Annotated in this window: 59 protein-coding genes and 1 tRNA gene (1 of these 60 running past the window's edge); 54 read left to right on the top strand and 6 right to left on the bottom strand. The window is 28.7% G+C overall.

Annotated elements, in window-relative coordinates; genetic code table 11:
- On the bottom strand, nucleotides 1–1,271 hold the 5' portion of the coding sequence (locus tag EJJ37_RS07270; protein WP_166484689.1) for an FtsK/SpoIIIE domain-containing protein. It extends 283 nt beyond the left edge of the window; only the first 1,271 of its 1,554 coding nucleotides appear in the window; its start codon is at nucleotides 1,269–1,271; its stop codon lies off the left edge, out of view.
- A complete protein-coding gene (locus tag EJJ37_RS07265) occupies nucleotides 1,271–1,690 on the bottom strand; it encodes a hypothetical protein (protein ID WP_133014935.1) in 420 nt (139 codons plus the stop codon). The genes EJJ37_RS07270 and EJJ37_RS07265 overlap by 1 nt, the downstream gene beginning before the upstream one ends.
- Nucleotides 1,691–1,800: 110 nt before the next feature.
- On the opposite strand from EJJ37_RS07265, the gene EJJ37_RS07260 reads away from it, so the two are divergent.
- The gene (locus EJJ37_RS07260) at nucleotides 1,801–2,202 is read left to right on the top strand and encodes a metal-dependent hydrolase (protein WP_133014934.1); all 402 of its coding nucleotides are present in this window, start codon (nucleotides 1,801–1,803) and stop codon (nucleotides 2,200–2,202) included.
- An 83-nt stretch (nucleotides 2,203–2,285) separates the two neighbouring features.
- Here EJJ37_RS07260 and EJJ37_RS07255 read toward each other — a convergent pair whose 3' ends face one another.
- Nucleotides 2,286–3,347, bottom strand: a complete 1,062-nt coding sequence (locus EJJ37_RS07255) for an FtsZ/tubulin family protein (protein WP_133014933.1) — start codon at nucleotides 3,345–3,347, stop codon at nucleotides 2,286–2,288.
- A gap of 3 nt (nucleotides 3,348–3,350) precedes the next feature.
- The gene (locus EJJ37_RS07250) at nucleotides 3,351–3,638 is read right to left on the bottom strand and encodes a hypothetical protein (protein ID WP_133014932.1); all 288 of its coding nucleotides are present in this window, start codon (nucleotides 3,636–3,638) and stop codon (nucleotides 3,351–3,353) included.
- 416 nt (nucleotides 3,639–4,054) lie between these two features.
- Between EJJ37_RS07250 and EJJ37_RS07245 the strand changes: the two genes are divergently transcribed.
- The 32 genes from EJJ37_RS07245 to EJJ37_RS07100 all read left to right on the top strand — a co-directional run bounded on the left by EJJ37_RS07245 (nucleotide 4,055) and on the right by EJJ37_RS07100 (nucleotide 33,147).
- Nucleotides 4,055–4,717, top strand: coding sequence for a MerR family transcriptional regulator (locus tag EJJ37_RS07245; protein ID WP_166484688.1), 663 nt, complete (start codon nucleotides 4,055–4,057; stop codon nucleotides 4,715–4,717).
- A 287-nt stretch (nucleotides 4,718–5,004) separates the two neighbouring features.
- Complete coding sequence (locus EJJ37_RS07240) at nucleotides 5,005–5,463, top strand: hypothetical protein (RefSeq protein ID WP_133014930.1); 459 nt, start codon at nucleotides 5,005–5,007, stop codon at nucleotides 5,461–5,463.
- A 167-nt stretch (nucleotides 5,464–5,630) separates the two neighbouring features.
- Entirely contained in the window at nucleotides 5,631–5,894 is a 264-nt protein-coding gene (locus EJJ37_RS07235; protein ID WP_133014929.1) for a hypothetical protein, read from the top strand.
- A gap of 24 nt (nucleotides 5,895–5,918) precedes the next feature.
- Nucleotides 5,919–8,714: an RNA dependent RNA polymerase gene (locus EJJ37_RS07230; protein ID WP_133014928.1), complete on the top strand. Its 2,796-nt coding sequence runs from the start codon at nucleotides 5,919–5,921 to the stop codon at nucleotides 8,712–8,714.
- Entirely contained in the window at nucleotides 8,714–9,541 is an 828-nt protein-coding gene (locus EJJ37_RS07225; protein WP_133014927.1) for a hypothetical protein, read from the top strand. The genes EJJ37_RS07230 and EJJ37_RS07225 overlap by 1 nt, the downstream gene beginning before the upstream one ends.
- 353 nt (nucleotides 9,542–9,894) lie before the next feature.
- Nucleotides 9,895–10,155, top strand: coding sequence for an HU family DNA-binding protein (locus EJJ37_RS07220; RefSeq protein ID WP_133014926.1), 261 nt, complete (start codon nucleotides 9,895–9,897; stop codon nucleotides 10,153–10,155).
- An 8-nt stretch (nucleotides 10,156–10,163) separates the two neighbouring features.
- Nucleotides 10,164–10,355 (top strand): hypothetical protein, encoded by a 192-nt coding sequence (locus EJJ37_RS07215; protein WP_133014925.1) that lies wholly within the window; start codon nucleotides 10,164–10,166, stop codon nucleotides 10,353–10,355.
- 403 nt (nucleotides 10,356–10,758) lie between these two features.
- Nucleotides 10,759–10,848: transfer RNA gene (locus tag EJJ37_RS07210), tRNA-Ser, on the top strand.
- Between the two features lie 27 nt (nucleotides 10,849–10,875).
- On the top strand, nucleotides 10,876–11,037 hold the full coding sequence (locus EJJ37_RS20115) for a hypothetical protein (RefSeq protein ID WP_166484687.1): 162 nt from the start codon (nucleotides 10,876–10,878) through the stop codon (nucleotides 11,035–11,037).
- A gap of 26 nt (nucleotides 11,038–11,063) precedes the next feature.
- Entirely contained in the window at nucleotides 11,064–12,044 is a 981-nt protein-coding gene (locus EJJ37_RS07205; RefSeq protein ID WP_133014924.1) for a metallophosphoesterase, read from the top strand.
- 87 nt (nucleotides 12,045–12,131) lie between these two features.
- Nucleotides 12,132–12,584, top strand: a complete 453-nt coding sequence (locus EJJ37_RS07200; protein WP_133014923.1) for a hypothetical protein — start codon at nucleotides 12,132–12,134, stop codon at nucleotides 12,582–12,584.
- A gap of 129 nt (nucleotides 12,585–12,713) precedes the next feature.
- Complete coding sequence (locus EJJ37_RS07195; RefSeq protein WP_133014922.1) at nucleotides 12,714–14,093, top strand: hypothetical protein; 1,380 nt, start codon at nucleotides 12,714–12,716, stop codon at nucleotides 14,091–14,093.
- 88 nt (nucleotides 14,094–14,181) lie between these two features.
- Entirely contained in the window at nucleotides 14,182–14,316 is a 135-nt protein-coding gene (locus EJJ37_RS20995; RefSeq protein WP_275547924.1) for a hypothetical protein, read from the top strand.
- A gap of 46 nt (nucleotides 14,317–14,362) precedes the next feature.
- A complete protein-coding gene (locus tag EJJ37_RS20700; RefSeq protein WP_133014921.1) occupies nucleotides 14,363–14,755 on the top strand; it encodes a hypothetical protein in 393 nt (130 codons plus the stop codon).
- A gap of 189 nt (nucleotides 14,756–14,944) precedes the next feature.
- Complete coding sequence (locus tag EJJ37_RS20695; protein ID WP_204596856.1) at nucleotides 14,945–16,102, top strand: hypothetical protein; 1,158 nt, start codon at nucleotides 14,945–14,947, stop codon at nucleotides 16,100–16,102.
- Nucleotides 16,103–16,115: 13 nt separating this feature from the next.
- The gene (locus tag EJJ37_RS07180; RefSeq protein WP_133014920.1) at nucleotides 16,116–17,792 is read left to right on the top strand and encodes a hypothetical protein; all 1,677 of its coding nucleotides are present in this window, start codon (nucleotides 16,116–16,118) and stop codon (nucleotides 17,790–17,792) included.
- Between the two features lie 15 nt (nucleotides 17,793–17,807).
- Nucleotides 17,808–19,277: an efflux RND transporter periplasmic adaptor subunit gene (locus EJJ37_RS07175; RefSeq protein ID WP_133014919.1), complete on the top strand. Its 1,470-nt coding sequence runs from the start codon at nucleotides 17,808–17,810 to the stop codon at nucleotides 19,275–19,277.
- Between the two features lie 51 nt (nucleotides 19,278–19,328).
- A complete protein-coding gene (locus EJJ37_RS07170; RefSeq protein WP_133014918.1) occupies nucleotides 19,329–19,793 on the top strand; it encodes a hypothetical protein in 465 nt (154 codons plus the stop codon).
- 30 nt (nucleotides 19,794–19,823) lie between these two features.
- Entirely contained in the window at nucleotides 19,824–20,837 is a 1,014-nt protein-coding gene (locus EJJ37_RS07165; RefSeq protein WP_133014917.1) for a hypothetical protein, read from the top strand.
- Between the two features lie 64 nt (nucleotides 20,838–20,901).
- Nucleotides 20,902–21,525, top strand: coding sequence for a hypothetical protein (locus EJJ37_RS07160; RefSeq protein ID WP_133014916.1), 624 nt, complete (start codon nucleotides 20,902–20,904; stop codon nucleotides 21,523–21,525).
- 15 nt (nucleotides 21,526–21,540) lie between these two features.
- Nucleotides 21,541–22,011 carry a hypothetical protein gene (locus EJJ37_RS07155; protein ID WP_133014915.1) on the top strand — a complete coding sequence of 157 codons (471 nt, stop codon included), beginning with the start codon at nucleotides 21,541–21,543 and terminating at the stop codon, nucleotides 22,009–22,011.
- 18 nt (nucleotides 22,012–22,029) lie between these two features.
- Nucleotides 22,030–22,995, top strand: coding sequence for a hypothetical protein (locus EJJ37_RS07150; RefSeq protein WP_133014914.1), 966 nt, complete (start codon nucleotides 22,030–22,032; stop codon nucleotides 22,993–22,995).
- A gap of 8 nt (nucleotides 22,996–23,003) precedes the next feature.
- Entirely contained in the window at nucleotides 23,004–23,585 is a 582-nt protein-coding gene (locus tag EJJ37_RS07145; protein ID WP_133014913.1) for a hypothetical protein, read from the top strand.
- Nucleotides 23,582–24,451 (top strand): hypothetical protein, encoded by an 870-nt coding sequence (locus EJJ37_RS07140; RefSeq protein WP_133014912.1) that lies wholly within the window; start codon nucleotides 23,582–23,584, stop codon nucleotides 24,449–24,451. Before EJJ37_RS07145 ends, EJJ37_RS07140 begins: the two co-directional genes overlap by 4 nt.
- Before the next feature lie 42 nt (nucleotides 24,452–24,493).
- Nucleotides 24,494–25,273: a hypothetical protein gene (locus EJJ37_RS07135; RefSeq protein ID WP_133014911.1), complete on the top strand. Its 780-nt coding sequence runs from the start codon at nucleotides 24,494–24,496 to the stop codon at nucleotides 25,271–25,273.
- A gap of 105 nt (nucleotides 25,274–25,378) precedes the next feature.
- Nucleotides 25,379–26,446 (top strand): BppU family phage baseplate upper protein, encoded by a 1,068-nt coding sequence (locus EJJ37_RS07130; RefSeq protein ID WP_166484686.1) that lies wholly within the window; start codon nucleotides 25,379–25,381, stop codon nucleotides 26,444–26,446.
- Nucleotides 26,447–26,516: 70 nt separating this feature from the next.
- The gene (locus EJJ37_RS07125; protein ID WP_133014909.1) at nucleotides 26,517–28,805 is read left to right on the top strand and encodes an SGNH/GDSL hydrolase family protein; all 2,289 of its coding nucleotides are present in this window, start codon (nucleotides 26,517–26,519) and stop codon (nucleotides 28,803–28,805) included.
- A gap of 312 nt (nucleotides 28,806–29,117) precedes the next feature.
- Nucleotides 29,118–29,909 carry a GIY-YIG nuclease family protein gene (locus tag EJJ37_RS07120; protein ID WP_166484685.1) on the top strand — a complete coding sequence of 264 codons (792 nt, stop codon included), beginning with the start codon at nucleotides 29,118–29,120 and terminating at the stop codon, nucleotides 29,907–29,909.
- Between the two features lie 275 nt (nucleotides 29,910–30,184).
- On the top strand, nucleotides 30,185–31,459 hold the full coding sequence (locus EJJ37_RS07115) for an AAA family ATPase (RefSeq protein ID WP_133014907.1): 1,275 nt from the start codon (nucleotides 30,185–30,187) through the stop codon (nucleotides 31,457–31,459).
- A gap of 4 nt (nucleotides 31,460–31,463) precedes the next feature.
- Nucleotides 31,464–32,108, top strand: coding sequence for a retron system putative HNH endonuclease (locus EJJ37_RS07110; RefSeq protein ID WP_133014906.1), 645 nt, complete (start codon nucleotides 31,464–31,466; stop codon nucleotides 32,106–32,108).
- A gap of 123 nt (nucleotides 32,109–32,231) precedes the next feature.
- A complete protein-coding gene (locus EJJ37_RS07105) occupies nucleotides 32,232–32,702 on the top strand; it encodes a Panacea domain-containing protein (RefSeq protein WP_133014905.1) in 471 nt (156 codons plus the stop codon).
- The gene (locus tag EJJ37_RS07100; RefSeq protein WP_133014904.1) at nucleotides 32,695–33,147 is read left to right on the top strand and encodes an MAG6450 family protein; all 453 of its coding nucleotides are present in this window, start codon (nucleotides 32,695–32,697) and stop codon (nucleotides 33,145–33,147) included. Before EJJ37_RS07105 ends, EJJ37_RS07100 begins: the two co-directional genes overlap by 8 nt.
- 184 nt (nucleotides 33,148–33,331) lie before the next feature.
- Here the strand turns inward: EJJ37_RS07100 and EJJ37_RS07095 are convergent, their stop codons facing one another.
- Nucleotides 33,332–33,655 (bottom strand): helix-turn-helix domain-containing protein, encoded by a 324-nt coding sequence (locus EJJ37_RS07095; RefSeq protein WP_133014903.1) that lies wholly within the window; start codon nucleotides 33,653–33,655, stop codon nucleotides 33,332–33,334.
- 170 nt (nucleotides 33,656–33,825) lie between these two features.
- Here EJJ37_RS07095 and EJJ37_RS07090 point away from each other — a divergent pair, with 170 nt between their 5' ends.
- From EJJ37_RS07090 to EJJ37_RS07020, 15 genes are all read left to right on the top strand, one after another.
- Nucleotides 33,826–34,119, top strand: a complete 294-nt coding sequence (locus EJJ37_RS07090) for a hypothetical protein (RefSeq protein ID WP_133014902.1) — start codon at nucleotides 33,826–33,828, stop codon at nucleotides 34,117–34,119.
- A gap of 28 nt (nucleotides 34,120–34,147) precedes the next feature.
- Nucleotides 34,148–35,632: a PDDEXK family nuclease gene (locus EJJ37_RS07085; protein ID WP_133014901.1), complete on the top strand. Its 1,485-nt coding sequence runs from the start codon at nucleotides 34,148–34,150 to the stop codon at nucleotides 35,630–35,632.
- Between the two features lie 54 nt (nucleotides 35,633–35,686).
- Nucleotides 35,687–36,181 (top strand): hypothetical protein, encoded by a 495-nt coding sequence (locus tag EJJ37_RS07080; RefSeq protein WP_133014900.1) that lies wholly within the window; start codon nucleotides 35,687–35,689, stop codon nucleotides 36,179–36,181.
- Between the two features lie 233 nt (nucleotides 36,182–36,414).
- Nucleotides 36,415–36,552: a hypothetical protein gene (locus EJJ37_RS20110; protein WP_166484684.1), complete on the top strand. Its 138-nt coding sequence runs from the start codon at nucleotides 36,415–36,417 to the stop codon at nucleotides 36,550–36,552.
- 9 nt (nucleotides 36,553–36,561) lie between these two features.
- On the top strand, nucleotides 36,562–37,086 hold the full coding sequence (locus tag EJJ37_RS07075) for a hypothetical protein (RefSeq protein ID WP_133014899.1): 525 nt from the start codon (nucleotides 36,562–36,564) through the stop codon (nucleotides 37,084–37,086).
- Nucleotides 37,087–37,143: 57 nt separating this feature from the next.
- Complete coding sequence (locus EJJ37_RS07070; protein ID WP_133014898.1) at nucleotides 37,144–37,575, top strand: hypothetical protein; 432 nt, start codon at nucleotides 37,144–37,146, stop codon at nucleotides 37,573–37,575.
- Nucleotides 37,576–37,602: 27 nt separating this feature from the next.
- A complete protein-coding gene (locus EJJ37_RS07065) occupies nucleotides 37,603–38,124 on the top strand; it encodes a hypothetical protein (RefSeq protein WP_133014897.1) in 522 nt (173 codons plus the stop codon).
- A gap of 190 nt (nucleotides 38,125–38,314) precedes the next feature.
- The gene (locus EJJ37_RS07060) at nucleotides 38,315–39,895 is read left to right on the top strand and encodes a phage tail tape measure protein (RefSeq protein ID WP_133014896.1); all 1,581 of its coding nucleotides are present in this window, start codon (nucleotides 38,315–38,317) and stop codon (nucleotides 39,893–39,895) included.
- Between the two features lie 392 nt (nucleotides 39,896–40,287).
- A complete protein-coding gene (locus EJJ37_RS07055; RefSeq protein ID WP_133014895.1) occupies nucleotides 40,288–43,902 on the top strand; it encodes a coiled-coil domain-containing protein in 3,615 nt (1,204 codons plus the stop codon).
- A 52-nt stretch (nucleotides 43,903–43,954) separates the two neighbouring features.
- Nucleotides 43,955–44,728 (top strand): phage tail domain-containing protein, encoded by a 774-nt coding sequence (locus tag EJJ37_RS07050; protein WP_133014894.1) that lies wholly within the window; start codon nucleotides 43,955–43,957, stop codon nucleotides 44,726–44,728.
- 15 nt (nucleotides 44,729–44,743) lie between these two features.
- Nucleotides 44,744–48,043, top strand: a complete 3,300-nt coding sequence (locus EJJ37_RS07045) for a hypothetical protein (RefSeq protein WP_133014893.1) — start codon at nucleotides 44,744–44,746, stop codon at nucleotides 48,041–48,043.
- 5 nt (nucleotides 48,044–48,048) lie between these two features.
- On the top strand, nucleotides 48,049–48,336 hold the full coding sequence (locus tag EJJ37_RS07040; protein WP_133014892.1) for a hypothetical protein: 288 nt from the start codon (nucleotides 48,049–48,051) through the stop codon (nucleotides 48,334–48,336).
- A gap of 2 nt (nucleotides 48,337–48,338) precedes the next feature.
- The gene (locus EJJ37_RS07035) at nucleotides 48,339–50,504 is read left to right on the top strand and encodes a right-handed parallel beta-helix repeat-containing protein (protein WP_133014891.1); all 2,166 of its coding nucleotides are present in this window, start codon (nucleotides 48,339–48,341) and stop codon (nucleotides 50,502–50,504) included.
- Nucleotides 50,505–50,690: 186 nt separating this feature from the next.
- On the top strand, nucleotides 50,691–51,719 hold the full coding sequence (locus tag EJJ37_RS20810) for a peptidoglycan recognition protein family protein (RefSeq protein ID WP_243124848.1): 1,029 nt from the start codon (nucleotides 50,691–50,693) through the stop codon (nucleotides 51,717–51,719).
- A gap of 27 nt (nucleotides 51,720–51,746) precedes the next feature.
- The gene (locus EJJ37_RS07020; RefSeq protein ID WP_133014890.1) at nucleotides 51,747–52,190 is read left to right on the top strand and encodes a hypothetical protein; all 444 of its coding nucleotides are present in this window, start codon (nucleotides 51,747–51,749) and stop codon (nucleotides 52,188–52,190) included.
- A gap of 284 nt (nucleotides 52,191–52,474) precedes the next feature.
- Here EJJ37_RS07020 and EJJ37_RS07015 read toward each other — a convergent pair whose 3' ends face one another.
- On the bottom strand, nucleotides 52,475–52,699 hold the full coding sequence (locus tag EJJ37_RS07015) for a hypothetical protein (RefSeq protein ID WP_133014889.1): 225 nt from the start codon (nucleotides 52,697–52,699) through the stop codon (nucleotides 52,475–52,477).
- Nucleotides 52,700–52,857: 158 nt separating this feature from the next.
- On the opposite strand from EJJ37_RS07015, the gene EJJ37_RS07010 reads away from it, so the two are divergent.
- The 6 genes from EJJ37_RS07010 to EJJ37_RS06985 all read left to right on the top strand — a co-directional run bounded on the left by EJJ37_RS07010 (nucleotide 52,858) and on the right by EJJ37_RS06985 (nucleotide 57,447).
- Nucleotides 52,858–53,292, top strand: a complete 435-nt coding sequence (locus tag EJJ37_RS07010; RefSeq protein ID WP_166484683.1) for a DUF1064 domain-containing protein — start codon at nucleotides 52,858–52,860, stop codon at nucleotides 53,290–53,292.
- A 78-nt stretch (nucleotides 53,293–53,370) separates the two neighbouring features.
- A complete protein-coding gene (locus EJJ37_RS07005; protein ID WP_133014887.1) occupies nucleotides 53,371–53,655 on the top strand; it encodes a hypothetical protein in 285 nt (94 codons plus the stop codon).
- A 138-nt stretch (nucleotides 53,656–53,793) separates the two neighbouring features.
- Nucleotides 53,794–54,447, top strand: coding sequence for a hypothetical protein (locus EJJ37_RS07000; RefSeq protein ID WP_133014886.1), 654 nt, complete (start codon nucleotides 53,794–53,796; stop codon nucleotides 54,445–54,447).
- 29 nt (nucleotides 54,448–54,476) lie between these two features.
- On the top strand, nucleotides 54,477–56,030 hold the full coding sequence (locus EJJ37_RS06995) for a homing endonuclease associated repeat-containing protein (RefSeq protein ID WP_133014885.1): 1,554 nt from the start codon (nucleotides 54,477–54,479) through the stop codon (nucleotides 56,028–56,030).
- Nucleotides 56,030–57,034: a tyrosine-type recombinase/integrase gene (locus EJJ37_RS06990; protein ID WP_133014884.1), complete on the top strand. Its 1,005-nt coding sequence runs from the start codon at nucleotides 56,030–56,032 to the stop codon at nucleotides 57,032–57,034. Before EJJ37_RS06995 ends, EJJ37_RS06990 begins: the two co-directional genes overlap by 1 nt.
- A 131-nt stretch (nucleotides 57,035–57,165) precedes the next feature.
- Nucleotides 57,166–57,447: a hypothetical protein gene (locus tag EJJ37_RS06985; protein ID WP_133014883.1), complete on the top strand. Its 282-nt coding sequence runs from the start codon at nucleotides 57,166–57,168 to the stop codon at nucleotides 57,445–57,447.
- Nucleotides 57,448–57,671 lie beyond the last annotated feature (224 nt).

Here is a 57,671-nt window from a genome sequence, read left to right as displayed (position 1 = left end):
GAAACATTCGATTGATTGAAACATATTTTATTACCTAATTGACTTTTTATTTCAGGGCTCATATTTTCTATAGTTGCTCTTTGTGTGGCTAAAGTTATATATATGCCTGCACTACGGCTTTTTCTTATTAGATTCCATAAAAGATCTTGTGATTCTGAATATTCCATAAAATCTGCTATCTCATCAGAGATAAAATGAATGATTTTCAATCTTTTGTTAGGCTCAACTATTGAATTATATTTATAAATGTTAGAACAATATTCCTCACACTTTGCAAATAGCTGATTTCTCCTTTTCATCTCTTTGTTTAAATCTTCAAGCAATTTTATTGTTTCAGCGGGTGTGTTACAATAGCTTTTACATTGTTTAACATTTTGAAATATTCTTAAATCTTCTTTCTCACTCATCATGCCTATATGCAAATCAAAATCATCTCTAGTAACACAAAGATTAACAAATGCCATTATTAGTGATACTGTCTTTCCACTTCCAACGACACCTCCAATTAAACAATTAGGTATAACTTTGTAGTCTAATATTATAGGCTTGTAATCATACCCCATTCCTATATATAATTGCCAAGCCTTTAATTTTTTTATAGGAGTAAATTTATAACTATTATCTATTGGTTTGGTTATGACATTACAATTTACTTTCTTTGTTTCATTGTTATAGGTTATAAAACATTTGCTTAACACCTTTGATAAATCATCACATGAAGCATCTAAATCACTGTATTTTAATTGTGATGGTATTGATATTGATAGTTTATATCCTATATCATCTTTATTAAGATCCTTTATTGGTGATATAGATTCTATAGTATAAGTTTCTCCAAAACTATTTCTAAATTTATTACCACTATGGAAATATTTGTACCATGAAAATCTAATCTTATCCTTTTCAGATATTGATTTTTTAACATCATGAACTCTCATGTATACTGTATTTTTCTTTTCTTTACTTGGTTCGGCAATTACCTCAGCAATATATGTTTGTTGAATTGATGGAATTAGTTCTCTAAATTTATTACAATCAACTCCAATTGGTAAACTTATAATTGCATCAAAACCGTAATGCGTAGGAATTACATTTAATATTTTATATTCTTGTTTTATTTTATTTTCAGCTTTTGTCCCTATAGCATCCATTAATTTACTCCATTTATCTTCTATAATCTTTCTTTGTTTTCTTTTATATATATCGTCTTTATTGTTTATTCTATAAGCTATATAGCATCCACTTAGACCTAATAAACTCTCTAAAAGCATTAAAATATTACCTCCATAGCTACCCATAACAATATAGGGCTTATTGTTAATAGCACATCTTTGATAGTTAATGTATTATTCTTTTTATATTTAATAAATGCTACTAGATACAGTATGAATAAGAAAATTGATACACATATAGTAATATGCAATACATTTACACTTGTAACATAAGGAAATGAAATTGACTGGTTAAGTTTATTTGATAATTTTAAATAAGTATTTACACTTTTACCTCTAAATCCATAAATATATGAGTCAAATATAGGGCTTATATATTTCAGTAATTTAAAGGTTGCTAAAGTACCTGTTCCTATAGCAGTAACGCCCAATATTTGTTTTTGTCTAAGTCTATACAACTCCATTTTAACTTCATCCTCACTTAACACTCTAATTGGTTTTAGATTTTCAAATAACATATAATTCTCCTTGAATAATTGTTTTATTTATTGTTTATACTAAAAGTATATGAAAGTGTATATTAAAATGTGCATAGAAATGAAAATAATTGGAGGAAATTATTTATATTATGATGAAGCGAACACATATGGTAGCGGGTGTTATCGTAACTGGTGCATTATGCTACTATACCCCCTTAGATAGATTGCCTTTAATTTTAGGGTTTATTGGATCTACTGCTCCTGATTTAGACATGATGTTTGGTCATAGAAAAATAACTCATAGCTTATTAGGTGTATGTATAGCATTTGGATTGTGTAGTATATTTGATGTTGTATTTGCAATTAGTTTTTGTACTAATTGTCTTGTACATATTGCATTTGACTCTTTTACTAAGATGGGAGTCCCGCTATTTTATCCTTATAATAAGGAATATTATGGTTTTAAAGAAATTAAAACAGGTAGTGCAGAAGATAGATATTTATGTTTAATAATGATATTTTTAATAAGTTGTATATTAGCAGGAATTTAAAAAGATTAGGATATGAGGCTAAAAATCGTTTAAGAATAGTTAAAGAAAAAGACTAGAGAATATATTTTCCCTAGTCTTTATAATTAATCCCAGAAAGAATCATCTTCGTACATAGCATCTAAGTCTTCAGCAGTTACTCTTGATGAAGTCTCTTTTTCTTTTTTTACAGTTTCCTTTTTATTTCTTGTGATTACAACTTCTTCTTCACGTTGTCTTCTATTTCTTCTATTTTTTAAATCTTCTAGGCTCTCTTGAACTAACTCTATTGCTTCGGTAGGCATTATACATCCACCTATAAGTAATAAAGAGTCTCCTTCTGTCTTTGTGTTGAACTTAGAGAAGTCATAGCATTCAATTTTCTCTCTAATGTCAGCTAAAGAATGTGATTCACTATTTATATTCCCTATTAAAACATCACATTCTAAATTTTCAGGAATATAGTACACACTTTTAGATAATGCCATATCAATAGCTCTTTTAATTGAAGATACATCAGAATCTAATCTAAGAACTACATTATATCCATTACTTACATGATATCTAGTAACATCAGAACTATCTAATTTCCCTTCCATTATGTTAAAGCTATCATCTAATTCTTTCATAGCAAGTTTATTTATTTCATCTTCAGTATATGGCTTATTATTATCTATAAATCTAACATTGTCTATGAATTTTCTTTTTCTACAAGTTTTAACTTCTTCCCAGAAATCTAAACTATTTTCAAAATCCATATCAGATTCATCTATATTTGGATAAGTAGCTATTAAAGATATTGTTTTATCAGGACAAGCCGCTTTTATCAATCTTGGAAGCATAACAGAAGCTTTTGATCCAGTACCTCCATTTGCACTTGTTAAGAATATTATATGATTTTGATTAGTAAATTTTTTAATCATCTCAACAAACTTAGCAGCTTCATCTTTTATATACTGTTCTGCTAATTTTCTATCTTTACCTGTTCCATCTGCATTTGGTATATAAAAACATCTTCTTTCTCTGTCAAAATGTTTTAAATCTTCCATTTCAGCCATATTAGTATTCATAAAAATACCCGTATATCTTCTATCTAACTCTAAAAATTCATTAAGAAGTCTATTACCTGCTCCTCCACAACCTATAGCTAGTACACTTGATTTTTTCATTTATTACTCCACCTTTCCGAATATATTCATTCTTAAACTATTTAATTCTATTAAACCTTCTTCAGTCATCATATATGTTTTTGTTCGCCCTTGCTTAATTCCTTCACACACAAAACCATGTTGGATAAATGAATTTAAAGTGTTTCTTATTTTTGTAGATGATAAACTTGTTTTTCCTTGAATCTCCTCTATTGTAGTAGCTTTATTTCTACGTAATCCTTTTTGCTTATCGTTTTTATCTAAGATAGCTTTCATTATTTTATAATCATTTTCTGTGAAATTTCCACCCAACTCAACCACCTCAACTAAATATTACCATAATAAAAAGATAAATACAAGTATAAATTATTAAAACACACTATAATATAATCGTAAAAAACTATAATGTTACTAATAAAAAGTAAAAATAAATAAAACGCTTTATAAAAAACTTAAACAAATTATAAAAAACTTTAAAAAAGTAAAACAAACTTAAAAGAACTAAAAAATATTTTATCAAACTAAAGTAAAGGTAGATATATATTATAATAAAGTTAAGTAAATATAAAGTTTTATATATGTAAAGTAAAGTTAATATGAAGTTGTTCGTATATTAAGTGAAGTAAAAGTAAAGTTGAATGTATTTAAATTAAAGAAAAGTGTTTACTTTTATATCTATTATGGTAAACTTTAGATATAGTTTACTTTAGTTTTATGAGGTGATGTTGATGAGTGATAATATAATAAAAGGTGAGGATAATATTAGATATTCTGCTACCCAGGTAGCTGAAATGTTCGATTTGCCAGTTTCTACAGTGAGACATTATATGACTGCTTTTAGTGAAATATTAGATTTAGAATATAGTAATAAAATGAGAAAATTTACAAAGCCTTCACTAAAGAAGTTTGAGTTTATATTAAAGTTAAGAGAAGATGGTTTGACTATCCAGCAGATACAAAAATATTGCGAGAGAGAAGATATATTTACTGAAGAAGGTTTAATTCCAAATGATAAACCTTTAGCTGTAGAAGTATTTTCAGAAGCAATCAAATTAGAAATGCAAAATCAATTAGAGATGTTCAGATCTCAAATCCAGGTTGATATAAGAAATGAGTTAAAGTTAATGTTGGAAGCTCAATATAAAGTTAATGATGATTTAAAACAAGAATTATGCACAACTTTAGATGAGATGATAGATGAAAAACTTGATTCTTATTTAGATAAGGTTTCAGAAAACAATAAGATTATTGAAAATAAAATAGAACAACAAAATAAAGTTTTGGAAGAAATAAAACAAATGAGCTGCGTGACAAAAGAAGAAATAGAAAAAGCTTCTTATAAAGAAGGATTTGGAAGAAAGTTGCATAAATTACTGTTTGGAAATAGATAAATGGGGCAAATAAGCCCCTTAAAAATATTTTAATATAAATTAACAAAATAGATTGACAAGGAGATTTATATGTTATATAATGGATATAGAAAGGAGGTTAAGTTGATAATTAAATAGACGATAAGAGATACATTGATATACTCGAAGAAAAAGTGAATTACAGGCTGTAAGAATAGAGTTTAGTAGTTATAGGTATAATTTATCGTCTAAAAATAAAAGCGCTTAAAATTTATTATAATGCGATTTAAACGCATAAATATAAATTAACAAAATAAAGAGGTAGAAAAATGAATAAATATTTAGGTAGTTATAGAATCTGTTGTGAATGGGATAGGAATGGTTTAGAACCGATAAAGGAAGATACATATATACAATGTGCAAAAGATGGACAGATATATAGAATTGGTGATGATTTGTTAGCTTATTATAAACCAAGACGTGGTAATTCTGAACAATTTAGTAAGAAGCTGATAGAATTAGGTGTAAATAGAGTAAGAAATCTAAGTACAGATGGTGATGTTTTGATACAATTTGCGGAAGAGAGTTTAGATATAGTTGCAAAAGAGGTAGGAGCTTCTACAAATGGCGTAGATATAAAACCTTGGAGTATTAAAAATTTAAGAAAGCAGCAATGGTTTAAGAAAGACAAGCAAAAATATATTGATTCAGGGCTGTACGTTGAAATGTCTGAAGAAGAAAAAGCAATTTTAAGAGAAAGATTTAATAAAAATATTAATAATAAGTAATACACATATGTTTTCTCGAAGAAAAAGTTAAAAATATCGGTCTATTTTAAGTTTTACATATTAAAATGAATAAGTTATTGAATACATAATTAAACATGAAAAATACTGTTATTTTTGATTTTTAATTCGAGAGTTTATAAAAATTAAAAATAAAGGAGAGAATTAAAATGGGTGAAGATATTATTAGAGGAATTGTTGAGGAATTAGGAGTTAAGTTTGATTTAATGGCAGAAATAGAAGGACAATATATAAAAATAAATGAATTTGATGGCTATGTTAAAGATAATGATACATATACGAAGATGGAAGAATTAGCGATAAGAATATGCGAAAGTATTAGAGAGTCCTGGGGAGATCAAATTTTTGATGTTGATTACGAAATAATAGGACAAACAGGTGAATATGATTTAAGATTTTTAATAATACTATAGAAATTAACAAAATTGAGGGATAAAATGAGTAAAAATATTTTAAATCAAAGATACTGTTATAAGATAAACAGTGATTATATAAGAAGAAATAAAGGAAAAGTAGAAATAAAAAATATTAGAAAAGGAATCAAGAATAGATTTATAGTGGGAATTGGTGATTCTGATAGCACTAGAAACATCAGAGATATAATTGATTCAGAATTTGATGAAGAATACATAAATAAAATAAGAGAAGAAATAAAAAAAATAAGAAGGAGCTTAGATAAGTCTGAAGATAAGAATAAATTAAGATTAAGACTAAAAGAATTAAATAATAATCTTTTAGAAGCTTCTTTGCAAGATAAAATATGTAATGTTGTTTTTAAAACAGACAGTGATTATGATAAATATTCTGAAGAAGGGTTCATTTTGAATGGAAAAACATATAAACCGATATTAGGGACTCCAGGAGGAATAAAATGCAACTCAGTAGTGTTTGTTGAGGATTCGGTAAATAAAGAATTAGAGAAAAGAATTAATAACGGAGCTGATTTTAGTATTCCAACTATGCCTAGTAAACTAATGGCATATAAAGCATTAACATTTAGTTCTTCTACTCCAGTAACAAATACACCTAACATATTAGTTGTAGAAGATGTTGAAACGAAATTTAGAGATAATGTCATACATATAAAGTTCGATGATGATAAAATTTCCCCAACAGTTGAAGAAATCGAAGATTATGAAGTTATGAATAATGCTTGTGACGGTTGTGGTTTAATAAGACCAGAATTAGCAAAGAAATGGGGAATAGATTTAAGGTTGAATTATACACCAACGTCATTTGTAATAAGAAATGCATGGTTAAAAGGCGTTGTTACAGCATTTGACTTTGAAGAATATGCGAATTCAAGAGAGGATATGCGAGGTAAAAAAGTTATTGATGTTTGGGGGAAAGAATGGGATTTAAAAGATGTAGATATGATAATAAATAGAAGCATGTTAAAGTTATCCAATCATTATAAATCGCTAGAACATTATTTAGAGGAATGTGAGAGAAATAATCATGGATTTTCAGTGACGAAATATGTTCATGACGAGATAGATAATGAAAGAATGTTAAATTATCAATACATACAATGTTTAAACTTATCTGATGAAGATATAGATAATTTATTACAAAAAGATATAACGGAAATTAAAGAGGTTATAGGTGATAACTACATAAAATCAATATTATATGGACGTGGAAAAGATTTGAATGATAGAAATGTATGGACTGATGATATTGAAACTAGACATATAAATGCGTTAATGATAAATAAAGATTGTATCAACGATTCTTATATTAGAGATAGAATCAGACGTTCTATACAGAAAAGAGTTAACACATTAAAGACGGGAAAGATAAGTGTTAACGGAAACTACCAGGTAGCCATCGGAGAGCCAGTAATACAATTGGAAAATATGTTTGGCTTAGAACCTAAAGGTCTATTAAAGAGTGGTGAATTTTATATTGAATATTGGAGGAATTTAGGCGTAGATAAGGTAGCTGCTTTTAGAAGTCCCATGAGTTGTAAACAAAATGCAAGAGTTATGGAAGTGTGCAATAGAGATGAAGTTGTTAAGTGGTACGGTAATTTTAAAAATATTATAGTATTTAATGCTTGGGATACAACTATGGCTGCTATGAATGGCGAAGATTTTGATGGGGATATAAATTTTACTACTAGCAACGAAATATTAATAAAGGGGATATATGATTTGCCTACTATATTTTGCGAAGGAAAGAATAGTAAAAAAATATCTAATCCCACAAAAGAAGATTTTATGAAGGCTATAAAAGATGGTTTCGGTAATAAGGTAGGAAGTGTGACCAACTTTGGATCATCATGTTATGATAAAATTTCACTGTTTAAAGAAGGTAGTGAAGAATATAAAGAATTAGACTACAGAATAATGTGTATACAATATCTGCAGCAAGAATGTATAGATAGTGCTAAAAATGGAATTCCGCCTAGACCTATACCTAGCTATTGGTTAAATTATAGTTCAGTTACTTTAAATATTGATAAAGAAACTGGTGAGATATTAGATGATGAAGAAACTATAAAGTGGAAAGAATTTAATCAGAAAGTTTTAACAGAAAAGAAACCATATTATTTCAGGTACATATATAACGATGTGAATAAAGAATATTTAAACTATATAAAATCAATGGAAATAAATTCATTAAGGAATTTTAGAAAATCAATAGAAGAATTAATTTCTACTGAGAATAAAACAGAAGCAGAATTAGATTTTGTAAAGTATTATGAGAAACATATGCCAGTAAGCAACAATCCTTGTATTGTGAATAAGATAGCAGCTAAAGTTGAGAATGTCTTTGATGGAGATTTTAAGTATAGTAGAAAAGATAATGGATTTAACTATGAATTATACAAGTCTAATGATAAATATACCCCTACAAATTCAGAGGTAAAAGGAATGGTTAACTTATATCAAGAATATAAAAAAGCTATAAAAAATAAAGATGATTCAGGCGATAAGGAAAATAAAAAGAATTCTTCTATAGAGATATTTGATGAAATTAAAATGAGTGCTAGCGAGATAATAGCGAACAAGCAGTATTTAACTAATGCGCTAGTGGATCTGGCATATAAAAAGAACAAAATAAGTAAATCATTTGTATGGTCTATGGTAGGAGAAGTTATTATAGATAACTTATTATCAAAAAGCAACTATATTATAGAATATCCTAAAAGGGATGATAGCGGAGATATAAGATTTAATGGTGAAAAATTTAAAATGACAAAATTACAAGTTAAGGAGAGATGTTAATGAATTTGTGGACATTGATTAATGAAAGAGAATTAGGACAAAAGATAGAGGAGGATAACGGTAAAATAAATGAGAATACAAATGTAGGACTTAGATGTTATATTAAATATCTTAAAAATGATAAAAAGCTAAATAAAACACAAATAAGAAATGAAATAGATAGACTTATGATGGAAAACTATAAAGGATTTGTGATGGGAGATTGGGATGAAACTCTACAAGGCATGGTAAATAAATATTCTAAAAAGAAATATTGCGAATATAAAAATTATAATAATGAAGTAGTATTATTTAAAGAAGAATTAGATTTTATAAAAAATGTAGGAGGACTAAGTGGAGTTAAGGATATTGAAATAGAAAAGATACTATTTATAATGCTAGTATTAGCAAAGTCAAGCGGAAGTGAATGGGTTAATTATTCAAGTAGAGATATATTTAAGTTGTCAAGATTTAAATATAGACAAAAATCAGATATACAAGCTGTACAAAGAGAAAAGCTGATATATGATTTAGCACATTATACCAATGGTCAAATATTAAATGTTACTAACTTTGGAACTTCACCTAGTATTAAATTATTATTTTGTAAAGATGAAGGTATTGAAGAAATTAAAATAAAAATAGATATTAAGTCTATTGAAAATATAGTAGTAGAATATTTAAAATGGAGAAATAAAGAAAATTATACATATTGCATTGAGTGTGGAAAAGAGATAAAAATCAAAAGCAATAGGCAACAATATTGCAGTAAATGCTTCAAAATACTAAGGAAAGATTATAAAAAAAATAAGCAGAGAGAATATAGAGGTGAAATTGTGGACAATTAGAAATAAAATATAATAAGCTCTAAACCTAGTCTACAAGCCACTTTCAAGAGTTTTAAAAATTAAAGTATTTCGGGCTATAATGAAGGGGAACGAGTCAAAGTTATAAACCTTCATCGTCTTAATAGACATATAAAAGGTGAAACCGTAAGGGAGTAGCCATCCCCCATTGATATTTATGCCAACAGGCTTTATATACCAAGCCCTTCGGGGCATATCTCATAAATTCTAATCTCCCTTTTATATTTTGGGCTGTTCGTACGATTGAGCAGTCCTTTCTTATAGGGAAGTGAGATAAATAAAAATTAATAAAATAAAAGAGAATTGAAGGAGAGAGAATAATAACATTAACAGAAATGAGAAAAGAGTTTGCAACAAAGGTAGGAGTATCACAAGAAAAGGCGAAGGAATTAATTGCAGCTTTAGAAGAAGTTGTAGTTGAAGGATTATTAGAAGATGGGAAAGTAGTTTTTGGTACAATCGGAACATTATCAGTAAAAGAAACAAAAGAAAGAGAAGGACATAATCCTGCTACTGGTGAGAAACTTATTATAAAAGCAGGTAAAAAAGTTGCATATAAACAATCAAGTAAGATCAAAGAAATAGTTAATGAGTAGGTGATATTATGAAGAAAGCAACTAATTATAAATTTACGAATGCGTGTATAATATGTGAGGATGGTGTTTTTACCATAGAAGAAACTTCTAAAGATGAAGTTAAAGTTTATAATTTAACTGAAAAACTAGAAGAATTTATAGGTGTAGAAGGAATTTCATTACAAATTTCTAAAACAGAAGAGTTACCAAGCGAAGAATAAAAATTAATATAACAGCGGGTATATATGACTCGACTATACATAAATACGGCAGTTAGCCATAGTTCACTTTGAAGTTAGTTGATGAGTAGCAGCTGCTAATGGAGTGAATACATATCTTATATTGTTTTGTGTTTGAAGGTAAGACTATGTTACTAGCACTTAGCAAGACGATTTTTGTTAAAGAGTTTTACGGTAGTTACTACCTTGGAAACTAAAAGTAACTAGGAGGAGTTAACGTTACCTCTGAAAGTGAATAATAAACTCCCGACACTCTAGTTGGGCATCCGAAATTTAGTTTGATTTAGCAAGTTTTTAGAAAACTAGGTATCTTAAAATCTTTAGAGTAAATGTTGAAAACAAGGTAGAGTTTAGGATGGTTCTCCTAAAAACCACCTCATTATATGTTGAAGTGTCAGAGTGGTTTATTGTGCATCCCTGCTAAGGATGTGTACTTGTAAGAGTACCGTGGGTTCAAATCCCACCTTTAACGCCATATTAACTAAGAAAAGAGAGATTAGAGATGGGAAAGAAAATACAATATGAAATTTGCAATGTATGTAAACATAAAAATAACATAACAGAATCAATTGAATTGAATGATTATGATGATTCCTGGAGAGATGGATATATCTTATGTTACTGTCAAGAGTGTGGAAATCAGCTAGAAATAAGAGTTAAATAGAAATTAACAAAGTGGAGAGATAGAGAATGAGAGATTATTTAAGAAAAGAAAATGAAAGCTTCCAAGAATATAAAATAAGATTATGTAATGCAAAATTAAATAAAGAAATAGATAAATCATGGGAAGAAATAGTTGAATTATTAGGATTAGACTGTTCAGCGGATCATCTTAGAAAGGTTTCTTATGGTCTAAAAGAATTTTTAGATTATGATAATGAAAGAAAATTGAGAGACAATGATAAGATTAAAGTTTTGGTAATGAATGATATACATTTGCCTTACCAAAGAGATGATATTTTAGATGAAATAAGAAAACATAAAAATATTGATTATCTAATATTAGCTGGAGATATCATTGATTGTGAATCATGTAGCAGCTTTGATGTTATGGATAGACCTACAGTAGACCAGGAAATAGTTATAGCTCATCAATTTATAAAGAAAATAAATACTATAATTAATCCTGAGAAGACAAAGATAATTTGCATCAGAGGAAATCACGAAGAAAGATATACGAGAGATATTATAAAAATGCAACAGAAAGAGCTTCAGAAGATGTTAAACCCTAACTTATTAGAGATGATACAAGATGGCTTTACTTACTATGATAAAGGTAAAAAGTTTAAGTATGAACCAATACATAACTTTGAATACATAAACGACTGGAAAGTTAAGCTTTTTGATAATTTAATAGTATGTCATCCAAAAGATTTTAGTGGAGTTGATGGAAGAATGTGTGAAAAAGTATCAGAACATTTCTTAAATAGACATATGGCTGAGGTAGATGATGTTATTATATTTGGACATACACATAAACATAGCAGGATGAATGTAAATAGAAGACAAGGTATTTATGTTGTAGAAAATAGTTGCATGTGTTTACCTCATGATTATGCTGATTGCGGAAAGTTAGGTTACAATCCTCAAAACTATGGTTATACATATTTAGAATTTGAAGAAGGTAAGAAAATAGATATTAATGATATTAAGTGTATAGTTTTAAAATAATAAATTTTTTCTTAATAGAAATACTCGTAAATGAAGATGAATACATAAAAAATAAATTAAAGTTTGTTGATAAAAAGGAGAATGTATATGATATATGAATTAATGAATAGTGAAGGATTAAGAGATAAATCTACAAGTTTTGTAGTTGGAATAGAACTTGCAGATGAATTTATAGCAGATTTATATGATAATGAACCAGAGAATTTATGTTGTGAATATACTGATGAGGAAATCGAGGATATATTAAATAACAATGAGTTCTTTTTAATTAGCAGAAATTATTATGGAGATGGAGAAGTTGAATATTTCTGTGAACCACTTTTACATGATGGTGTTCAATATTATAGTGAAGCTGATGTATTCTTTGTCGATGATGATCTCGTTGATGTGATTGATGAAGACAAGCTTTCGGGAGAAATATTAACATTCAGATTTGTTGAAGAAGATGAGGAAGAATGTGGGTGTTTTGAGAAGGGCTATGAGCAAGGATATCAAGCTGCAGTCTCAGAAATTAGAAGATTTTTAGGTTTAATAGATTAAAAGTGAAATTTTATACGGAAGGCGCAACGCCGTATGCAATTGAGTAGGTTGAGATATTACCTACTCTTTTATTATTTAATTAAGTCTATCTGAGGGTAGATTTATAGAATAATAAAAGAGGTGATAATAGTGGCTAGAACGACCACAACTAAAAAAGCTGCTTCTAAGTCTACTATATCAGCTAAGGAAGTAGAAGAATTTTTAAAAGATAAAAAACAATGCAGCCATTGTGGGAAGATACTCGAAATAACCAAGAATTTCTATATGTCATATTCTAAGACAAATAAATTTAATAATAGAATGAATTTATGTAAAAACTGTTTAAATTCTCTTTTAGTAGAGTATGTTACAGAATCTGAGGATATAAAGATAGGAATATATAAAACTTGTAGAGCTGTAGGAACATATTATACCGAAGATTTATTTAATGCTTCTTATGGTGCTATAGGCTATAAACCTGAATTAGGAATAGCTGAAAATGGACTTAACATATGGAAAGAATATATTAAAAATACAAACTCTTTGAAGCAGAATACAGGTAAATCGTTTGATGATGGACAACAATTAAACCTGGATAGTGATGAGGAAGAAGCAGATAATACAGTTAAGCAATTTGATGAGCTAGAATTAGAAAAAGAACTAGAGTTTAAGAGAAATAAGGATGATATCATAAAAATATTAGGCTACTATCCATTTGAAGGAGAAGATAATCAGGATTTATTATGTGGCCAACTAATAACATTTTTAGGTGACGAAGATATAAAAGATGATGCCATCAAACTAAATGCCATAATTTCTATAATTAGAACACAAAGAGCAGTAGATGTTATATCTAAGAGTTTATCGGATAAAACTAAAGACTTGACTAAATTAGATGACCAATTAGGAAGTATAAAACAAATGACAGCTATTCAAAAAGATTTATCAAAGACTATATTAGATACTGCAAAAGATAATAAATTAACTGATTTATGGAGTGGGAAAAAGACAGCAGGGGCAAATACATTGACAGGTACTCTTTATAAATTAAGGCAGATAAATCTTGATGAAGCACAAGTAAATCTATACGATATTAGAACCTCATTAGGAATGGAGCAAGTAGCAAAGCAATCAGCTAGAGGCATAGTCGAAAATCTTAATTGGGGTGATGATGCTTCTATGGATATGATAAGAGAGCAAAGAGTCTTAATTGATAAGTATTACAAGCTGTATATTTCATTGAAAGAAGAGAATAGAAAATTAAAAGTTATTTGTCATTTAAATAATGTTGATTATACAACAGATAATTATTTACAAGATGTAGAATGGGAAGAGATACCTTCAGTAAGTGAAATTACTAGAGAATACGTAGATAAAGTAATTGAGGAGAATGAACAAAGGATTTCAGAATTAGAAGAGATAGAAAAATCTATAAAACCTATGACTGTAATTCAATATGCTAATGAAGTTATAGAAGAAGAAAAAGAGTTGGCAAAACAAAAATTATTAGAAGAAATTGATAAAGACTAAAATATGTTTAAGAAATTGAAGGCGTGGTAACACGTCTTTTGTTGCGATTGCAAACTTTTCTTATATAAGAAGGAGGTGGTTTTAAAAGATGTCCATTACAATCATAAATAGGGATAGTGAATTAGGTTTAACTCAAAAGAAGTTAGAAGGATTAAAAAAATATAGTGAGATAATTCAATACGGAAGAAAGCATCCTGCTTGGTTTGCAGAGACATTTCTGTGAGCTAGGAGTTACATTTATGGATTATCAGTGACAAAAGTATGCTTTTATGTCTAGTTGGGATAAGCAATTTTCATTATGGTTGATGAGTCGTAACGGGGGTAAAAGTACATTATCTGCGCCTTTTGTTATGACTAAATTAATGCTTTATCCTAATTTTGCAAGTTATATATTATCATTAACAGCTATGCAATCTCAAGATACATTTTTAAAGATGGAAAGTATAGCTAAACAACAAATAGAATCATTTGCTGGTTTAACTGATATATTCATCGGAGAAGTCGTTAGTTCAGCAAATCATGATGGATTTGTGCATCACCCACAAGGATTTAGATGTAAATTATATAACGGTAGTTTTGTACAGACAGTATCAGGAGATTCAGATAATTCAAGAGGTAAGAGAAGTAACTTAAATTTATATGATGAAAGTGGATTTCTTTGATGAAAGCTTTCTGATGAATATATAGAAACTACAAGTGGTTTCTGTTTACAAGATTCCTCATTTAAATTAGGTGGTGGAATTAATACAGATTTATTACCTGATAACATACCTAACCAATTATTACTCTGTTCATCTGCTAGTGATACAGATTCAAACTTCTATCACAAATATGCTGAATGGAGTAAAAGAATGTTTATGGGAGATCCCGAATACTTTGTGGCTTCACTTGACTGCGAAGTTATAATAGGTGCTACGTTGAACGGGATAGCTTTAAGCGTTCCTTTATTATCAAGGGATAAAGTGGATAGTGCTTTAAGAACCAATCCTGCAAAAGCAAGTAGAGAATATTTAAATAAATTCGATTCTGACGGTGGGGACGAATATCCTATTAAGCGTTCTACTATCACACATAATTCTGTTGTAAGAGCGCCTTTATTATCCAACGTAGATAATACGAAGAGAAAGTTTGCGATTGCATATGATCCAGCTTTAAACTATGATAATTCGGTTGTTTCGGTTGGGGAGTATATTTACGATGATAACATAGGGTGGAAACTAAAAATACAAAACATAGTCAATTTTAAACAATTAGGAGAAAAGAATAAAAATAATAATATATCTACACCTAAACAGATAGAAGAAATAAAAGATATGTTGGTAAAATATAACGGAAAAGGTTTTGCTGACTATGAAAATATAGATTATCTTTTTATTGATGCAGGTTCAGGAGGTGGAGGAAACCAAATTCCCTTTTATTTTATGGAAGACTGGATAGATAGATATGGGGTTAAACATAAAGGACTGATTGATAAAGAAGAATGTTCTGATAACGTAAGAGATTTTCCTAATGCTGTTAACAAAATAAAATTGATTCAACCTAAAAAATATAGGACTGAAATGTTTGATGATTTTATAGAGTTATTAAATCTAGGATTGATAGAATTTACAGAAGAATATGATTTAAAAGGATATCTGAATATTGCCGAAGAAAATGAAAACGAGATTATTGAGGAAGTAGATGAAAAAACAGGCGAAGTCAAGAAGATTAAAGGTTTGTCTTATAAGACTCATAAATTATCATGGGAAGAAGAATTGGCACTAAAAAATATAGATATTGCTAAGGAAGAATTAATTGCTACCATGAAATATGGAGGAGACGCTGGTAGTTCTTATAGATACGGACTAAGCCCAGAAAAGAAGAATAGAATGCATGATGATAGAGCTTATTCATTAATAATGTTGGCATGGCATTTAAAAAATTTAAGAAAGGAAAGTATAACAAAAAAGGAAAGAATAACCAATGATTGGTCTTCAATACCAATATTCGTAAATTCAATAAATTTATAAAGGAGGTGAAATTTTGTCAAAAACAATTGAAGCAAATATTCCAGTTTTAGAATCAGGTCAAAAAATAGTTATAAGTAATATTGATGGAAATTATATTGCATCTGAGTTTGAAGTGCATCAGGGACAGTTTGATGATTATCTACAATTAGCTGAATATGATGTTGAAAAGTTAAGTCATTTATACGATAGATTACTTATAAAAGACAATAATGAGTACGTTACTACTCCTGAACAAATATCTAGCCTAGCTAAAAATACTCAAACAAACTTAGAAAAGATTATAAAAATTAATGGAATAATTCAATATTATTTAAACAAATCTGATTTAATTGGAAAAACATATGAAATATTAGAAAATAATATTAATACAAATTTCACAATTAATTATCCTTTAGTTGGAGGAATCAATAAGTCTGCTAAGAAAAAAGAATCAAAAATGAAAGATGAGATAAGGTCACTCATTAATAAATTTAATTCAGATATAGATATAAAAAAACTTATAGTTGATAATGTAATGTCTGTATATACTGAAGGAAACTTTATAATGTATTTAAAAGGTGATAGTGATAATGGTTATGGGGTAGTAAAATATCCTTTAGATATAATTGAAATTACTGATAGAACTATAGATGGTGAACCTTTAGTTGTATTTAATGTGAATGAATTAAAATCTAGGCTGCAAGGAAGTATTAATAAATACGGAAAAATGAAAACAAAGCAAAAAGTAGATATAAAAACTATTATTCAAGAAGAAGTAAAAAGGGATTACCCAGAGGAAGTATATGAAGCCTATAAAAATAATGATAATTATGTATATCTGAATCCTGAAAGAATAGGTGTGAATAGAATTAATAACATGGGTAAGAGATATGGAGTTACACCGCTATTTAAAGCACTTACACCACTTCTTACATTAGAAACTATTGATAATGTAGATAGAAAGAATTTACAAGCAAAGGCTAAAAAAGTATTCTATCAAAAGATGAGAAAAGAATGTATAGATGATAATGGACAAATAGACATCAATGCTGTTGGTTATGCACAAGCATCGTTACTTCAAGCTATGGATTCCGATGTAGTTATTTATACTTCTACTGGATTGGTTGAAAGTTTAGAAATACTAGAACCTAAAGCTGATCCTACAGATAATGATATAGTTTCATCTAACCGTAATAGAGTTTTAGGAGCTTGTGGAATTACATTCTCTAGTAATGAGAGTAAAAATGGAGCTAATGTAGTTAAGATTAACTATGAAGATTTATTAAAGACGATCAATAAAATAAATCGTGGCCTTGAAAGAATATTAAATAAGTTATACAAAGTTATATTAGATGAAAATGGTTTTCCAGCAGAATATGCACCTACTATAAATATTCAAAATACATTATTACTTGATTTGGATAGCTGCAGTAAACTTGTTGACCTTGTTTATTCTAAGATAGGTTTAAGTTACAAAACTGCAATAGAAGCATTAGGTTTAGATTATGAGGAAGAAGTATCTAGAAGGAAGACTGAGAATGATAATAAATTTGATGAAGAAATATTTATACCTCATGGTAATAGTTATACGTCAAATAGTAATCAGCTAATAGATAATACTGATTCAGATAAAAACTCTAATGGTTCAAAGAAATCAGAAAACCAAGACAAGTCTTTAGAAGATAAGGCTAATAACGATGTTAAAGTTTAAAGGAGGTGAAATTAAATGGATAGTAATTTCATATTTTCTAGCAACAACATTGAAGTGTCAGAAGATGTAAAAGGTAATTTAATATTAGATTTTATATTATGCGACTTCTCTACCAATGCTAATGGTAAAAAAATTAAAAGAGAAGGAGTAGAAGATAAAATATCTACTATGATAAACATGCCTTTAGTTGGAAGATTAAAGACTGTTAATGGCCAAACCGACTTTATGGGACACAATAAAAAAACTAAGTATGAAGTAATCAATGGCGAGGTTATAAATAAAACTTATTTAGATACTGATGCATTAGGAGTTTATACAGATTGTGAGATAAGAGAAATTGATAATGTCGAATATATCTGTGGAAAGGCCATTTTATGGAATAGGTTTGAAAATGCCAAAAAAGTTATAATTGATAGGTTTGAAAAAGGTGATCCAATAAAGAGTAGTTGGGAAATGGTTATCACTCAAAGTCATAATGAAATAGAAAACGGAAAAACAATTGAAGTTATTGATGATTTTTATTTTATAGGGAACTGCTTATTAGGAAGCAAGGTGAGTCCTGCTTATAAAAGTGCAGGAGTACAAGAATTAGAAGTTGCAGAAAAAGAAGATAATTTTGAAGATGAGTTATCAAGTGCTATAGCACAAGATATAAATAATTTTAAAGAAGGAGGAGATAAGATGGAGAAGGATAAAGAAATTGTAGAAACAGAAGTTTCGCAAGAAAATATAGAAGTTTCTGCTTTGACTTTAGGAGACATTAGAAGAAAAGTATGTAAATTAGCATGGGAATTAGAAAAAGAAGAAGATTATTGGCTATATGATAGTATTATATATCCTTTAGAAAATATAGCTTACTTTAAAAAAGAAGGAGCTAATGAATTAGAAGATGACTATTTAAAGGTTGTTTACTCAATAGGAGAAGATAATGAGGTTTCAATAGTTTCTAAAGAAAATGCAAAAATGACATTTGTTCCTAAAGAAAGTGTTGTCGAAGTATCAGAATTAGAAGGGGTAAAAACTGAATTATCAGAAAAGGTTGATTCTATTGTTAAATTAGGTGAAACTTTAGCCGAAAAGGAAGCATTATTATCTGAAAAAGATAAGACAATAGCTGAGTTAGAAGTATTTAGAGAAACTGTTGCTGAAATTGAAAAAGAAAAAGCGGTAGCAGAACTAGAAAAGAAGAGAAAAGAATGTAGTCAAGCTGCATTATCTAGTGGATATATAAGTGAAGCTGATATTGAGGCTAGTGAAGAACTCAAACAAGCTATTGCGGAGGCAGATATGAGTAAAGTTAAATTATTTATTGCTGAAGCAGTATTAAAAAATGTTTCAAAAACTGAAATTTCAGAAGAAAAAACAGAGAATACAAAAGAAATTGAGGTTAGTACAGATTTAAATTCATCTTCAAGTTATGAATATTCAGGTGAATCTGGCAATCCAATTTTAGATTTCATAAGAAAACCTAGTAAGAGAAGATAATTGGGATAAGAACCCAAAATAAAAATTAATATAATTTAGGAGGAAATAAGTATGATTAAAAATTTACAAACTATTTTAGGCGTTAACGTAGACGCACAATATCAAGCTGGTGAAGAGTTAAAGAGAGGAGATTTTGTTAAAGTAGAAGACGGAAAATTAATGAAAGCTGCTTCTATAGATGAAATGGTGGGGGTAGTTGTTAGAGATGTAAAAGTTACTAAAGATGTTGCTCTTGGACATCCTGTATCAGACTGGGATGCTGAACAAGATGCAATATTAAAAGATGAATATTGTGGATTAAGAGTTTTACATAAAGGAGAAAGATTTGCAACTGATTCTTTAGCAGAAGCAGATATAGATGGTGAAGCTAATAAAGGTGCAGTAGGTGAATATTTAATCGTTGAGAATGGTAAGTTAAAAGGAACTGCAACTCAAGGAACTGATACTGGACTTAAATCATTAGGGAAAATGAATGTGGCTGGACATGCTATGTTTGGTTTCGTTGTTACAAAATAGTTAAAGGTAATAGAAGGAGGAATATGAATTATGGAAAAAATAGAATTATCACAAGAAAGAATAAATGATATCTTTGAGAACGGAGAAGCTTTAACATGGGCTAAAAATGTATATTCAGGAGTTGCTTTATCAGAAGAAGAAAAGGCTTTTTCTGCAGCTATGAATGATGTTGTTAATAGAGCGTGGAAATATGGTAGCACACAGGCAAAGGAAGAAATCGCAGAGGTTGTATTAAAAATTATAGAACCTGAAATATTTGCAGTACCAACTGAGTTATTAAATGAAATGTTTACTTTTAATTCTCATGGGGAATTTGACAAAGTTGAAGTTAGAGGATCTTATAAGAATACTTTAGTTGCACATGAATCAGCAGCTAGAACAGGTAATGTAGATAAATCATATATTGATTTTACTGTTGGTAATGTAGTTGAAAAGCACTTACAAATTGAAACTGAAATCCCTATGTCTAACTTAAGAAGAGATGGAGCTTTAGGAGTTGCAACATTAGCTGTATTTGCTTTACAAGAGTTTGAAGCTAAAAGATTTGCTTTAATAATGAATTACATAGATACTTTATTAGCAGGTGGAGATAACGTTGTTGAATATAGTGGCGCTATTACAAAATCTGCTGTAGATGAATTTACAGGTTATTTATGTGATAATTGCTTTGAGGGAATCCCATCAGCTATAGGTTTATCTACTACTATGAGAGCTGTATGTAAAGTTACAGGAATGGAAAATTGGTATTCTGAAGCAATGAAAGATAAAGTAAATGTTTCTACTATTTTAGATATTTATAATGGAACAAACTTAGCACAAGTAAAGGCTGGTAAGAAAATGGGTAATGGTGAAACATTATTACCTGCTGATTTAGTTATTGGTTTTGCTGGAAAGATCGGAGAGATGTATACTAAGGGAGCTATGAGGACTCTAGTAAGTAGCGACAACAATTCAGAAACAATTTCTATTAAGTTTACTGGTGTTGAATTCGGTGTATGCATCGACAAACTTGAAAAGATAGCTAAATTAAAGAAGTCTGCATAATAAAAGTGGGCAAGTGAAATATCTTGCCCTTTATAAATTAAAATAATAAAAGGAGAATGAGAGTATGTTAAAAAATGACGATATGATTAATGTTTATAACGATTATGATAATAAAATATTTGCACCTTCGGTTGATCCTAGGGGAAATGATTTGATATTTCCACCTAAAACTGAAGATGGAGAACCTTATTATGTTTATTTACCATTTGCAGAAATAAGAAATATGCATAGATTAGATAAAAATATATTTACAAAAAGAAAACTTAGATTTGAACCAGAGATGGAAGAAGAAATATTTAGAATGTTGAACATAAATCTTGCAAGGGAAACTGAATCTTTTACAAGAGAAGATATTGAGTATATGATACTTAATCCAAATGATGATGTAATAAGTACAATTTTGTCTATAACAAATAAATCAGTAATAGATATGTTCTTATCACAATTAATATATTTAAAGAATACGAATAAATACTTTATAGCTGATAAGGTAGAGAATTATATAAGAGCAAGAAAAGAAGAATTAGAACAAGGTCTAAGAAAGTCTGAATTAGAAGGACAACCAACAGAAAATGTACCAGTCGTTGAAGAAGAAGTAGAGACTGGTGTGATTGAAGAAGAAATTAAGGAAGAAGTTAAGGTGGAGAAACCTAAAAATACTAGAACTAGAAAGACAACTAAGAAATAATAAAGGAGGGTTATTATGACTCCTTATGAAAATGTAACTGATAGATTTATCAGAAAAATTAAACAAGATAAAGAGTATTTCTGTATCAGCGGTGTTACAGAGGAAGAGTTTGAGGAAATATTATCTCAAAGAACTTTAGAGTTATTAGAGGATTCTTTAAATGAAATACAACCTTTAATAGCGGTTCAACAAAATATAAATTTCTTGGATAAGAATGATTTTATGGAACAGTTTAATTTTGATTTAACAGCAATAGAAGAAGATTTAATTAGTGATATGATGGTAGTTAAATATTTTGATGAGGAATTAGTTAAATTAAAGACAATGCAAAAATATTTAGGTGATGATATCAAAGTATTTTCGCCTGCAGCAGAAAGAACAAGTTTTATAAATATGATTACTTACAAAAGAAATTTATTTTTAACTAAATTAGCAAATTACAATACTAAACATAGGTTAACAGGGAAGTTTTTATTACCTTATTAATCGGGAAGGAGGGTTGTAATGAATTTAAGCTATATTAGAAAAATTAACGGTACATATGGTAAAACTTGTAGGCAAGCTATAATTGATGATATGTTGATTCAATACGAAGAAGCAAATAAAAATGTTGTAACTGAATTTGATGTACTTATTAATAGTAGCAAAGCAAAAAAAGTATTTATTGACAACACTCCTAGTAAAGTGTTGATGGAATATAAAAACAATAAAAATACAAGTGATTCTGATTTTATGTGGGAAGTTAAAAATTATCCTAATCTTGTTAAGATCGGAAGTTGCTTAATGCATACAAATGAGGTTACAGGGGTAGATGATTATTATCTATGTATGTCTAAGCCTATGAATAAACGTGGTTATGATGTGAATTATTTTCAACATTGTAATCAAAAAATTAAACTAAGTGAAGATTTAGAAATTCCTTGTATAGCAGAAGGAGAAAGTTATGGTGTAAAAATATTTTCATCATCTAGCGAAATATTATCCGATGTTGATACAAAGATAAAAGTAACGGTTCAAAGAAATTCGATTACAGAAAACATACCACTTAATACTAGATTTATATTTGGAAATTCTAAAATGGGAATATATGTGGTTGGAGATATTTCTACATATAATAATAATTTACTTACTTTTACATGTAAGAAAGGCAATTATATGGAGGGCTATGATGATATTAAAAATGGTATTGCATACAATGGTGATTTACCTTCTATAGATGAACCAACTACTCCTATTGAATATACAATAAGTGGTGCTGATTCAATTAGAAAAGGACAAACTGAAACTTACACAATAAGCAATCCTGATGGAACATGGGAAATAGAAGATTATTCTGATTCTATTGAAATTATAAGTCAAGATAGTTCACAAATTCAAATTAAATGTAATGTTTACGGTGATTTTATAACTCTAAAATACTTGGTCAACAAAGAAATTAAAGTAGAAAAAGATATATCATTGGTTAGGTAGGTGAGTGAATGAATGATATTAACAATAAGTATTTAAATACTGTAAGTTCTAAATTAAAAAAGGTGAGTATGTTATTACAATATACACATGAAAAAATAATTGAAAACCAAGAGATTAAAAGATTGGTGTATTATAATACAAAAAATCCATTGTCTAAAAAAGGTCTTAAATACGACAATACAAAAATAGATCAACCTGATTTAACTGAAGAAGATGTTAAGGATTTAATAACATTACTGCCATTTAATCCTGATATGAAGATAGATTTATGTAGTTTCATATTTCTAAATACTCCATCTGCAACATTTCAAAATGGAGATAATGTAATATATTTGGATATTAATATAGTTTCCCCTGCTGAATATTTTGAAATTACTACAGGATTGAGATTATATGAAATATCCCACAAGATAGCCAATATATTTGATGGTTTATATATAGATGATGAAGATTATATTGAAGAATTAGGAAATTTAAAATTTATTTTAGATGATATTGCAGTAAATAGATTAAGTAATAATAGTAACATGTTATGGAGCTCTATGAGATTTTCAATTCAAACAACACCATTAGGAAGAGTGATTCGATGATGGTTGATTTAAGAAATTATCTAATGAAACCTATTCAAATGAAAAACGATTTAGATTTATATCCGATAGGAATAATGGAGTATGAAAGGTTTAAGGAGTTGGCTGCAAAATATTTAATCTTAGATATACCTCAATTAAACAATAAGAGAAGACAAGAAGGAATTAGTTTATTAGAGTTTGATAATTTATTCGATTATCTGAAATCTTTTATTGATACAGATAGAACTTCATGTGAAATAGTAAAAAAAATAAAGGAAATAAATAAATTAACATATAAAGAAAAAAAGGATTTAATTAGTAGCAGCGAAGATATAAAAAATATGATTTTAAATGAGAAGGTATATAAAAATTTAAGCCTTCAACATTTTGAGAGCGAAATCATAGAAATGATGACAATGGCTATAAAAAAGAAAGTTGTATACAATGATAAAATTCAGTGTTTTGATATTTATGATGAAAATGATGAATTGATAGCATGTATTGATTCTTATAATTTTTATGAATTTAGAAAAATTGTCATGGAACAAAATCTATTATTTGAACCATTAGTTGCACCTACTAAAACAGCACAAAAATATATTGATGCAAAAATGAATTCTGGAAAAGGTGATATGGATATAGAGGCAATTTTAGCTTTTGTATCTACCAATGTAAGATGTGATAACATTTCAGATTTTACATATTACAGATTAATGGCAGACTTCTATAGCCTAATGAAACAATTAAATAGGGAAGACATAGTCTGTTTTAAAGCTAGTGGTATGACTAAAAAGAATGGTGAAGATTTAGATATTCCTAATATTGTATCAAAATTAAACGTAAATAATAATCCTTATGATAGTGTGTTCAAGAAAGCAGATAATTAGGGATTATTAAATATAAATTAAAATAATAAAGGAGGAAATTGAATGGGACAAGCAAATAAATATTTTGGCGAAGACCTTTTAGAAATTTCAGTAAGTGATTGGGTTATAACAAATAGCGACGGGGTGCAAATATTCTTAGATGCACTTGAAAGTGAAAACTTATCACAAACTGCTTCAGAAACTAAAGTTAGAGGAGGTATAAAGAATCAAGTTATTTATACTATTCCTGGAGAAGAAGAAGTTACTCTTGAATTAGTTTCTGTAAAAAATGATATTAATTTATCAAATGCAAAATGGGGAGCAATAGAAAGAACTGGTGTAATTAAAAAGTTTGTTCATCCAAAGACTTATGTTCTTGCTAGTGAAAAAACAATAACATTACCACAAACACCAAATGATGAAGATGAGATAGTTGTATATTTAAACAATAAACCTTTAGAAAAAACTACAGGATATACAATTAGCGGAACAACTTTAACTATAGCTCAAGCAGAAGCAAAAGAAGGAGATAGTGTCTTCGTAAGTGCATATAGCTATATGGGACAAGCACAAGATGTATATTATGAAGTAGGTGGAGACGGAAGTAGTGCATTAGTATTCTCTATACTTCAAAAGAAACCTATATTTGATACAAACCTTAAAATTGTAAAATACAAGTATAGATATTTCCCTAAAGCTACTTTATCAAAGGAAACTTCAGAAGAAGGGCAAACTAGCAGAGAAAACCAAACACAAACTTATAGCTTCTCTATTGAAAAACATCCAAATCATTCATCTTTATTCTATACATATTATGTAGATGCTGAAGACGAAGATAAATAATAATTAATACATAGGAGGATTAATTTCCTCCTGCTATTTATGAGTTTGCAAGAATTGTTAATTGATAAATGGTATAGAAAAAATATCAGAAAGGAGATTAAAAACATGCAAGATATATCGAAACATTATTCGTTTTCTTTAGATACAAAGGCAACTAAATTATTAAAAAGCAATTTAGTATTTAATTATGGAGATGATATAACTCTTAAAATATCAGTCATAGAAGATGGGCAACCTAAAGATTTAACTAATTGTCAAATTGATTTAGTTGTAGTCAATCAAGAAAATAATATCCCTATAATTCATAAATTTGAAGAAGGTGGAATATCTACTTTAGAAAATGTAGTAACTATTGTATGTAAAGATAGTTATATAAATTCATTAGGTGTAAATATCGGACAATTAATAATAAGAGATGAAGATCAAAATATAACAACACAAAGTTTCTTATATGTAACAAATTCAACTTTAATATCAGATGAAATGATAAATGCTGCAGAGCAAATAGATACATTAATAAAGTTAAATAAAATAATAGAAGAAACTGAGTTAAAACTAGAAGATTTTAATATTAGAATTTCAAATATAAATAATAGGTTAGAACAGGGTGAAACGCTAATTGATGATTCTATAAAAGATTTGGATAACAAGGTAGTAACTAAAACAAATGAGGTAGATAATATTGTTACTGAATTTGAAAAATCTATACAAAACAGAATAGATGGAGTTGAAGAAACTGTTAACTATCAGCTTGTAAGGAACACAAAATTGAAACCTATAGAGATTAGTGGTTCTACTACTATAGGATTTGAAACTAATCCAATCGAAGTTGCAGCAAGTGAATTAGTAAGATCAGCTTATGACTTTCATGTTAGCGGATGTTCTTCATCACAACTAATTGTACAAAGTTGTACAGGACATATAATATTCTTTCAAGAAGTTGTCGGTAGTAAACCGGTAATCAAAGCTAGAATGTCTACAATAGTTGATGTAGCAATTCAAGGTAAACAGATTACGCCAAGTATAGAATTTATAAAAGATGGCGATATAGTAGACAGCTTAAATATTGATGATATCAATTATAAGATATTAATAAAGGCAAATATACATATAAACAATATTGAAACAGGTGAATGTTATATGACACCTTTATCAAGAAATATAATAAATTGATAATTTTATTGAGTCCTCTTTTTTGTTTTAACAGGAGGAAATAACAAAAATTAAAGGAGGAGTTTTAAAAATGAATAATAATGAAATGTTAAGAAAAATAAATAAACATGAAAATAAAGATTTACCTGAACTTCGAGAACAATTGGATACCAAAGCGAAGGAAATTAAAAGCTTAAATGATAACAAGATGGACAAAAACACAGTAGACATTTCAGTTACACAAATTAACAAAAATTTAGGTAAATTCGATGAAACTTATATGAGTGAAAGTTTATTAGCAAAAATGACGGGTAAAGGAACATTTGGAGCAGTTCCAGAAGATAAATCTATAACAAATATAAAACTTGCTTCCAAATCTGTTAAAGCCAATAACACTGATTTCATAAAGACTAAAAATAACGATTTATTGTTAAATATACAATTTGTTTATGATAAATATATATCTTATGAAGATGGTAATGAAGTTTCGTCAACTACTTATAAATGTACTGATTATGTACAAGTTTCAGAAGGTCAAAGATTAATAACAAATGAAAGCAATAATTTTGCGTATTATAATAATTCAAAAGTTTTTGTAAGTGGTCAACAGGGTGGAACATGGAGTGGAGTTATAGTAGTCCCATCAGGTGTTTCATTTATAAGACTTACTTATACAAAAAATGCTAACACATATTTATATCAAGTTAGTGAAGATACCATTTATTCTTTAGAAACTTTAATAACAAATACTGAAATGGAGAAATTAATTAAAAGATTAAGTGCGAAAAGTAATAATGATATACCGGTAGTTAAGGATATATATAAATTAATTTATGAAAGTGATAATTTAATAGATTATGATACTTTAATAAAAGGAGGTTATTATACAAAAGACGGGTGGCAAGAAAGTTCAGACTATAACTCTTCTATTTTCCTAAAAGTTGATAGTTTAACTACGTATACTGCTAATGAAACTAATATAGTGGTAATGTATGATAAAGATTTATTACCAATAAAACAATTATGGGGTTCTAGCCAATGGGAAAGTAATAGAAAATTTACCACAACAGAAAATACTAAATATATTACTATAAACTATAAATCAACAAACAAACAACCTTTTTTATGTAAAGAAGGTGTACTATCCACTAATAGATATGTAAATACATCTTTTATTGATTTGCTTATTAATTCATTAGCTGAGAAAAACAAGAGATTAAAATTAAAATCTATTGAACCTTTTAATGTTGTAGAGGATACAACAAATATTTATAATACCTCATTAGATGAAGCTATAAATACTGCTATTGAACCTGATACTGGAAATGTGTATACAGTAAATGGATATCAAGCAAGTGGATTTATAAAAGTAGAAGCGTCACATGTTTGTATGGCTCAAAACCATAACACCGCTTTTTATGACGAAAACAAAATTTATATATCGGGTGTTACTGGTGGATGGAGCAATCCTTTATCTATACCAACCAATGCAAAATATTTAAGAACTTCATTTAATTTAACTAGTGAAGCTCCAAGACAAATAAATTTAGGTTCAACATTACTAGAATATGAAGATCCTAATAAAGTAAAAGTTTCTTTAGACGATAGTCAATTAGGTATTGGGTTGCAAAAATTATTCGGAGAAAAAGGAACAACTCAAAATAAATTAGAAGGCATTACATGGAATGTTTTGGGAGATAGCATAACATCAACAAATTATAGTCGTCCTAATTGGTGGGAAATTATAAAAAATAAATACAATATGACAGTTAATAATTATGGTATAAGTGGTACAACCTTCGCACATACTGACGATAGACACTTATGGGATTACAATTTTGGTAGACTAGATGCTAGTGAAATTGGCTATAATCCAGAAGATCCAAGCACTTGGTCAACTGGTAATTGTATGTGTGAAAGATATAGAAAAATGGACGACAATGCTGACTTAATAACTGTAATGGGGATGACTAATGATGGAAGTGTAAAACTTGGTACTTGGGATAGTACTGATACATCAACAACTTATGGAGCATTAAATGTATTAATTATAGGTTTACTAAATAAATATCCTAGTAAAAAGTTAGCGCTGTTTACCCCTATTCAAACTGCAAATTGTTATAAAACAAATGTGGCTAATCCTAGTACAGAACTTGACAAAAAACAAGCTACCGATACAACTACTTTACAATTAAAGGCAGAAGCTATAAAAAGAAAGTGTAATCAATATGGGATTAAGTGTTTAGATTTATTTAATACAAGTGGTATAAATGGATTAAGACTTAATAAATATAGAACAGGTGACACATTGCACCCATCAGTGGAAGGTAATGAAGATATAAGTATTGAAGTTGAAAATTTTATTTTAACATTATTTTAATTGAATAATATTATTCGTAAAATAAAAATAGACTCTATTCATAATTTCGATCATAGAACAGAGTCTAAATGCAATATGTATAGAAATTACCATAATGAGTGTACATATTACATTAATATTATATGAAAAAATATAAATAATATTCAAATAAAAGTTGCTTTTTATCAGAAAATTAACAAAGACTAGGATGAAATATTTCTAGTCTTTTTGTATTGTTTATTGAATGGAGTTCACCTATTAGGTGGATTGCTAGAATAAATTAATAAAAATAAAGTTGTAATACCTATAAGGTATATGAAGGAGGAAAACATTATGATTAGAAGAAAAGAATTAAAATTAATTAAGAGTTTAAAGAAAACTAATGGAGGATATGTTTATGTGTTATTGGCAAATGATAGCACTGTTAAAATAGGAGTAACAATAAATCCCTATAAAAGAATTAGTCAAATTGAAACTGCGTCAGGAAAAGAAATAGTTGATTGGTTTATAAGTCAACCTTGCCTCAATTATATTGATATTGAAAAGAATCTACATAATCACTTTGCAAAGGCAAGATTAAAAGGTGAATGGTTTGATATAAAATACAATGACGCTGTAAAGAAGCTAAATACAATAAAATATGAACCCATAGATTACTATGATATAGATGATGAGATAATAAATGTTATAAAAACCATAAGATTATGCAATGTCTTTGCGGAAGTTGAACATAGTGAATATAACTATGAGAAGGTTAGGTACAACATAACATATGAAATACCCGATGGTATAATTTTAGAGGTAAAAAATATGATATTAGAACATTATAATGCTAATGTATCAGAAGGGGAAGACACAGACCATTTAGAAGAGTATATTTTAAATATAAATAACGATACTAATATACCTGAAACAGTAGTTGATTATTGTTTAGATTACGTAAGTTGCATGAACTTAGATACATTGAAGGAATTTGGTTTATATGATTTATTTAACAAAGTGTTAAATTTTGAAATCACAGTATGTAATATTTTGGCGGAAGATATGACTAAGAAAATGTTAGGTGATTTATATGAAAAATATGGGAAAGATATTGTTGAAAAAGTTATTAAAGAAAACTTTTAAAATAATGTATAAGTATTTACATACAAAACAATTAAATCAATACAAATTAACAAAATAGAAATTAAAATAATTTAAGGAGGGAGTATAATGGAGAATTGACATAAAAGTTCTTAAATTATATTCCCTTTCTTTTTCTTTAAAGAATTCTATATTGATAAGAAATCATTGGAATAGTATAATTAATAATAATTGATTATTTTTAAGGGAAATGTAAATAATTAAATTGAGAAGTATTAATATGATATAACTTAAATTATAAGAAAGTTGGTGAATAGGTGTATTTAAAAAATATAAAAATATCAAATTTTAAAGCGATTGATAATACGGAAATAAACTTTAAAAAAGGGTTTAATATAATAATAGGAAATAACGGAGTAGGTAAAACATCGATCTTAGAGGCTATATCTGTGGCATTAGGAGGGTTCCTGGGTGGAATCGATGGAGTAAATACAAAACATTTTACAAAAGATGAAATTCGTTGTGTGAGTGAATTATTAGGCCAAGGTTCTTATAATATAAAATATATAACTCCAATAAAGGTTGAATGTAATGTTGAATTAGATGATAAAGATTATACATGGACAAGAAAAAAGAATAGTATAAAAGCTTCAAAGAGTACTATTGAGCCAAGAGATATATGCAGAAAGGCAGGAGAATTATCTGGAAATAGTAATGCTATTCTACCAATATTAAATTACCAAAGTGTAGCTAGAATGTGGGCGCAAAAACGAGAGAAAACACAAAATGTTTTTAAGAGTGATAATTTTTCAAGGAATGTAGGATATGTAGATTGTTTATCTCAAGAATCAAATAATAAACTATTATTAAATTGGTGTAGAAAAATGGAACAAGTATCATGGCAGGAAGATCAAAAGATAGCTGAATATGAAGCCGTTAAGAATTCATTAGCCAAATTTATGAGTATAATGAATGATTCCAATGTAAACAAAGTGCTATATGATAAAAAGCGTGAAGAGTTAATGTATAGAGAAGGAGAAAAGATTTTGCCTATCGGACTTTTAAGTGCAGGATATCAATCATTAATATGGATGGTACTTGAAATCGCATACCGTATGGCCGTATTAAATCCTAATTTGTTAGATGAGGTTACGGAAATAACACCTGGTATTGTATTAATTGATGAGTTAGATTTACATTTACATCCTAAGTGGCAATGGAAGATAGTAGAATCATTAGAAAAAACTTTTCCTAACGTTCAATTTATAGCAACAACACATTCTCCTATTATATTAGCATCTTGCAAAGATGATAGTATTTTAACGATTAATTCTGATATGAGTATAGATTATAAAAAATCATCCTATGGATTACAAGTTAATGATGTTTTAAGTGTTTATCAACAGAGTAACAATATTGCATTAAATATAAAAAGCAAATTAGATAAATTTAATGAATTCATCTCATGTCAAAGATATGCTGATGCCAAAGAGGTATTAGATCTATTAACTAAAGAATTAGGCGATGATAATCCAGAGGTTATTTCGGCAAGAATAACAATGGATTTGGAAACGCTTGATTTGGAGGATTAAAAGTATGTTATTAATAAAAAAAGGTAAAGAACCTAATTCTTTAACAATGTATAAGAAACAGAGTAATGCCTATTATAATGGTTATGATAAAGGTGATGTTAGAAAAGCGTTGTTAAAAGAGCAAGGGTATTTATGTGCATATTGTATGCGAAGAATTTCAGAAGATAAAATGAAAATAGAACATTATATACCACAATCTAATAGTGATAATAAAGAGGCATTAAATTATAATAACATGCTTGGTGTATGTCTAGGAAATTCAGGAGCGAAACAGAAGTATGAAAATTTAACATGTGATTCACATAGGGGCAATGCAGAATTAGTGGTAAATCCGATGGTAAAAGCATCCATAGATTTAATAAAGTATATGGACGATGGAACAATTTACTCGGATAATGCAGATATTAACAAAGACTTGAACGAAACTTTAAATCTAAATTGTAATGATTCTTTGTTGAAAGTTAATAGAGCAAGAGTATTAAGTGATATAAAGAGACATCTTTATGCTCAACAAAGAAACGGTATATGGAAAAAAGAACTTTTAAACAGAATGATAAAGAAGTTTTCAACTTTTGATTCGGATGGAAAATTAAGAGAATATTCTGGGGTAATTTTATATTATTTAAACAATAGGATTAAAAAGTGTTAAGAAATTTGTTAAGTTAACATTTCACCACCTTAAAGGAATAGTGATTTCATATATAAATTCTAATGGTGCTATATAAAAATTAATATGCTATAATATTATATTATATGTTATGGAGGTGGAAATATGTATTCAGCAGAAACTATAGCAAACTGGTTTTTAACAAATATAGATAGAGAATCAGGAGATTCTATGACTCATTTAAAATTACAGAAACTATTATATTATGCGCAAGCATGGTATATGGTGCTAACAGAAAATGAAAATGAACCTATATTATTTGAAGAGAAGATTGAAGCTTGGACTCACGGCCCAGTAGTTAGAGAAGTTTATAATAAATACAGTGAAATGGGATATGATAGTATTCCTAGTCCTGACGATAATATTGAATTAGATATTGAAACAGAAGAAATTTTAAAAGAAGTTTTAAGAGTATATGGCAAATATGAAGCAAAATATTTAGAAGAGTTAACTCACCAAGAAGATCCTTGGAAGATTACAAGAGGAGATTTACCTTTAGAAGCTAGATGTACTAAGGAAATAGACAGAAATATGATGTTAAACTTCTATAGAGAAATGTACGAGAGTAATGGCTAAGAAAATAAGAGCTAACACTATTATAAAGAGGGATGAGGAAAATTACTATTCTTTAAGTGAGGTAGAAGCTAAATTTTTAGGGGTTCATAAAAACGAAGATAAGGCGTTTGTTGTTTTGAAACATTTTGATCGTTCATATGAATGTTTCTCAGAATGGACGGAGAATGAATTAAGAGATTTTAGCAATTTTATAGCTACAATTAATCAAATGACTTGGAGCCAGATATATAAAAGTGGTGGCAAATCTAATAAAACTGGGTTAGGTTATACGGTGCATACAAATAAAGAAGTTTTGCCTAATCCTAAAATATTAGAAAAGATAAGTGAAGATATTACATTTTTTGAACTGAGAGTGAGTCAAAAGGCTAGAGTTCATGGATTTAGGGTTAAGTCGGCATTTTATTTAGTATGGCTAGATAGAAATCATGAAATTTATAAAATGTAAAATTATCTATTATTATAATAATTAAGAAAGACTATTGAATAAATACGCCAGTGTTTTGGACTGTATGCTCGAAAGGTGTACAGTCTTTTTGCGTTGTGATTAAATATTAAGTAAAGAGTGGGAAAATATCTCACTCTTTTTATTATGCAAAAAAAAACTCTGCCTAAACAGAGTTTGTATTATATTATTTATCTGAATTTAAACCAAGTTTCTTTTTAGATTCTTCTGGTAAGAATTGAGAGTATTCTTCTTGTAGTAATTTATATCTTATAGCGTTACGCATAAGAGATTCATCTACTCCTTCTTCTACTGGATAGAACTGCAGCAAGACTCCTGCTTCACAATCGAAATATTCACATAATTTCTTTAAATGATCTTTATCGAATCTTGACCATGTGTTGTTGCAATATCTACCGATACTATTTGCACCTATACCAGTTGCTTCAGCAAGCTCTTTTTGAGTCAAATTAAATTTAATTAATAACTCACCCAATGTACAATATATCATTTATATTCACCTCATGAATATGATACCATTTAAAGTTTTAGTAGTCAATATTAAAACTTTTCCAAAATAAGTGTTGACAATAACGTTAAGTGGGATTACAATTATTACATGAATCAAAACTTGTTAAATGAGTGAGATTCAAAACAAAATAATTTATGAGGTGGTTAGAAATGAGAAAATATAATAAGGTAAAAATTGATTTTTTAGATGTTCTTTGTATAGCTGTAGGAGTGGACACGCTAGAGGGAAGAGATTTGGTTGTCATAAGGAATACAAAGTTGGATGATATTGAGAATGGAAATGTTGAGGAAATAAACTTTGAGTACCTGGAATGGCGTGAGGTTTATAAGTTGACGGAAGAGTTATATGATAAAGAAGAGATGTTTAAGGAAGCATACCTGTATGGGAATAGGGTTATGTGTAAGTTTAAGAATGGTGAAAGAATATTTTTAGATGTGATTTAGCATACATAAATAGAGGAGAGAATTGAATATGAGAAAAGTATTTTTAGATGATTTACCTAGATGGGGAAGTGGAACAAATAAAGGGAAAATTAAGTGGAGTGATTCCGTTGGGTGTGAAATACCATTTATATACGATGATATTCATGATAAATTTAAATTAATAGATTATAAAAAAGAAAAATGTATTTTGACAGCAGAGTATAATGGAAATATAAGAAAACTATATAGTGAGGATATAAAAAAATGTAGAATTTGTAGCTTGATACAAAAAAGAAACGGAGAATTTAAAATAGACATAGGTGAAACTTTAAAAGATAAAAAGAGGGATTTAATCATTACCGACAGAGAGTATAGATTTAAAGAACAAAAACCTGATAAAAAAGGAAGGGTGTATACGACAAGGGAAAAATGGTATAAATATACTTGTAATAAGTGTGGTTGGACTGAGGGGTGGATAAGGGAGAGCGCATTAATAGTTCAAGACAATGGTTGCTCTTGTTGTAACGGGAAAACTGTTGTGCCAGAAATAAATTCTATCTACGCAAAAGCACCTTGGATGATGAAGTGGATATCTGAAGAAGATGCTAAAAATCATACAGTTGGTGAAAAAGAAAGAATAAAGACTACTTGCCCAGATTGTGGAAGAGAAAAAACTAATATAGTTTCTGATATCTACAACAATAAATCGATTGGTTGTACTTGTGGTGATGGATATAGCTATGGACATAAATATGTTTATTCTTTATTAAGGCAGTTAGGGGTTGACTTTGAAGAAGAAGTTAGTTTTGAATGGTGTAAATTTTACAATAAATATAGAGAAAGGTTTTACAAGGTTAAATATGATTTTGTGATAGAAGATGATAAATTGATTATAGAGGTAGATGGTGATTTTCATAGAATGGACAATAATATGAGTGGTCAGAGTAAAGAAGAATCTGAATTCATTGATTCTGAAAAGGATAGATTAGCAAGAGAAAACGGATATAAAGTTATTAGAATATTTTATGATAGCCTAAATGTAGAAATTGAAAAACATATACGTTCTTCCGAATTAAATGAAATATTTAATTTAGAATCAGTAGACACCTATTTTTGTGAAGAATTTGCATTAAACAACAACAAAATCAAAGATGTCTGCAATTACTGGAACAACAAAGAAAATTGGGAAACTACAGGAACTTTAGCAAAAGAGTTTAACACAAATAAAAACACAATAAGAAAATACCTTTCAAAAGGTACCAAGTTAGGTTGGATAAACTATAATCCCGAAGAAGAAGCTGAAAGAATCAGAATTCAAAACGCTAATACAAACAAAATAACTCGTATAAAAACAGTAGAAGTGTTTAAAGATGGTGATTCTTTGGGAATATTTAGATCACTTTCAGAATTATCTAATGTTAGCGAAGATGTTTTTGGAGTGAGGTTACAATGCGGAAACATATCTTTGGTTTGCAATGGTAAAAAGCCGCAGTATAAAGGTTTTACATTTAAATATGTAGAAAATAATGAATAAACTTACTAAATATAGTATAATATCCTCATAGTTAAATTTTGAGGTGATTGTATTATGGGATTTTTAAAGGATTTCTTTAGAGGTTTTACAATGAGCACAGAGGAAGTTATTGCAGAATCTAACAAAGGAATAGCTAGACACTATAAAGAACAAGAAGGTTTAGATTATAAAAAGTCAATTATTGAAAATAAAGTGTGGGGAATAGAAAAAGAATGTGGCGAAGTAGAATCTGTTATGTTATTTTCCGATAGACTTAGATTTAGATGTCAATTTAAAAATAGAGATCTACTATTTAAGGATATTGTTAATTTAGAAGTATTAACAGATACACAAATAGAAGAAAAGTCCAAGCTTGGTCAAATGATGTTGATAGGGGTATTCGCACTAGCAACAAAGTCAAAGACTGAGGAAGTAGTAAGTAGAAAATTGGTCATTAATGCTAAAGAGTGTGGTATAGAATTTTCTATAATTATTGATACTCTTCACGATGCTCTAACTGTTGCAAAAGAACTAAATCCAATTATAGAAGAATATAAGAACAATACTTAGAGTGGTATATGCCACTCTTTTATCATACAAAATCTCTATAAACTTAAAAAATCGTTCGACAAAGCGAGAAAATAGATGAAAATTGTGGTAAAATATAGTTAAAAGAAGAACATATCTTAATTATAAAAGTGTAAATATATGGTAAAATATAGTTAAGAGGTGTTCACATGATTATAAGAAGGTATGATAGAAAAGGTAATACTAAAATTATAATTAAGAGGAGGGGGATTACAATGGCAGTATTAGCAAAGCCAATTAATAGAGCGTTTATAATAGCAGAGGATAAATCAGAGAAATTTAAAAATGAGAAAAGAAGTAGTAAGTTAGATGAGATTTTAAGAAAAGCAAAGATGATAAATATTAAAAAGTAGTGGGATGTAATGAATGAACTAATAGAAAAAATAGAACATATAAATAGTTCACACGAAGTAATGAATTTTGAATGTGGACTTCCTTATTTAGATAAATACATTCAGAATAAAGCTATTAAAGAAACTGACAATGGTATAGCAACTACTAAGGTTGTTATTGGTAGTAATGGAAATATAATAGGTTATTATACGATATCATGTTCGGCAATAATAGATATAGCTGGAGGTGAAATGGAATATTTATCTGCAATAGAGCTAAAAATGTTCGCTATAAATAACAAGTTTAGAGGTAAGTTATATCCAGATGAATACTTTAATGATCATAAATATAGCGAGATAGTTTTATGGAAGGCGATAGAAGATATAGATAGTATAAGGAGAAAACATATAGGAGCAAAATATATCGTTTTATATTCAGTCCCTCATGCTGTAAAATTATATGATAATAATGGATTTAGTGAATTTACTGAATATATGGCAAGGAATAAAGATGAATTTTTAAAAGGGTGTACTCCAATGTTTTTAAAGTTTTGATAAGAACTTAGTTAGACAAGCTAGGTTCTTTTATTATGCTCAAAATTAGGAGGGAATATGGCGAAAAGAATATACGATGATGATACAGAATTATTTGGAGATTTAGAAGAAGTAATAACTAATTCGTTGCTTACAAGTGTGGATAGAAAAGTAAAGAAAATATACAAGGGCAACGTTAAAAAAATGTATAATTCATATGATAGAACTTCATACATACCTAGATATGATAAAGGTGGTTTTTTAGATGAAGATAATTGGGAAAGTAGAGTAGATGAAACAGGTGATTCCTTTGAATATATAATGACTAATGAAACATTGGCAAATGGTGATAATAGAGGAGATAGGCTTGATACATATATTGAGGAGGCAAAATATAACTGGAGTAGAAAACCAGGAAAAAGACCAGTGTATGAATGGACTCAGGAAGAAATAGATTCTAGTAGTGAAGTAGAAAATGCAATATATAAAGATTTAAAAGATTGGTTATAAAAATTAACAAATAAAAGGAGAGGTATAATGAGTGAATTATTAAAAAAACATCAAAAAAAAGAAATTAGACATGAGAGTAAAGATTTTAAGTTGTACGAACCAACTGATTATCAAAAAGAAGAATTAATGAATATAATAACTGAAAATTCTAAGATAGAAAATGATGAATTGGTTGCGGAACTTGGATTAAAGTCTATAAGATATACTATTAAAGAATTAACTAATGTAGGGAGTAGTATAGATGAACTTATAGACAAAGAATTAGAATCTTTATTAGATAATGGAGATAGAGAATTACAATTGCTAATGAGAGAAATTGAGTTGTTATTAAATGAAGTAGCTGAAGATGTTATATATCAAACTACAAGAAATATTAAAGTTATGAATGATATAATTAACGCTCTAGATGCTAATGGAGATGTAGATAAATTAAGAAAGAAATGGGATAAGTTTAATAAGAAATACAAGATGAATATATCTTGGCAAGATCTTATAAACAATGCAAATAAGAGAGAAGAATTAGAAAATAAATTAAAGGAAGTTAATTAGAGTGCTATTTAAGCACTCTTTTTATATTTAAAGAAAGGATGTGTTTAAAATAGCTAAACAAATACGTATATCAGCGAAGCTTGACAAAAGTGGTTTCCAAAAAGAATTAAATCAATTATTAAAAAAAGGTTATGATTTAAATCTGAATAGTGGAAATTTTAAAAGCGTAGTTTCGGAAATAAGTAAAGAGTTGAATAAATTAAAATCTACATTAAATAATGTCAATGGAAATACATTTGATAATACTGCTAGTGGAGTTAATAAAACAAAAGATGCTGTCAAAGATTTAAATTCGGAACTTACAAGAATGTCTAGCAAGAATTTATCTAGTACTAGCATAATAGCAGACAAGAACGGTTTAAGTGAAATTAATAAATATAAAGATGGAATAGCACAAACTACTAGCGAAGTCATTAGAAATGGGCAAGTAACAAAACAAGTAATCACTGAAAATATATCTCAATTTGAAAATTTAAAAGCGCAATTACAACAGAAATTAAATGTAGCCAAAGGGAATAGTTTTATTGATGATTCTGTATTAACAAATCTCCAAACAAAGCTAAACTCAATTAATACGAATACACCTGAGAAAGAGTTTAATGAACTTAGGAATGCTATTAATAATTTAAGTAGTTCTGATTCTGGCATTGTGCGACTTCAAAGTAGTATTAATCGACTACAAGAAAGAATAGCTAATATTAAAAAAAATAAAATAGATGTTATAGATGCAAACGAGATAAATGAAATAAAACAAGCTGAGAATGAAGTAAATAACTTGAAAAATATGTTATCACAGTTGCAGGGTGGAGACATTATAGATGGGAAGAAGATTACTTCTTCTATAAATCAGGCTACAAGCTCAGTTAGAACACTAGAAAGTGAATTTAGAAATGTAAATACTACTGCTAGTGGATTAGCTACTACTATGAAAAGTATATTTAGTTATGCTTTAGGTGGTAGCGGTATTTACTTGGCATTAAACTCTATGAGAGAGGCTATAAATACAACGATATCTCTAGATGATTCTTTAAGAGATTTAAAACGTGTGACCGATTTGACTTCTAGTGAGTACGAAAAATTCATGAAGGTGGCAAACCAAACGGCCATAGCATTGGGGACTACTACTTCAGGCGCAATTGATGCTACAACCCGATTTTCACAATTGGGATATTCATTTGACGAAGCTTCAAATAGTCTTTCAAAATACGCACTTATATTGTCAAATGTTGCAGATATGAGTGCTACAGATGCATCAAGTGCAATAGTTTCAGTACTAAAAGGATTCCAAATGGAGACTTCAGAAGTAGCATCAATAGTCGACACTATTAATGAGGCTGGCAATAAATTTGCTATAGATTCAGGTGGGCTTGCTAATGCCTTACAAGTTGGTAGTGCGAATCTTAGTATAGCAGGAAATGATTTACAACAAGCATCAGCTTTAATTATAACAGCTAATGAAGTAATGCAAGATCCATTAACCGTTAGCAATGGGTTGAAAACAATTTCAATGAGATTAAGAGGAGTCGCAGAGGACGGAGAAGAGCTAAGTGCCTCTATGAATGATTTAATTGAAAGTATGACTGGTGTAAAGGTTGAAACAGATGATGGTCAATTAAGATCTACATATGATATATTAAAAGATATTGGCGAAGTCTGGGATGAGCTAGACACTAAGCAACAGGCTTTATTAAGTGAAGAAATAGCTGGGAAAAATCGTGCTAATGTTTTTGCGAGTAATAAAAATGCTCCGTATGTACAGAAATGTGCATAGGACACAGATCTAATTGCAGGTAATTCCTAAAGCCTTACACCACAATAATTCTGAAAAGAGATTATGAAGGTACGAAAGTAGAAACAACGTAAGGATATCTATATGGTTAAATCCTAAGTAGATGTAAATGGATGCTCATGCAGGTAAGCCCCTAAGTAGAAATATATGGGGAAACTTCAACGACTATCCCTTGGATGTTGAACACATCAACAGGAGTACGGCTCAAGCTTAGAGTGGGTGAAAATCCCTTGAATGGAAAAGGTCTGCCCTTAACATTATTTTGTAAAAATTAAAATAGATGAAGGTGAAGAAATAGTCTACTCTCATATAAAAGTATGAGGATTATATAGTAATCTCTTATAAGTGGCGATTATAAGAAAATATAAGGTTTGATGCAAAATGCAGAGCAATTAGAAAATGCATATGATACATTAAAAAGTTCTGCTGGCAGTGCTGAAAAAGAGCAGGAAAGCTACATTTCGAGCTTGTCAGGTAAGATAAATGCACTAAAAGAAAGCTTAACAGCTATCTCTATGCAAATGATAGATAGTGATATGTTCAAAGGTTTAATAGATGGTGCTACCACAGGCGTTCAAGCAACAAGTAAATTAATAGATTTTTTTGGTACATTCCCTAGTATAGTAGGAATTGCAACTGCATCTTTAATTGCTTTTAATAGTAGAATTAGAGAAAATACAAATTCTATGCTTCAAATGATACCTGGATATGGTAAAGCGACAACATCTTTGAAAAGATGGAGTGAGTCTATATCTAAAAATATAACTCAATTACAAGAACAAAAGGCAAGTTTAAAAAAAGCTCAGGCAGATGCTTTAGCTGCAGGCGAAAATACCACAGCACTAGGCAAAAAAATGTTAGGATTAAATACTAATCTAGGAGTTCTCAAAGTTGGTTTAGCTGCCACCAAAGTAGCAGTAGTAGCACTAAATGCTGCAATGAGTATGGCTTTAACAATGGGAATAAGTGCTATTATATCTGGATTAGGAAGTTTGATAGATAAACTAATCCTAACAAGAAGTGAATTAAATGAATTAAATCAAGAGTTCATAACAACTAATTCCGATAGTGAAATGTCTAATGTTATAGATCTCGTAAATACATACGAAGAATTAGAGAATAAACTTTCTACATTAAAGAAAGGTACATCTGAATATAAGGAAGTTGAGGATAAATTAGCATCAACTCAAGAGTCTATAATATCTATATATCCATCTGCTTCTAAAGCAATAGAGAATAACACTGAGGCAAAGAGATTAAACTTAGAAGCAACTAAGAAGTTAATAGATAAAGATTTAGAGTTAGCTAAATCGGATGCTTTAAATATTCTAGAAAAAAATGATACCAAAACAGATACAGGTTTAGATAAGGCAATAGAAGAATATGAAGAGTACTATAAAGTTCTTGAAAAAGTTAATGATTTAGCAGAAAAAGAAGAAGCTAAATCTGTAAATATAGAAAGCAAACTAAGTGATAGTGGAGAGTTATTAGTAAATGCAAAAGATGTAGATGTATATAAAAAGAGAGTTGAATCTTTAAATGATACTCTTGAAGCAAGTTATGAAGCATATAAAATATTAGGAGTTTCAAATGATAAGTATGCTGAAAAGGCTAAGAAAGTAGGAGAAGCTCTTGGTTATAGTGCAAGTCAAACAGAAGAACTTATTAATAAATTGAAAGAAACTGATGAATCAGCCGATGAAACCGCAGAAGCATTGGAAGATATAAACGGTGATGGCATTATAGATGCCACTGACCAAATGTTAAAGTTAGCTATGGCTACGGACGAAGCTAAAAGTGCGGTTGAAAATTTAGCAGACTCATTCTCTGGATTACAAGATGGAATAGAATTATTGAAGCAAATGAAAGAAGAATATTCAGAATATGGAATGCTAGATACAGACACCATGACTAAGGTTTTGAACAGTGGAGATAATCAACTTATTGCATTGTTAGGTGATGAAGCAAACTTTATTGAGAACATCAATTCGTTATTGGATGAGAAGTCAAAAGCACAAGATGAGGTGCTAAAAACAGCTATAGCCATGGCCCAAGCTGAAGTTAACGGAAGTCAAGAAGTTGTAGATGCGACAAATTCAGAAAAGGTAGCACTTGAAAACTTGATGAATGCAAAAAATAATGCAACATCTAATTCTGCTCAGCAACGTGTTAATCAAGAATCTATATTAGTATCTAAAAATGCAGAGAACTATAATATTGACCAATCTAACTATAATAATAAAGAAAATTATAAAATAAAAGGTTCTTTTGATAGTGCTAATGCTAGAATATCAAATGAAAAGGCTGTTACTGATGGTTCAGCAAAAAATTATTCCATTGATGATAAAAACCATGTTTTATTAACAAATTCTAAGATAGATGCTAATGATTCTTATACCAATGTAGCTATTGCAAATGCAAAGACCACAACAGATCAACTTAATGAGAATTATAAAAAAGATGCAAAGAACTATTCAGAATATATAAATAGTATAATAGAAAATATTCGTGCAAGGGCAAGAGCAGAAAGCGCTTTAACTGGTGGTAGTTTAGGATTTAAAAATGAATCAGCAGAAGTAATGGCTAAATATCAAGAGTATTTAAAACTATTAAAAGAAGCTGAGAATGCATCTAAAACTGTAAGTAGCTATGTCGGTTCTGGTGGAGTATCATCTACTGTAGGACATGGTAATGTAGGAAGCGGTAGTTCATCTGGTGGTTCATCTTCATCATCTAATAAAGATGTCTCAAATATAAAAGAAACAGTAGAATGGTATTGGCAATTAAACAATGCTATAGAGGATTATAATAACCTATTAACTAAAAATAAAAATGCACAAGAAAAAGCATCAGGTACGGATTTAATAAAACTTTTAAAAGAAGAAATATCTTTAACAGAACGTCAAATATTTAATAAGAATCAACTTATTCAAGCATACCAATCTGAAACTAAAAATGTAAAAGGCTATCTGCAATATATGGGACTTCAAATAGATGCTAACAATAACTTAATAGGTGTTTCTGAAAAAGTATTAAAAATGAAACAAGAAGCAAATAAATTGTCAGGAACAGCTAAGGAAAATGCTATAGCTGAAGTTGAGAAGGTTGAAGAATATATTGAAAGATTCTTAGAATTAACAAATAATTTAATACCTAGCCTAGAAAATGATATAAATGACCTTAATAGTTCTATTAGAGAAGTATATCAAACTCAAGTAGATTTAGTAGCTGACATGGAAAAGGAAATCTATGATGTTGTAGAATACTACGAAGGCAAAAAGAAAGATGCTAAATTAAGTGCTATTAAGGAACAACGAAAAGCTTTAGAAGATTTATATGATTTAGAAGATAGAGAAGATGATCTTGCCGAGAAGCAAAATAGCTTAGCTGATATTAAGAACCAAATGGACTTATATGAAAATGCACAAGATAGCGTAGGTAAGGCTAAATATCAAGAGTTAAAATCTCAATACGATGAGCTGTTAAAAGAACTTAATACAACTATTAGAGACAATCGAAAAGAAGACAGTCTAGCTGATTTAGATAATATGGAAGAATCTATAGAAAAAGAATATGAAGATGCTTTAAGTCCTGAAAACATAAATAAGATAATATCTGATGCTATGTCTAGTGGTTATATTAAGTTAGGTGATGAAGTATTAGACTTAAATAGCGCTACTACTCAATACTTAGCAGAAACTACAGTAGGAACACAAAATCTTATTAATGCAAACACAGAGTTATTAAATAGTTATTTAAGTGTTAAGGATATATTAAAAGATATATCAACATTGAATGCAAATTTGGGTAATATCGGTATAGATTTAAATACTGTATATTCTGGAATGAGTAGAAGTAATACAGGAAATTCAGTTAGCTTTGGTGATATAACAGTTCAAATTCAAGGAAGTACAAATATGAGCCAAGCTGATATTGAAACAGCAGTGCAAAAAGCAATAATTAATGTGAGTAATAATTTAAAATTTTAACATAGGGAAGTAGTTGATTCTACTTCCTTTTATTAATGAAAGGAGGAAGAAAATGCTACAATTACATGATGCAAAACACTTTAGATTCGATGGAGAAATAAAAGAAGATTGGCTATTAGTCAATACAACAAATGATACTACATTTAAACTTGGAAGAACAAAATCTATGCAGACTGAAGATGGTATAATTAATCCTATTTTTAAGGGAATTAAAACAGATTTACCAAGTTTAAGTTTTGAAATATTTAAAGTAGATTATGAAGGTGAACCATGCGAGATGACAGATGAAGATCTATTTGAATTAAACAGATGGCTAGATAGAAATGAACCTAAACCATTAGAAGTAAATGGGTATATTTATTACGGGGTATTTACTCCTAGTAGTGGTGCTTGGTATCCTAATAAATGGGGGCGTATTGAATTAATTTTTGATATGGCATTACCATATATGCTTGATTCTATAGTAGAAGAAACCTTAGAGGTAGAAGGGGAAGAAAAAATTATTATAGAAAATGATAGCAATGTTTACAATGACTTAGTGTATCCTGACATAGAAATAGCAGTTCTAGAAGGTGATACAATAAGTATAACTAATTTTGACAATGAACAGGAAATAATTTTAACTAATTTAAAACCTGATAATATATATAAAATTTATAACCAAGAAAGACAAATGATTAATAAAAATAATGTTCGTGAGAATATTTATGCTAATAGCAATAAGAAATATATGAATTTAGAATATGGGATTAATAGATTTAAAATAACAAATAATGGTCACATGATAGTGAAAATAATATATCAACCTAAGATATGTTTACAATAGAAAGGTGGTGAGATTATGTATAGACAAAGTTTAAATAAATTGGATGATGTTAAAGTTACATTAATGCAGACATCTAAGAAGGAACTATGCGAAATCCCAAATGAGTATATCGACTCTATAACTATAAATTGGGATGATGTATGTACTATGGAATTAAGCGTACCATCAATAATTTATACTAATGGGGTAAAAAAGGATAATTTGCTTTACGATAAAATAAAGGGAAAAACACAACAAATAATAGTTTCAAATCCCAATATAAGATTTATTATAACTGATATGAATATAGTTGAAGAAAGATTGCAAGGAACAGATGTGTTATATAAAACTAAAACTATAAAATGTGAAAGCTTCGAATCTACTCTTACGGAAAAATTGATTTTAAATGAAGATACTTTATATGAATTAGCTAATGAAGATAAGGCTGGATTATTAGATTTGTTTGAACAATATAATAAAAATTGGAGTGTTAAACACATATCTGATAATGCATTATATGAAACAGGTGTAATTAGAAAAGAGATAGCAAGTAATATAGGACAAGCATTAGCCTATGATGGAGTAAGAGAATTATTATTGTTTGAATACAACAAACCTATTACAGTATTTAGTAATAAGACTTATATAGATTTTAAAGTAAAATATAAAAATGTTGTGACTAAATATAATGGAATTGTTCAGAGTATATTAGATTTTACTCATAAAATAGAAGAAATACATACATCTATAAATAAAATACAAGCTTATTATACTAAATATGAAGGTGATTATTGTGTGAAATACGTAATCTCACTTGCTGATGGTATAGAAGTTACTGAATATAGAAGTTTCTGTTTTATTGATAATATGGATCTTGAAATAGAAAGTATTGATTTAGTTTATAGTGATGGTGAAGAAGTAGAATCAACGTATCTTAGAAGAAGAAATATAGAGCAGGGCGAATATACATGGTTAGATATATTCAGAGAAACAATCTCAAATGGATATGATGGACTATATGTAGAATTCGATACAATTAATAAAGAAATAAGTATATATAATCGTGAAGAATATGGTGAACATCATGGTATTCAATTAAGCTATGATAATTACGTTAAATCAATAAATAAAAATATTGTTGGTGATGATATTATAACTAAATTAAGAGTTTCGAATAGCGAAGAAACTATTGCTGAAGTTAATAAATTTGGTGGTGATTATATATATGATTACAGTTATTCCTATAACAATGACATAATGAGTGATGAACTAAAAGAAGCATGGGATAATTACATTGAATTTGTAGATACACACCAAGGAGATATAGAAAGTTATAGAAGTGATAAATCTGATTATAATAAAGAATTAATTAAGCTAGAGAGTGAGAGAACAGCAATAGATTATGACATCCAAAATCTTCAAGTACTTCAATCTACATTAATTACTCAACAAACAGAGACAGGTGTAGATATGAGTGTTGAAATCGAAGAGTATTATAATAAAATTAATGAAAGACAGAGTAAGTTTGCTGAAGTAATGAAATCTATTCAGGAATTAAACGATAAAATAGAGTTATTAAATTCAAATATAAATGCATTGCAAAACAAATATAATTTTGAAACTTGTGGTTTCTTTGACAAAGATACTCTTGAAGAATTAAATGATCTAACTGTATATCAAGAAGTTCAAGATGATAGTTTTGCTACTGTAAAAGAACTTTATGAAAATTATTTATATTTAACTCATATCAAGAATAATCAAGGAGTTGAATTTACAGTTGATATAGTTGGTTTCTTAGAGAATTTAATAATTCCAAATGGTTTAACATGGGATTATTACTTACAAATTGGAAGTTTTGTTGATTTAGTTGATAGTGGTGATATTGATATAGAGGAACGAGGGTTAAGAATAATTGGTTATACATTAAATCTTAAAGAAAATACTGTTAGTGGTATAACATTAACTAACAGAGATAGAAAAGTAGATTTGCTAAGTGGTTTTACTAAATTAAAAGAAGTTGCAAAGAGAACGCAATCATTTATAAATAATAATAAAACTAATTGGAGTCAATCTATATCTACTAATAAAAACGTTCAAAGTTTAATGAGCGGAATTGATACGAGTAAGATAAAAGTTGGTTCTGATACGGGTGATTCCAAGATTATAAATAGCAAGGCAGGACTATATGTTATTGATAATCAAGACTATGAATCTGTAACAAGAAGTAGGAGCATTTCTACTGAAGATGTTGATGAAGTTCTTTATAAAGACGGTGACAAACAAATATTTGTAGGAAAAGGAATAATCGCCATTACAGATACGGGATGGAGAACTTGTAGTACAGCAATAACAGGAAGTAAGATCTGTGCAGAAGTTATAAAAGGGAAATTATTAATTGGTGAGGAGCTTGAAATAACTACTGATAATGGTGAGTTTAGAATAGGAAATATATCTTCTATGAACGGAAATAAGACTAATGCTTTTGGTCTTAAAATATCGGACTTTAATGGCGTAGATAGAATGTTCCTAGGTGTAGATTATCAAGATAATAAAGCTAAATTAGAGATGTATGATGAGACAGGAACAGATTTACTGTTTTCACATGATGGAAGAATAAGTGAATTCAATGACAGTAAATGGGGCGTGATTGATAAAGATGTACCAGTATATCATTATTTAAGACTTCGTGGTAATGTTGAAAAAGTTGAAGAAGTAATTTTAACCGTTAGACTTCAAGATTTTAGAGTATTTTCGAAAGGTTTAGAGGCTAGTGGTGGAGGAGAACTTAATCTTAATGGAGAAACTGCAAGTTTACAGGTAAAAGGGAATACTGATTCTACAAAAGATAATAGGCAATTATTATTTAAGCCTACAGGAGTCAAAAGAGATATATCGGAATTCACAGAATTAGAAGAATATCAAATGGTAGTGGATGAAACGACAAATGAAATTGCAAGTATTTATTTACCACCAATGGAATTGAAGGAAGAGTCTGCTGTAATTGATAAGAAAATATATTCCTATGAAACAAAAGACCATGATCATACAGTAGATATTTTAGTTGGAAATGCCAAGGTGTCGGGTGTTCTTAATATAGATTCTCATACTCATCAACAGATTTATGGAGTGTTTGTACAACCTAATACTAAACCTTCTGATATGAGAATTTATATAAATGGAGAAGTGGTTACAGAGGGATTAAATGATGATTTTGAATTAGATATAACTCAGTATATTCCATCTATAGAAGGATTCCATGAAATAATGATAACAAGCGAAACTAGAGGTTGTCTTGATGTAAATCTTTATTGTAGAAGCTTTTCAAGATGGAGGTAGATAAAGTGGAAGGATTTGAAAGAGTAATCACTATTTCTACGATTAGTCAATTTGTAAATGAACAAATAGTAGATTTAGATGTTGAAAGTATAGGAAAAATATCAATACAGGTAAGTAAAGCAACAAAAATAAAATACAATGATGAGGAAATAGAAATTAAAAGAACAAGGATTTTTAATAAGGAGGACATTATATCTAATATGAATATATTTGCATTAGAAGAAAATGTGAAGTTTTATATAACAGTTAGATATAAAGAAAATATAGGAAATTTATTAAAAGAGGAGGAATAAATATGGATATAGAATTTGAAAAGAAGCAATCAATAGTCACTAAATATAATATTGATCCTGATACAAAGTTGCCAATATCTATACCAGTAACTGAGAGTCAACAAGTACATCCATTAAAGAATCTTATACAAATGTTGGGTATTCCAAAGAAGAACAAAAAGATACAAATACTTAGTGATGACATGATTCCAGTTAAAAGACCAGAGCAAATAACAAAGTCGTATCATTATTACGTAGACTATGACCAAGGAATAATTCATTTTCATCCTGACATAGCTGGGAATACAGTAGAGTTTAAATATGAAGATATTGGCGTAGAATTAATATCAGCAAATAAGATATTTACTAAACAGGATTCAAAAGGAAATGTTATTGAGTTATTAGAAGATATTATTAGATTAGGAAGAGAAGCTATTGATGTCATGGAGACTATCGGTGGTGTAGCCATAGTAATGAAAAAACTTGAAGATGATATTAAGGAAGGTTATGAAGTTTCTGATAAGATTCAAGCTGATATACAACAAGCCAAAGATGAGATTCTGAATGTAAGAGGAAATAAAGAAGTTATAATTAAATCTTCTGATTGGACTTTAAATGTTGATGTATATGAAAAAGAAATAACACATGACTTAAATAGTGAAAACCTTCATGTGACTGCTAAGAATAGTGATACAAAAGAAGCAGTAACAATAGGTTATAAGATTCTAGATAAAACTAGGATTTTATTAAAGAGTGATGAATTAATAAATATGAGTGTGATATTGAGTGCCTCATATTATCATGCTACTCAAACTATTAGTGATGATATTGCTGAAGAAGTTGTTAAAGCTAGAAAAGGTGAGGCAAGTCTTGATGTAAAAATAACTAAAATAGATGAGCAATTGGATACTATTGAAACTGAAATAAACTCATTATCTTTTTTCCCAAGATTGGCAAATGAAACTGACGACTATAATAGAATTTTAAGAGCGATTGATAATACTCAAACTGGTGGAATTATTAAATTTCCATCAGGAACTTATGAATTGAATGCTAATGACATTATTATAAGTAAAAGCTTAACTTTTATTGGTGATGGAATAGATAAGACAATATTTAGTGGGGGAAGTATACAAATTGAGAGTAGCAATGTAAAGATTAGTGATTTAACGGTTTTAGCACTTTCAAAACAAAATGCTTTTCAATGCAATAATGGAGCATATGGAAATATAAGAATTTCAAGATGCAAAGGTTCTGCTATAAGCCATAGTTTTCTTTTTGAAAGCTATAACGGTACAGTTCAAAATATTATTTGTGATGATTGCATATCGATAAATTCTATTCATGGTTTTATATCTAAAGCTTATGATGTAACATTTAAAAATTGTAAGGCTTACAACCATATAAGTGGATTTGGTTTTGGGATTATAACAGATAATATCCCAAGCGAAACACAAATTGGAGCTTGTAGTTATAATAATATAATAAATTGTGAGGCTAATAATTGCTCTTCTGGTGTAAGGTCATATTGTAGAGATAAATATAATTCAAATACAACATTAAAATGCAATAATAATAACATAAATGGATTTAAAGCTATAAAATGCAATACTCCTATAAGTATTGGAGAAGATACAATTCCAGACGGATATCAAGCTATATCAAGAATTGAGTATTATAAAATAACAGGTGTTTTTGATGAACAAACCCCAAGTGCGAATGCAGGTATTATTTTAAGAAAAACTTATAGATGTATAGTTGATGATTGCATAATAAATAATGGTTTATCTCAAACAATAAATGCAGTTGATAATATAATCGGAAATGTAGTATCAAGCACAACCTATCCCAATACTGCCGTTATTCCTTTACTTGGTAGCACAAGTATTAACACTTCGTTAAATTCAAGTTTTGAGATTGTAATGCAAAGCGGAACATCATCAAGTGATAAGATAACTCTTACGGGAACACCTAGGAATGGCAATGTAGTTACAGTATTAGTTAGGAATGGCGGATTTAATAGCTTTGGTGGTTTTGATACGTCTAATTTAATAATAGATACAAGTAAATTTACAATTAATACAGATAGTTATACATTCAATCATGGTCAAATAACTCAGTGGTTGTGGATGAGAAGTTTGAGTAAATGGTTATGTATTTATGCAAGTAGTGATATGGCTTTAGGTTAATTTAAACTTTTAGATAAATATTATTCGTAAAAATTAAAATAAATTGAATATAAATAAAACTTGATTTTTAAAGGGTTGTTTAATTAATTATATACAAATAAAAAATTAAATATGTACAAATTAGAGATTAGGTTAATTGCCCTAGTCTCTTTTTTATAAATTAAATTAATAAAGGAGTTGGTTTTAATGCAAATTATTGAAACAAATTTTAAGTGGAATGGAAGTTTAAGCTACACTAACAAACCAAAGAGGATAATTTTACACCATGCAGAAGCTTCGATTTGTACTGTACAACAAATTCATTCTTGGCACTTAGGTAATGGATGGACTGGAATAGGATATCATTTCTTTGTAAGAAAAGATGGAACAATTTATAGAGGAAGGCCAGAGAATGCAATTGGTGCGCATGTAAGTGGTGCAAATACTAATACATTAGGAATATGTGCAGAAGGAAGTTATATGACAGAAACTATGCCAGTAGCACAATTAAATGCTATTAAATGGTTAATTCAATATTTAGATAATAAATATGGGCAACTACCTATTTATGGACATAGAGAGGTTGGAAGCTCTAACTGTCCAGGAACCAATTATCCTTTAGGTGAATTAAAGGCTAGAAAAGGTTTTGTTCAAAGTGAAACAAAAGTGGAAAATGTAGTTGTAGCTACTTCTCCTGTTACAGAAACTAAATCAGATATACAAAAGGCAAAAGAATATGTAGGAGATAGATGTAAGGAACTACAAGAAAAATTAATTAAATGCGGTTATAATTGTGGGGGTTATGGTGCAGATGGAAAATTTGGACAAGGAACTTATGATAGCTTAATTCAATTCCAAAAGGATAACGGATTAGTTGCTGATGGATTGGCAGGAGTAAAAACTTTTGCTAAATTAGATGAATTAATTGCTAAGAAAAATTCTAATTCAGGAGATGATTGGATTAGAAGATTACAACAAGAATGTAACGCACAAGGTTTTTCAAATCAATCAGTAGATGGAATTGCAGGATCTAAAACATTGGCTGGTTGTCCGACTTTAAAGAAAGGCGCAAGTGGCAATATAACTAAGTTACTTCAAGAGAGATTAGGAGTTACAGCAGATGGAATATTTGGAGGAAATACTAGGGCGGCAGTTATAGGTTTCCAAAATACTCATGGACTATCAGCAGATGGAATAGTGGGCAAGAATACCTGGAGAAAATTATTAGGATTATAAAATTAAAATATTAAGGAGGAAATAAGTATGGAAAATCAATTACAAGAATCATTGATACAACTATTATCAATATTAATAGGAGGAGCTTTAACTGTTGTTACTGCTTATGTAGGTGTGTTCGTTCAAAAAGCAACTCAAAAAGCTAAGTTAGAAATAGCTAAGATTGAAGATGAGAATTCACAAGTTATATTTTCAAATGCTTTAGAGAAAACAACCACATTAATCAATACAAATATTGTAGCAATGGAAAATACACTAAAAAAAGAACTTATTGCTGCAATTGAAGATGGAAAAATAGAAAAAGATGAGTTAAAGCAATTATCTACTGCTGTTAAAGATAATGTTTTAAATCAATTAACTGATGATACATTAAATGTTTTAAATGGAGGGATTAAGGATATTAATCAATATTTAGAAATGAAGATTGAGGAAGAATTGGCTAAGATTAAAGGTCAGATAGAAAGTAAGTAATTTAATTAAGGAGAGTAAAAGCTGCAGTATGTCTTAATATTTGCCCTACTCTCCTACTAGAATGATTTAAGTTATTAAATAGTATTGGCGAATTTTAAAGTTCTTATACAAAATAAGGTGAAGAAATTAATCCTCGCCTTTTATTATGTAAGATTTCAATTATACCACTACTCTGTTTATTTGTCTATCACCTTAAATTTTTATTTAAATTTTAGAATTACTTTAGACTTCTCTTTATTAGGTTAAATAAAAAGTTGAAATTTAAAATTTGTCAGAATTGAAGTTTAATATTTCTTAACTCTATCTATGAATTCTTGTAGAAGCTCCTCATCTTCGCTAAGTAATTCAATCATAATATCAAACCCCTTGCAATATTCTTGTCCAATATGATCCATTAAATTCTTATATTCATTGTAATATTCAGTTCTTATTGTTGTAGTTACTTTAGTTCTTGGATGAATTTTATAGTTATATTTGCTTTTTATAGATTTTCCGTTAATTGTAAACATAATATCCTCCATTATATGCTTTTATAAGTTAAATTATACATGGATTTTGTTATGGTTTCAATATGGCTAGAAAGAATATTCACATAATATGCATTTATACTATATGGTTGCTTATGGTTAGATGATAAAAAGTATGAAATAAAAGGAGGAGATTGAGATTGGCTAGATATAATAAATATCACAATAAAAAAATAGAAAAATATAATCAAATTTGGGATTCTGAAATGGAATTAGACTTCTATGAGGGACAATGTCTACCTAATTTAGAAAATGGTACTTGGATTAGAGTGGAAACTCAAAAGGTTTTTGTTTTACAAGAAGCCTTTGTCCAACAAGGCAAAAAGATACAACCTATTAAATACATAGCTGACTTCTTTATTACTGCTGCTAATGGAGAACAAATTGTGGTCGATACTAAAGGTATGCCTCCTACGGCAGATTTTAAATTAAAGTGGAAGATGCTCAGATTCAAATTCCCGCAATATACATATAGATGCTTAAAAGGATCTGGAAGAGATAAGAGACGTGGAATCATTCATTATCAAAAATGGGAAGAAGTTATAGACAAGTCTAGAGTTGTTAAAAAGAAATAAATTAACAAAATATATATTCATCTCTAAAGAGACTCACATCTGCTATCGCAGAAAACAAAATAATGGAGGTATTAAGTTATGGAAAAAGTTATTTATGATTTTAAGGATTTAGGATTAGCTAGTTATTTAATTGCTAACGGAGGTTCTTTTAAAGGGATACAAATTAAGTATGTAAAAAGGTTTAATGAATTTAAAATATTTGTTCGTATTGAAGGTGAAAAGGATTATTTATTAAAGATGCGAGATTATTATGAAGAAAATAAAATTCAAATACTTAAATCTAAAACAATTATTAGTATGGTTAATAAGCTGTCTGATAGAGTTGAAAGAATTCTGAAGAATGAAGAAGAGAATACGTTTTAAAGTGGCTATTTTACTAGGTTTTAAAAATATTTAACGGTCATTTAACGCCTACTCAACGGATGTTTACATCATGCTACTCGGATACTAGCATCCGTCAAATATATAAAAAAAATAGATTATTAGGAGGTGCATTTAATTATGCAGAATATAGGGATAAAAGAATATATACAAAAACTAAACGAATTATTTATTGAAATAACTGGCGGTAGTTATGCTAATGTCGAAACAGGAGAAATATTTACTAAAGCTGAAGTAACTAAATTTATAAAGTTAAAGTTGGAAGATTACAACAAATTATACTTAGCTAGTGTAAGAAGTGAAGCTTTTGAAAATGGAATAGAATTAGATCAAAGTTTAATTAATTCCAGAAGTAAGAAAAAGAAGTCTAATAAAGTAAAAGACAGGTATGATGGTGGAGACTTCAATATGATTTATAGAGAAAGGTTGGGTGATATTGTGGCTTTAAAATTAAATATATCAGAAAAGGGAGTCTATTATTCTTTAGGTGAATTATTAACTTACCCTACTAATACTGTAATGATTAATGGAGATATTCCTACTTTTGAAGCATTAGGAAAATACATTGGCCTATCAGATAGAAACTTGAGAAAGTATATACATAAATTAGAAGATGTTAATTTAATTAAATTGGTCAAGGTTGGATATAAAAAAGCAATTGTGTTTAATCCTGAATATTATGCTACTGGAAAAGATTTAGACATTGATACTTTAAGATTATTCAATTTAGTTGAGTGTGATGATGATAAAGTAAATGAATATTTAAATATATAAATTAACAAAATAAAGGAGAGTATTAAGTTATGAATAAAAGAGAAGAAGATTTAATGTTGAAAGATAGAATAGAAAAATTAATAAAAGAAACAGGATATATAGTGCCATTAAAAGACTTATGCAACGATGAGAACTTTCCTTCACAAAAGGGGATTAATAATTGCTACAAGCGATTATTTGGTGAAACATATTTTAAACACTACGTTAACTTAGGATATAAAGAAAAAGAAATTTCTAAAAAGGAAGTTGAGTCATATGAGAATATAGTGAAGATGATAAAGAATTTTACTGATATTAATAAAAGATTCCCTTCCCATAAAGAATTTATCAAAGAAAACAATCTCTATAGCTATACTAAAATATGTAGAATTTTAAAACATTATAATAAAAATCTTGATGATGTTGCAACAGAATTAGGATACTCAAGAATAACAAGAAATGAAGGATATGATTATTGGATAACTAAACTAAAAGATGTTGTAAAAGAAAAAAGAGAATTTAAATATATTGATTTTCAAAAATATGGTCTCCCTACAGCTACTTGGTATATAAATAACTGCACTAATAAAGATGTTAAAAATTTCAATGACTTACTTGAAAAAGAATTAAATATTAGAGTAAATAGTAAAATGTCCAAAGAGACTGCAACTAAAATAATTCTTGAAATGGCTAAAAAACATGATAGACCTTTGATGTATGATGATTTTAGAGGTACATCGAAAGATAGAGTTAGTATATCCACGATAAATAAGTATTGGGGGACTATGAATAAAATGAAGGAAGAATTAGGTCTTGAAATAATCCAAGAAGATATGATTTCAAAGTCAAAATCAAAAGAAGAAATGTTAGATGATATGCAAAAGTTAATAGATGAATTAGGAAGATTACCATTGTCAAGAGAAATCGATATATGTAACTATACTAATAACTGTGCCAGTTATCATAAGTATTTTGGAGGAATAAACAATGTTTTCATTCAGCTTGGATATATCCCGAATAAAAAATCAATATCATTACATATGTCCAATGAAGATATAATTAACATATACAAAGAATTTATACATGATACATGCGTAACTCTGTCATATGCCTATGTGAAAGATGTCTATACTCTCCCTTCTCCAACAACTGTAATTAGAAGATTCAATTGTACTTGGAATGAATTTATATCAATGTTAGGTTATAAACCTAATGATGTAACATATAACAAAACATATGCAAAAGATGGAACATACTGTGCTTCTACTGGTGAGGCGATAATACATAATTATTTATTGGCACTAGATATTAATAATCTAGATAAAGAAACTTATTATAAAGATATTTTAGATAATGAAGATCTTCAGGAAGAAGCTGGATACAAACGTCTAGATTGGACTTTTGTATATTGTGATAAAAAGTATTATGTGGAATACTTTGGTATGATGGGATATGGCGAATATAACAAAAGACATGATTTTAAAATAAATTTAATTGCTAGAGATAATAAGTTGGATAATTTTATAGCTATATATCCAGAAGACTTAACTAGATTAGATAAATTAATTAAAGAAAAAATAAAATACAATGAGGAGGATGTTTAATGGCAAATAAAAATATAGAAATGAATATGGTTAGGGAGAGATCTTTAAAACTTCCTACAGTAACAGATGAAATGTACAAGCAATGCAATCAAGAAACTAGAGAAATGATTCAAGAATTCTTCGATTCTAAGCCACAACTCAGTCCTGATACTAGGAAGCAATATTGGTCTGCATTAAAACAATTTGTCTATTGGGTGTATACGTCATGTAATGATAAACCACTATACAAAATTAAGAAAAGAGATTTTACGAGATATATGAGTTATCTTACTAATAGGGGTATGAGTAGCAGCGGATTAAAATTTAAGAAAAGTGCGTGTAGCTCATTGTGTAATTATATTTTGGATAATGTTGTAGATGATAGTGATGAATATGAATTATTTAGAAATTTTACTACTGCTTTTAAAGATATCCCATTAAATTATGTTTATGAAAAAATCCCTATTTCGGAGAAGGAATATGAAAAATTAAAAGAAGTATTACTTGCAGATGAGAACTACATGGCTCTAGCTTGGGTAGTATGTGCGTTTAATTGTGGTGCTAGACGTGGAGGGATAGTTCAATTTAAAGTTGACTGCATAAAAGATGGCATTCCAGAAGGTAAATCTTATGTTCTAAGCAATAAAGTTCGTGAAAAAGGGCGTAGTAAAGATGGTAAGATTTGTCAATACATGTTAAATCAAGAATGTATTGATTACATAAACTTATGGTTAGAACATAGAGGGTATGAACATGAATATATATTTACTACTAAATATGATGGGAAAATTAAAATGGCTTCAAAAGAATGGGTTAATGGTGTTTGTTCAGATATACTGTCAGATATATTAGGCAGAAGAATTAATCCACACTTATTTAAAGCTAGTGCAGCAACTCATCTCTTATCTAAAGGTAAGGATATTAAATTAGTAAGTAAATATGTTTGTCAACATAACGATATTTCTACGACACAAAAATTCTATGATCTTAGACCTGATGAGGGAATGGATAACCTATTTGATTAATTACAAATAACAATCCAACAAATCTAAGGAGCAACAAAAGGAGGTGATGTCTATGTATTTCCGTTAATTTTATTAGCAGCTAACGATATTAAGTTATAGATACAAATTAAAAGAAAGGCAGGTAATTAAAATTGGAAGATAATAAATACATAGAAAATCAATTAAGCGATCACGAACAAAGATTGAGAAGATTAGAAGAAAGTGATATACAACAAAGAATTCAATTAACTAATATAGAGAAGAATTTAGCTGAAACGAGGCTAGAGATTAATAGCAGCAATGAAAAATTATTAAATGCAATAATAGAAAATGGACAAACATCTAACAAGATAAAGCTAATAGACAGAAAAGAATTCTGGGGTGTCATAGGTGTTATAGTTAGTGCTATTTTAGTATATTTAGGAATAAAATAAGCCCATCCATCAGGATAGGCGCGAAGCAATCAACACATACGAGACAACATATGTGTTACTATAATTATACCATAAGGGGTAAGTAGATTTCAATTAATGAGACTGTAGATAATTTTGTGTAATATAGTTTCTTATAAATCAAATATTACTGGAAATTTTGATTTCCAGTAATATTTTTTTATTATCTAGAAATACTAATAATGTGTTTTTCTGTTCTTTTATAT

This window comes from Clostridium cuniculi, from assembly GCF_004353185.1.
Lineage (GTDB): Bacteria > Bacillota > Clostridia > Clostridiales > Clostridiaceae > Clostridium > Clostridium cuniculi.
The sequence above is the reverse complement of the archived record's forward strand: the minus strand, read 5'-3'. Positions and strand labels throughout refer to the sequence as shown.

Bases quoted from the DNA above. Each gene is read 5' to 3' on its own strand.
- EJJ37_RS07265 (WP_133014935.1), bottom strand. From the start codon at position 1,690: ATGTTATTTGAAAATCTAAAACCAATTAGAGTGTTAAGTGAGGATGAA.
- EJJ37_RS07260 (WP_133014934.1), top strand. From the start codon at position 1,801: ATGATGAAGCGAACACATATGGTAGCGGGTGTTATCGTAACTGGTGCA.
- EJJ37_RS07255 (WP_133014933.1), bottom strand. From the start codon at position 3,347: ATGAAAAAATCAAGTGTACTAGCTATAGGTTGTGGAGGAGCAGGTAAT.
- EJJ37_RS07245 (WP_166484688.1), top strand. From the start codon at position 4,055: ATGAGTGATAATATAATAAAAGGTGAGGATAATATTAGATATTCTGCT.
- EJJ37_RS07240 (WP_133014930.1), top strand. From the start codon at position 5,005: ATGAATAAATATTTAGGTAGTTATAGAATCTGTTGTGAATGGGATAGG.
- EJJ37_RS07235 (WP_133014929.1), top strand. From the start codon at position 5,631: ATGGGTGAAGATATTATTAGAGGAATTGTTGAGGAATTAGGAGTTAAG.
- EJJ37_RS07230 (WP_133014928.1), top strand. From the start codon at position 5,919: ATGAGTAAAAATATTTTAAATCAAAGATACTGTTATAAGATAAACAGT.
- EJJ37_RS07225 (WP_133014927.1), top strand. From the start codon at position 8,714: ATGAATTTGTGGACATTGATTAATGAAAGAGAATTAGGACAAAAGATA.
- EJJ37_RS07220 (WP_133014926.1), top strand. From the start codon at position 9,895: ATGAGAAAAGAGTTTGCAACAAAGGTAGGAGTATCACAAGAAAAGGCG.
- EJJ37_RS07215 (WP_133014925.1), top strand. From the start codon at position 10,164: ATGAAGAAAGCAACTAATTATAAATTTACGAATGCGTGTATAATATGT.
- EJJ37_RS20115 (WP_166484687.1), top strand. From the start codon at position 10,876: ATGGGAAAGAAAATACAATATGAAATTTGCAATGTATGTAAACATAAA.
- EJJ37_RS07205 (WP_133014924.1), top strand. From the start codon at position 11,064: ATGAGAGATTATTTAAGAAAAGAAAATGAAAGCTTCCAAGAATATAAA.
- EJJ37_RS07200 (WP_133014923.1), top strand. From the start codon at position 12,132: ATGATATATGAATTAATGAATAGTGAAGGATTAAGAGATAAATCTACA.
- EJJ37_RS20995 (WP_275547924.1), top strand. From the start codon at position 14,182: ATGTCCATTACAATCATAAATAGGGATAGTGAATTAGGTTTAACTCAA.
- EJJ37_RS20700 (WP_133014921.1), top strand. From the start codon at position 14,363: ATGTCTAGTTGGGATAAGCAATTTTCATTATGGTTGATGAGTCGTAAC.
- EJJ37_RS20695 (WP_204596856.1), top strand. From the start codon at position 14,945: ATGTTTATGGGAGATCCCGAATACTTTGTGGCTTCACTTGACTGCGAA.
- EJJ37_RS07175 (WP_133014919.1), top strand. From the start codon at position 17,808: ATGGATAGTAATTTCATATTTTCTAGCAACAACATTGAAGTGTCAGAA.
- EJJ37_RS07170 (WP_133014918.1), top strand. From the start codon at position 19,329: ATGATTAAAAATTTACAAACTATTTTAGGCGTTAACGTAGACGCACAA.
- EJJ37_RS07165 (WP_133014917.1), top strand. From the start codon at position 19,824: ATGGAAAAAATAGAATTATCACAAGAAAGAATAAATGATATCTTTGAG.
- EJJ37_RS07160 (WP_133014916.1), top strand. From the start codon at position 20,902: ATGTTAAAAAATGACGATATGATTAATGTTTATAACGATTATGATAAT.
- EJJ37_RS07155 (WP_133014915.1), top strand. From the start codon at position 21,541: ATGACTCCTTATGAAAATGTAACTGATAGATTTATCAGAAAAATTAAA.
- EJJ37_RS07150 (WP_133014914.1), top strand. From the start codon at position 22,030: ATGAATTTAAGCTATATTAGAAAAATTAACGGTACATATGGTAAAACT.
- EJJ37_RS07145 (WP_133014913.1), top strand. From the start codon at position 23,004: ATGAATGATATTAACAATAAGTATTTAAATACTGTAAGTTCTAAATTA.
- EJJ37_RS07140 (WP_133014912.1), top strand. From the start codon at position 23,582: ATGATGGTTGATTTAAGAAATTATCTAATGAAACCTATTCAAATGAAA.
- EJJ37_RS07135 (WP_133014911.1), top strand. From the start codon at position 24,494: ATGGGACAAGCAAATAAATATTTTGGCGAAGACCTTTTAGAAATTTCA.
- EJJ37_RS07130 (WP_166484686.1), top strand. From the start codon at position 25,379: ATGCAAGATATATCGAAACATTATTCGTTTTCTTTAGATACAAAGGCA.
- EJJ37_RS07125 (WP_133014909.1), top strand. From the start codon at position 26,517: ATGAATAATAATGAAATGTTAAGAAAAATAAATAAACATGAAAATAAA.
- EJJ37_RS07120 (WP_166484685.1), top strand. From the start codon at position 29,118: ATGATTAGAAGAAAAGAATTAAAATTAATTAAGAGTTTAAAGAAAACT.
- EJJ37_RS07110 (WP_133014906.1), top strand. From the start codon at position 31,464: ATGTTATTAATAAAAAAAGGTAAAGAACCTAATTCTTTAACAATGTAT.
- EJJ37_RS07105 (WP_133014905.1), top strand. From the start codon at position 32,232: ATGTATTCAGCAGAAACTATAGCAAACTGGTTTTTAACAAATATAGAT.
- EJJ37_RS07100 (WP_133014904.1), top strand. From the start codon at position 32,695: ATGGCTAAGAAAATAAGAGCTAACACTATTATAAAGAGGGATGAGGAA.
- EJJ37_RS07095 (WP_133014903.1), bottom strand. From the start codon at position 33,655: ATGATATATTGTACATTGGGTGAGTTATTAATTAAATTTAATTTGACT.
- EJJ37_RS07090 (WP_133014902.1), top strand. From the start codon at position 33,826: ATGAGAAAATATAATAAGGTAAAAATTGATTTTTTAGATGTTCTTTGT.
- EJJ37_RS07085 (WP_133014901.1), top strand. From the start codon at position 34,148: ATGAGAAAAGTATTTTTAGATGATTTACCTAGATGGGGAAGTGGAACA.
- EJJ37_RS07080 (WP_133014900.1), top strand. From the start codon at position 35,687: ATGGGATTTTTAAAGGATTTCTTTAGAGGTTTTACAATGAGCACAGAG.
- EJJ37_RS20110 (WP_166484684.1), top strand. From the start codon at position 36,415: ATGGCAGTATTAGCAAAGCCAATTAATAGAGCGTTTATAATAGCAGAG.
- EJJ37_RS07075 (WP_133014899.1), top strand. From the start codon at position 36,562: ATGAATGAACTAATAGAAAAAATAGAACATATAAATAGTTCACACGAA.
- EJJ37_RS07070 (WP_133014898.1), top strand. From the start codon at position 37,144: ATGGCGAAAAGAATATACGATGATGATACAGAATTATTTGGAGATTTA.
- EJJ37_RS07065 (WP_133014897.1), top strand. From the start codon at position 37,603: ATGAGTGAATTATTAAAAAAACATCAAAAAAAAGAAATTAGACATGAG.
- EJJ37_RS07055 (WP_133014895.1), top strand. From the start codon at position 40,288: ATGCAAAATGCAGAGCAATTAGAAAATGCATATGATACATTAAAAAGT.
- EJJ37_RS07050 (WP_133014894.1), top strand. From the start codon at position 43,955: ATGCTACAATTACATGATGCAAAACACTTTAGATTCGATGGAGAAATA.
- EJJ37_RS07045 (WP_133014893.1), top strand. From the start codon at position 44,744: ATGTATAGACAAAGTTTAAATAAATTGGATGATGTTAAAGTTACATTA.
- EJJ37_RS07035 (WP_133014891.1), top strand. From the start codon at position 48,339: ATGGATATAGAATTTGAAAAGAAGCAATCAATAGTCACTAAATATAAT.
- EJJ37_RS20810 (WP_243124848.1), top strand. From the start codon at position 50,691: ATGCAAATTATTGAAACAAATTTTAAGTGGAATGGAAGTTTAAGCTAC.
- EJJ37_RS07020 (WP_133014890.1), top strand. From the start codon at position 51,747: ATGGAAAATCAATTACAAGAATCATTGATACAACTATTATCAATATTA.
- EJJ37_RS07015 (WP_133014889.1), bottom strand. From the start codon at position 52,699: ATGTTTACAATTAACGGAAAATCTATAAAAAGCAAATATAACTATAAA.
- EJJ37_RS07005 (WP_133014887.1), top strand. From the start codon at position 53,371: ATGGAAAAAGTTATTTATGATTTTAAGGATTTAGGATTAGCTAGTTAT.
- EJJ37_RS07000 (WP_133014886.1), top strand. From the start codon at position 53,794: ATGCAGAATATAGGGATAAAAGAATATATACAAAAACTAAACGAATTA.
- EJJ37_RS06995 (WP_133014885.1), top strand. From the start codon at position 54,477: ATGAATAAAAGAGAAGAAGATTTAATGTTGAAAGATAGAATAGAAAAA.
- EJJ37_RS06990 (WP_133014884.1), top strand. From the start codon at position 56,030: ATGGCAAATAAAAATATAGAAATGAATATGGTTAGGGAGAGATCTTTA.